Genomic DNA, 53923 nt, shown 5'->3' on the forward strand with positions numbered 1-53923 from the left:
TATCCGGTCCAGGAAGCCCTGCGTCGACGAGGATGACCCGACGCGCAGCATCTCTCGGATGCTGTTGTTCCAGGCGCGGCTGGTCTTTTCCATCCCGTTCTGGAGGGTGGGCAGTGTCGTGTTGCCGAACCGGGTGAAATCGCCGTCGACGTTGGCGAACACGTTGCCGCGCACCGAGTTCTGCAGCTTCTTGAATTCGTCGTGGAACCCGACCACCGCAGTCATCGCGCGCTTGGTGTTGGGCTCCATGTCCTTCATGGCCTCGGCGGCCTTCTTGATGTCTTTCGGGTCACCACTCTCGGCGGCCTCCCACATCTTTTTGAAGGAGTCGCCGACGCCCTGGGTAGCGAGCTTGAGGGTGCCCAAGGATGCGCCGCCGGTGGCCAGCACACCCGGGAGAACCAGGCCCGCCTGGGCCACCTGCTGGATCGACGCCGCTACCGTGCCGAAGGCCGCAGCGACCGCCGGCAGGTTCCCGACCCCGATACCGCCGAGCGCCACCTTCAGTTCGCGCCCCAAGGCCGCCCCGGCCTCCGAGCCCATCTGCTGCCCCAGGCGCCGACCCGACGCCTTGGCATCATTGTCGGCGTCGTTGAGGGCGCGCTTGATTTCGCGGCGCAGCCCCTGTCCGGAGACGGCGAGTGTGACCCACGCTGTGGCTAGTTCAGGCAATTGTTCACTCTCCCAACGTGTTTCAGTGGCTCATGATTGATGCCATTGCGGGCACCATCGCCGCGATCTTCTCGTCGCTCCATGCGGGAGCGGTATCGGCCGGCTTCACGCCGGGGCGTTCTATCGGTGTCGGATAGTCGGGCTTGTCCTGGAAGTGCGCTCGGCGGATGTACCAGGTGAGTACTTCGACCCTGTCGATCAGGACCGCGACGAGGTGGTCGGTGGTTGTCCAGCCACCGTCGTCGCGATTGCGTTCCTGCTCCTGGTCGATCGCGTCCCGCAGCGCGGACCCCGGCGGGGGGTAGTCGACGTAGTCGGCCAGACCCCGCCAGCCCAGTTCGTCGAGCGTCTTCCCGTCGCGGAGGAGGTCACGCCGAAGAGGGCCGGCGAACAGATCGTCATGGACGATCCGGGCCAGCCGGACTATTCCCCCGCGGTGACACCTTCGGCGTCGTCGTCGTCACTGCTGTCCGACGTCCAGGCCTTCCACAGCTCGTGGAAGTCGTCGGGTCCGTCGACCGGGCACGGCCGCGAGTCGATGAGTTCCTGCGCGGCCGGGCAGGCGCCCCGGTCGATCGCGGCGGACTCGACGTCGAAGTCGGTCTCCAGATGCCGGATGCTGCGCAGGAACTGCTTCGAGTAGATGTCCCGGAACAGGCGCAGCGCAACGACTTTCCCGTCCGGGTAGGTGTGCGTGTACAGCTCGGTTCCCTTGGGGTAGTGCTGCGACCAGTCGTAGTTGGCGTCGCCGGGGACCGGCGGCGGCGGTGCCTGTGGTTCCACACTGCCGATGACGAGACCGTCCTCGGTAACGATATCGAGCCCATCGCCGTTCGGGCGGACCTCAATACCGACTCCGGCTGCTTCCTCAGTTTTCTTGCTACCCATGCGTTTTTCCTTGGCTCCCTTGGCTGTCGGATAGTGGGCCTCCCCGACGCCGCGCCAAGGTGTACGGCGCCGGGGAGACGAATCGGGCGAATCAGCCTGTGAGCTGGCTGTACATTCGCGGAGTGAAGAAACTGTTGACCAAGCCCGGAAACGTCATGCTCGCCATCGCCGCAGTCCTGTTCCTGGCGACGGCGCTGACCGCGCTGTGGCCGGTAAGCAATTCGAACGGGACTGACTGCGGCAGTTGGGTCGAGCGGAACGACACCAAGGCGGCCTACGAGGACGCGAAGTCAGTGTCGAAAGTCGATTCGATCCTCGGGCAGTACGGATCCAGCTATCGGGACCTCGTGGGCGAGAAGAACACCGCCGAAGTCGACAAATGCCACGCAGCGCGCGACGCGAAGAACTTCCCGCTGACCCTGCTCGCCGTCGGGACCGGCGCAGCGCTCGTGGTCGGCATCATTCGCCGTTACCAGCCCGCTGGTGGCCGCGACTCGCAGGACGCGGCCACCAGTTAGGACCTACGGAGCTGGGGCGACCGAGACAGTGGCGCCGGCCGGCGCCAGGTTGGTGCCGTCGACGGAGATCGTCGGGACACCGGCGGTGGTGACCTTGACGGTCCACGGGCCCGCACCGGTGACCGTCGCGGCAGTGACGCCAGGCAGCGCAGCCACCGCGGTCTGGAACGCGGTGTTGCTGGAGTTGTAGGCGATCTCCGCGTCGTTGGAGCCGACCTTGAAGTCGAACGTGCCGCCCGTCGCCGCAGTGCCGCCCAGGGACACGATGACCGTGGTTTCGACGAGCTTGTCGTCCAGCTCGGTGACCTCGTACCAGGTGTTGCCGGCCAGGTCGGGGAACAGCTCCAGCGTGATCTCGTAGACCTGCCAGTCCTTCGACTGGTAGATGATGTCGCCGATCTCGGAGACCTGGGCGTCGGGCAGACGCTTGCGGACCTTGTCGTTGCCGTCCCGGGTATCCACGACGTACGAGGCGTGCTCGAGCAGGTCCGAGTTGGACCGGGCTTCGATCAGAGTGCCGTGCGCCGCGGTGGCCGCCGTGACGTCGACGTTGGCGTCGCCGTAGATCATCTTCTTGGCCTCGGGCGACTTCGGTTCGATCAGGACGAACTTGGCGGTGTCATCCTTGCCGGTCTGGATCGAGCGGACCTTGTCGCCGTTCCAGTCCTTCTTCTTCTCCTGGTCCCGCTTGGTGGACAGGGTCAGGCCAGTCTCGTCGCAGCCACCGAGCCGCGAGTTCCAGCCCGGGATGTTCGGCATGGTGTCGGACGGCTTGATCGGCAGGACCGTGCCGAGGGGGAATCGGAAGATGCCTCCGGTCAGGCCGGGCTTGAACACGCCGGTGTTCTTCACGTTGGTGTGCGCCATGAGCTTTTACCTCTCTGTTGGGGTCGTTCGGCCCCAGGTCTGGGGGCGCGACGGATTGCCTGTCACCGGGTGGTGCGGGGGTGAAAAACCTTGGCTGTGTGGGTGTTACACGGTCAGGACAGTGGATTGCACTGTCCAGGTGACCGTTACCTGCTGCCGGTGTGCGTCCGGCATGTCAGGGTCTTGTGAGGGGAACGGGCCGTGGATTTCGCACGGCTCGGTCACTGGTTGTTCGCCGTCGATGAGCATGTCGGGTGCGGCGCGCCACACCATGGCGAGCTGGCGGGCCAGCTGCGCGCAGCGGACGTCGTCGGCCAGGTCGTAGATCTCGCCGATGACTTGGCCCCACATGGTGCGCCGGCAGATTTCCGCTCCGGGGAGTGGCACGAGGTGGATGAACTGCTGAGGCATCTTGGCCGGCATCCTGGTGCCGATGGCGATGCCGGTGACCCCGAGTTCGGCGAGGCCTTGGAGTGCCGCCTTTCGGGCGACCACTGCGAGGTCGGGGAATTCGACGTAGTCGGTCATCACCGGTACCTCGCGGCCAGGCCGAGGCTGCTGCCGGAGGCGAGTACCTTTTGCAGGGCATGGGTTTTCGCCTCGTGGGCAGCGGCGCGTGCCGTGGTGGTATGCACGCGGTATCGGGCCCGGTGCTCGTCGGTGCCGTTCTCGATGGCGTAGTACGTCTCGGTGGCGGGCGGTGACGTCGTCGAGGGCACCGTGTTGGCCGCCGCTGCCAGTACCGCGGATGGACGCGCCACGAGCTCGTGAGCGCCGGGCGAGGTGAGCAGTTCGTCGAAGCCGTCTTCATTCCAGTCGATTCGCATCAGCTCACTCGTTTCAGTGCGATCACGAGCCGTCCGGGGGCGTACCCGAACGGTCCGTGGTTGTAGTCGCCTGGTAACCCGTCGACCTCGAATCGATCGTCGCCGAAAGTGAAGCGGTCCCGATGATCCACCGACAGCGCCGCATCGACGACTAGGACGCGATCGGCGATGACGGTGTCGCCGCCGGTCGGACCTTGCAGCGGTTCGGTCGAGCTGGGGTCCCACCAGAAGCAATCCGCGGCAACGGGGTCGGCCCAGTCGGGCGTGGCGTTTCCGTGGTCGTTCTCATCGCCTTCCCGGTAAGCCGCATGGCCGCAGGAGAATGGCAGCGGAACCTCAGCCACAGGTGTTCTCCCACAACGGGCTTCCGGCGATGTCAGCTCCGCACGAGCAGAAGTTCGCCCCGAGGTTGATCGAGCAGACGTCCGCGTGGGAGCCCCGGCCGCCGCCGGCGGTGTCATACGACCACGCCTTGCCCTGGGCGTTGTTGTCGCGGCACATCTCTTCGAGTTCTTCGATCTCGGAGGGCGTGAACAGGCCGCGCCGTCGGACGGTGGTGTCCACGGTCTGTTGGAACGGTCCGGCGACGTTCTGAGTGACGGCTCCCGTGCCGGCGTCATTCCAGCGCAGGATCGCTTCGATAATCACGGCCTTGGCGGCTTCGGTGTGCTGGAAGTCAGCCTTCGCGATGCAGGGTGCTTTAAGCACGGCCCGGGCCAGTGCACCGGTGATCATCGACTTCGCCTTGTCCTCGGCGATCGTGGCGTACGGGGCCAGATCGTCCGGGGTGATCGTTACGGGGCCGGTGACCGGCTCGGGTGTGGTCATGCCGTCTGCCCACCATCCTTGCCGGGGCCACGCTTGGTTGCCCGGTCGCGCCGGGCAGAAGCCGGCCGCGCATCGGCGGGGGTGAGCCCGCCCATGCGTTCCGCCTTCTGCTCCGGCACGTCCACGACCACACCGGTGTCGGTGCGGTATTTGGGCATGGTTAGTCTGCCGTCTCGTCGACGATCTTGGCGAACGCGTTGAGGTCAGCGATGCCCCATCCGTAGACGACCTCGGCGCGGAATGCGACCTCGTTGTTGCGCTTGAGGTCGCCCTGGCCGTCGGGGTCGCCGTACTCGATCATCTCCAGGCCGATGGCCCGCTGGATACCCCAGCGGATCGCCGAGAAGTCGCCGACGAATCCCTTGACCTTGGTGTCGGCTGCGGCGATGCCGACAGCGCCGACGGTGTCGGACACCGAGGAGTTGTGGTTCTCCAGACGGCCGGCCGGGGCGGTGGCGTAGGTCAGATCGGGGTACATCTTGGGGCCGATCTGCTCGCCGGTGGCCACGGGCAGGCGCTGCTTGCCGAACACTGCGGCGAACACAGGGTCGAGGGCGACGTCCTTCGGGTTGAACCGGTCGGCGAGGACCAGCTCGTCGGCCGCGTCGAGCTGCAGCTGCGGCGCGATGGTGCTGACAAATTCCACCTTGTTGGTCGTCTGCGACAGGTACTCGGCCATCGCAGGGATCGCGGCGCCGCCGGTGGGGTTGATGCCGTGGTACACACCGAAGTCCAGTGCGCGCGAGAGTGCCGGCTGAATTTGCGTGAGGATCTGTTCGATCGCGTTCAGCTGCTCGTCTTCGTCGGCCCACTTGACCTCTTCGGTCCAGCGCACCGTCTTGTGGAACTTGTACGGCGCGGTCTTCTTGACCGTCGGGGTGATGGTCGACGGGCCCTTGTTGGTGCCCTCTCCGACGTACTCAGCTTCACCGATGGTGAAGCTCATGAACTGGCCCTTGCCGAACTTCATCGGCTCAGATGCGGACAGGGTGGCGATGGTGGAGCCGAACTTCACCTTGCCCAGCCACGGGTCGAGGATTTCATTGGGCAGTTCGAGCTGCGAGGTTGTCAAAACGCTCATGGTTGCTGTGCCTCCGTTATTCGTTGTTGCCGAACAGGTTTCGCGTGAACTCGCGCATGTTGCTGTTGCCGGCTTGGTTGGTGGTGGTGCCCTTGCCTTCGTTGGACACGATGTGCCGCTTGTCTGGACGCTTGCCCGAGCGTGCGAGCAGTCGATCGACCTGCTTGAGTAGCAGATCGGGATCAGTGGCGGTGAGGAACAGCTCGGCGTCTTCGGCATCGATCTTGTGCAGGTCGATGAGGTGTGCCTTGAGTGCCTCGGACGTCTTCGCCGGGACGGTGGCCGCTTCAGCTTCGGCCGCGGCGAGCCGGTCTGCTGCCTTTTGGGCGTCCGTCTTCTGCGATTCCTTCAGCTGCTCAAGCTCTTTGGCTGCCGCGGCGTTGGACTTGGCGCGCTTCTCCTGCTCGCGTGCCTTGTCGCGCCAGAACTCGACCGTTTCGGTCGACTTGCCGTCGCCATCGACCTGGTTGTTCTGGTCGTCCGTTGCGGAGTTCCCAGCACCACCGGTGCCATTGCCGTCGCCTGCGCCGCCGGCGTTGCCGCCATCGCCGCCGTTGCCAACACTTCCAGACATGCGTATCTCTCCCGTTCCGGGTTGATCCCCGTCCGCTGCGGCCGGGGAGGGGGTGATCCCCGACCGTTGCGGCGGGGAAAATCGGGGTACGAAAAAACCCCGCAACCGATGGGTTACGGGGTTTTCGTTGGGACGGTGGGGCTAAATCGCCCAACCTTGGGCGATTTGCTTAGCTCGCCGCTGAATCGGTGAATCGCCAGATGTCGGCGTCGGTGAGGCCGGCCTCACGCTCGGCGTCCTGCAGGGGCAGGCGGTAGCCGTAGTCCTGCAGGTAGAACGCTCGGGCCTCCGCGATCCGTGCGAGATCGGTGACGACCTCGGTTCCGAGCGTGCCGTTATCGAGTGCGCTCATCGTGTCCCCACCTCCCGTTTAATCAGCATCGTGGCGCGCCACATTCCTAGCTGTTCATCGTACGCCGGATTGACGATGGTGTACTCCAGCCCGCGTCCCAGGAGGACCTCGCCCTGCCCGGGAAACTTCGAGACGTCTTCGATCGCGGCGGCCGGAGTGCCGGCCGGTGCCATGACCGTCAACCGCACTGGCGTCTTGTAATCCTTGGTCGTCCCACCGCCGGAATGACGAGTGGTCGATATGTAGCCATGTTCGATTCGCTGGACTCCGGCGATCTTGGCCAGGTCGTCGCCCCGGGTGATACCGAACGCGTCGACGTCCACGGTTCGGGTCAGCGCTGTGAACCCGGGCAGCGGATTGGCGCCCAGGACGGCATCGAGGTCTTTGATGCGGGCTGCCGTCCACGGGTCCGGTTTGGCGTTGTCACGGCGCAGCCAGCCGTTGATGCGCTCGTGGTCTTTGCCGGTATAGCCGATGACTGACTGTCGGTAGCGGCCGGTGAGACCGGAAATGTGAGCACGGCTCTGCTTGAGCCACTTCGGGTCCGGCCCGGATGGCTGGCCGAGGCCGCCCCGCATCGGTGGGATCGGTGGGATCGGTGGGGTCCCGGCGCGGCCGGAGGTCTTCGACGAGTCCGCCCTGTTCTGTGCCGGGCGACTGCCGACCGGTGCGCGCCGGCCGCCGGCTGCCTTATCCATGGCGTTCGCGATCTGTGCGGGTGCGCGGGCACCGTCGCCGCGGGCCTGGTTGTAGTCGTCGAGCCATTGCGCGACGTACGGTGCCGGCACGTAAAGGCCGTCGCGGTCGGGCACCGCCAGGCAGTGGCAGCCGTCGTGGGCCTTCTGCGCGAGTTCCTGGGAGCGGTAGACGGCACCGCGGGTGGCCAGCATGCGGCAGAAGCCGCAGGCGTTGGCCGAGGCGTGGCGCGCCCACCGGATGCCTTCACGAGCGGCGTTGGCCACCACGGTGTCTCGCGACGCGGTGAACACGGCGCGAGTGCCGGTGCGCCGCAACTGTGTCAGCGGGTTGGCTTGCAGCATGGCCCACCGCGCCGAGATGGCGAGCTGGTCGATCGGGGCCAGCTCGGCGGGCTCGGCGATGAACGGTGCCGCCCCGGTCGCCAGCGGTGCCGCCGGCTGTTCGTCGTACCAGGTGGTCGTCAGGGTCGACGCGCCGGCCAGGTACGGGGTGATCAGCTGGGGATAAGCATCGGTGACGAACGACAGCAGTTCGCGCTGATCGAGCCGGCCAACGGCGACGCCGAGCTTGTCGATCTGCTGGCCGAGGTCATTGGAGAGCCCCGTCAACAGGTCCTGGAATTCAGGAACCGCTACTGGCGGCACTCGCCGAATCCTGTTGCAACGCTTGCGCTGTCGCGCCGCTCGGCGGTGGCGGCGGTGTCGCAGAGGTGAGTCGGTCGAGCAGAGTCGTCGACTGGCCTTGACGTTTCTCCGCGAGCGCGGCCTTGATCTGCTGCTCATTGAGACCGAGCAGCTCCAGCCCGACTCGAGTGTCACCGAGCCACGGGACCGCCGAGAGCTGCTTGAGACCGGCATCGGCCTGGGCGGCACGGGACAGGTAGCCCGGGTGGCGGAACTTGGTGTCCATGGTGCGCCATGACTCGGGCGCCTCGCTCAGTCCGTTCTGGATGGCCAAGGCGCGCATCATGGACCGCCGGAACGGCACCGACCAATCGTCGGTCGCGCCTTCGGCTTCGGCGATCAGCTGCTTTTCGGCGTTGTCTGAGCCGTCGGCGGTGGTGGTGTTGACCGCGGCCTGCACACCCAGCGCCGAGACGGGGAGATTAGTTTCCCCGGCGAAGTCGTTGGCGGCCTGCTTGAGCAGTTCGGTGTGCGGCGTCGGGGAGGACTGCTGGAATTGCTTGACGTCCGCCCGTTCGTTGCCTTCGGTGGCCTCGTCGTCGTCGCGGATGCCCTTGATGCGGCCCATCATGGCTTTCCACGTCGGCAGCGGATTGTCGTTGTCGTCGGTGAAGACGTCTTTCGGGTCGGCGCCGAGCATCCACAGCTCGGGGAAGCTGAACAGGTCGGCGTGGCCCTCCATCCGAAGCACCACGCGCAGTGCGCGGTCGTGGATGGACATAACGGGCCGGGAGATGCGCGAGTATCCGAACGGGCGGCCAACCCGCGGCTTGTACACCACGGCCTCGGCTGGCACGCGCCACGGGTGCTCTTTCCACTCGACTTGCCAGCGGCCCGCATCCTTCTGCGCGATCAGGGTTTTGCCGTCGAGGTAGAGGTTGAACTCGGTCGGGCTGCCGTCGTCGTCCCGCTTTATGACCGACAGCAGGTTGTCCAGGCGCCGGGTGCGGCCGTTCCAGTCGCCCGTGGCGCTCATCGCGTCTTTGACGTGGATCAGCGACTTCGGTTCGTCCGCGTCGCCCATGGTGTTGATCAGGAACGCGGGCCCGTGGATGAGCGACGAGATCATGCCGCTGGACGATTCGGCGCCGAAGAAATTGTCGTCCCAGACCTCGGTGTAGCCGAGGGACTTGAGATCCCCGTCGGGCCAGACGAATCCGTCGAGGTTGCAGCGCCGGGCCAGAACGTCGACGGCCTTGGCAGGCCAACCCAGTACCAGGCCGAGCTTGAAATACGAATCGGGGATGATCCCGGAGCCGAACCGCCGCACGAAATGCTTGCCGTCATAGCGGCAGGCGCGCAGGTAGTTCCGGCGCGTGCGCGCCGCGAGCTCGGCGACCAGGTGATTGATCAGGTCGTTGGTGTCACTGTCGACGCCAGGTAGACGCAGAGTCCGTTGTTCCGCAGCGGTCATAGAACGCCCCCTCTCCTTCCCCGTCGTCTGGATTCTGTTGCGGGCCGGTGTGTTTCGGTTCCCGCAAGCAATGCAAGCGCCATGCCCACGATCGGATGAATGATGCTGTCTGGGTCGCGGCGGTCGAATCCCCAGCCGCCGGCGTCGCCGATCTTGCGTTTGCGGACATCGCGCAGCGCCTTGTCGACCGGGTCCTGGCCGCCGTGGCTCAGTTGTCGTGCCAACGCACGAGATTCGAACCGCTGGCAGGCCTTGACCATGTCGCGGGTGGTGCCGCGCCGGACGTTGACGCGGCGGGCGATCAGGTCCGGGATCATCTGCGCGGCTGGGGACAGGTCATCGATGAGCACTTCGATCCGGCGGCCGGCGGCCTTCGCGATGAACTCGATGCACGCCGTGATGTCCGTGCCGGCCCAGATCAGCTCCAGGTGGGCGGTGTCGCCGTCGCCGCCGCCGAACCAGCACGCGTTGACGGCAATGTCGCCGCCGTGGCTCATGTCGACACTGAGGCCGTTCGGTGCGACGTGATGATCCGGTCCGTCGGCGAGCAGGGTGCCCCAGAATCCCTGGGTCAGGATCGGTTTGTCGACGATGACTTCGTCCCAGATACCGAGCGCTTCGCGGCACCACGCGTGGATGTTCTTGAGCTTCTTGCGCAGCCGCATCAGCGCGCGCCACGAGGTTCGGTGCGGGAACGACGGATTCGCTTCGGCGATGTACTCGGGGTTCATCGGGTCGTTGCGCGCTTTTTCAGGCGCGGAGAACTCGATGTAGCAGGTGTCATCGACCTCGCCGTCGATGGCTTCCTGGCGCATCGCGGCGAACACTTCCCCGTTGTCCTGGGGGCGCGGCGGGGTGCCCATCATGAAGAACAGCGGGTTGTCGACGGTGTTCTGGGTGGCCGCCATGTCTTCCATGAAGGCCTCGGTGAGGATCTGCGCTTCGTCAGCGACGATCACTCCAACATTGGGAATTCCTCGGCCGAACCCAGTCTCTCTGGCTCCCAACAAGATTCGCGACCCGTTGGAGAACACGATCTGCTCAGAACCACGAGCGCGGTGCACATTCTCGATGTACGGAGACACCCGCGGCATCACCGCCATGCCGGCCAGCGACTCGAACGTCTCAACGGCCGTGGTCTTGCGGTGCGCAGTCCACACCACCGTCAAGTTCGGCCTGATCAGACACAGCGCGAAGACGATGCAGGCGACCAGGAATGTCTTTCCGCATTGTCGCGGGATCGAAATGACGATGGTGTCGGCGGCGTAGTGGCCGCTGGCGTCTTTGGCCAGGATCAGCCAGCCGGCCCCGGCCTGCCACCGGTCGAATCGCCAGCCCAGGTTGCGGCACGTGTTGCGGACCTGCGGCCACCCGGTAGAGGCGACGCCGGCGGGAACGACTACATGACGGGCGACCTCGTGCAGTGGCCGTTGGTCAGTAACCGGGGCCATCCCAAGTGCCGTCCCATGGTTGGTCCGGAGCGTCGTCGACGATCGAGTCCGGGTCGTCGCCGGCCGCGCGGCGCAGCACGGCGATCTTCTCCGACAAGGCGGTCAGCTGCTGGTGCGCCCGAATGCGGTCCGGGGCCTTGCCGTGCTCGGCGATATCCGCGAGGGACCGCTGCTGGGCCAGCAGGATCGTGAGCAGGTCGCCGCCGCTGTCGAGCGCTTCACTGAGCGACTGCGGCGACTCGATCGACGGCGATTCGCTCGACTGCTCCGGTTGAGTGAACGACGACGTCGGATCGGTCTGCTCGGAAGAACCGACGACGGTCAGGTTGGGGCGATCCTCCGACGTCGGTGTGCGTCTGCGGGCCACTGCCACCACGCAACCCGGTCAGGCCAGCGCCGCAGCGCCCGCAGTGCCGCCAGACAGGGTCTGGCCGGTGCCAGCGGACGGGGCAGGCGGGTCAACGTCGGCCAGCTTGAGCCGTGCCAGCATGCCTTCGAGCGCAAGCCGATCCTTGCGCTGCTCGGCCCGTTCGGCGCGGACCACCCCGAGCAGAGGATTCGGCCGGCGGTTGTAGCCCTGCGACCCTGCGACGGTCAGGGTTCCACCGATCGACGCGGCCAGCTCGGCGATGAGCTTGTCGCGGGCAGCGATCTCGTCGGCCAGGCGGGCGGCGTCCTCCAGGACGCGCCGCTCGTCGGGACGCAGCGAGTACTCGGCGGTTACCGAGGTCCACAGGTGCTCACCGGGGCCTCCGGTGATCAGGCCGTCCGGAGCGGGCGCCTGATCGGGTGTCGTGGCGACAGCGTGCAACATTCGCGGGGCCTCCTTCCGGCCTTGTGCGGCTTGGCTATTCCCACCAGCAACGCGCGGTCACGAAGGCGACCCCGGCCTGGTGGGCGATCTTGTCGGACTTGTCACGGTTGCAGGCCCGGTGCGCGGCCTGCTTGTTCCACAGCTCGTCCTCGCCGCCGTGATTGAACGGGACGACGTGGTCAACGACGAACTCCCGCGGGTCCAGGTACGGGAGCGTGTAGTCGATCGGCTCGCCGCAGATGCCGCATGGCGGGTGCCGCAGGTTGCAGACGTGGTGCTCGCTGCCGCAGGCCGGGTGCCCGCTGGCGATCATGCGCCGGTGGCGGTCGCGCTGCGTGGTGTTGCGCTGGCGGCCCGCGCCCCTTCGCGAAGTCCGTGCCATCCTGGTACTCCAATCGGCCCTGTACGCCGTTCTGCGGCACCGAACCCGGCCCGCCGCCTTGACCTTCAGCAGATCGCCCGATCGACCGCGCCAAAAAAAGTGAATCGATCGCGGATCGCCGAGGACGATTTCCGGACTAGGGGGGGCGGTTGCCTATGCCCTGAGGGGCGGCGGCGCGGCCCCTCGGGTCGACCCGCCCTGGGGGTGCCGGGGCGATCCCTCGCAGCCCTGACCCGGCTTCCGCCCTGGGCTTGAAAGGGTGGCGGGCGGATTCGGATGAGCAGTAGCGCGGGCTTTGAGTGCAACCCTTTGGCGCCAGCCCCTCTGGCGGACCTGTTATCGGCTCACGGCCTTGCGCTTCGGCCAGGCGGGTTACGGTAGCTCGTCGCGCCTACCCGGTTTTGGGCATGGCTCACCGACGCGGGTCAGAGTGCCCGTTCGACGACGATTGGTCAAGCACCACCGCGCCGGCGCGGCGTGTCGTTCAGTAGCCGGTGGTCGATGTCGCGGGACGCGGATCGTCGCGGTGTGGACGCTGGCACAACCAGCCGCGTGCGGTGTGAATCCAGCCGCGACCGCCACTAGTCCAGTCCCTCAGCTCGGTGACGGCAGCATCGGCCACGAGTGCGGTAGGTGCGGTGACCACATCGCGACCAGGGCAACGCTGACCTCCGCGTGTGTAGCCATCGCAGGTGTATTCGTATTGGCGCAGTTCACGTTTCATTGGAGTACTCCTTCGGGTCGTTCGCAGCCCAGCTCGGTGGCCAGCTCCATGTACTGATTGGGAGCCCAGTAGTGGCCGCAGTTGGCGCAGTCGGCCCCGTACTGGGCGACGATGCGCAGCGCCGGTGTGCGGACGTGTTCGCCTGCGCTGTCTTGGTGGTAGACGGTGTCGACTCCGCAGGCCGGGCAAGCGACGTTGCGCCAACGCCCGTCTTCGTCTCTGTCGCGCAGGTGCTTCGTGTGTTCCTCGTTGAGCAGGATGACGATGTCGTCGCACCAGGATTCGATGATGGTGGCCAGGCGCCGCACCTGGCGCACTTGGTGGACGCTCCAAGATTTGTTGGCCAAGGCCTGGAGCTGCTGAGCGACAGTGCCGGCCCTGCCGGTCGGCCAGACGCCAACCATCAGGTCAATGTTGGAGAGCATGTCTTCGGCTTCGACCCACATCGGCGGGCGCGATCGTGCGACGCCTCGGCTGGCCAAGCCTCGGTAGCTGTCGACGCCGTCAGCGAGCTGGCGGTACAGGCTCGGCTCGACGTTGTAGGTGTTGTTCAGGTATTGCTCCGTGGGCTTTGTCAGTCGATCGACCGCGCGGCGCAGCTCGGCCACAGAGTCGAGGAACGTGACGACCCGGTCAGCAGCGGCACTGCTCATCCCTGGATACCTCCGAGCAGTTCGGCGATGGTGGCGTCGTCGTAGTTCGCACCGTGCACCGCTGACGTTGCGTAGCGCTGGATTTCGGTGTTGAGAGCTGCATTGGCGACCACGAATCGCTGAAGGCAGCAGACCTCGTGAATCGCGAAACTGATGTCCGCCAGCAGCGCGCCCTGGACCTGCGCGAGAGCGTAAGCCGTTGCTGCATCGGCGAATTCGGTGAGTGCCCTGTCGATGCTGGGAACTCCGGTGCTGACGAACGGGAAGTCGGGCACTAAGCCGAGGGTGGTCACTGGCTGGTCTCCTTGGTTCGTGGTTGGCAGGGTGTGATTCGTTCGGTGCCGTCTGGCCGTCGGCAGTACTGGTGTGGCGCGGCTCCGCATTGGGTGCAGGTGCGGCGCAGGGCTCCCGTGGCGATGTAGGCGGCGTGGACGGGACCCCTTGCGGGCCTTCGGCAGCCGCGACCGGTTCGGTAGTCGACCGGCTCGTCGTCCAGGTCCTGGCTAGCCATGTCCGACCGCCGGCGGAAGCCGATCGGGTGGCTGGTGGCTGCATGGACTCAGGTCATCGAGTCGACCAAAGTCGTCGCAGTCCGGGCAGGCCGCGATCACCCGCCGGCGCTCACGTCGTCGTTCTTCCTCGGCCAGTTCGATCGCGGCGTCATGCTCGGCCTGCGCAGCCATCCACGCCTTGCGGTGCGTGCGGGCGTTGCCGCAGTCACCGCACGAACCGCGATAGCCGTGAGGATGCTTGTCGCAGAACGGCGATGGAGGATCGATGGTGTGTGCACCGGGGACCAGCTCTGGTGACGTACCCGAGTTACGTAACACCCCAGGGTTATGGTGATAGGTCTCTGGTGGGAGGAACGTACGTTCCGGTAGAACCTGCACAGCCGTTCCGGTAGAACGAGTTTCAACAGGAACCGTGGTTCCGGTTGAAGAGTTGTTCACAGGAACGTGCGTTCCGGTAGAACGAGTTTCAACAGGAACGGCTGTTCCGGTAGAACCGGGCTCGATACCCACGATGGACCCCGGCGCGACCAGTCGGTAAACCGCGGCCTTGTGCGCCTTCGGGTTTGCTCGCTGCGTCTGCTGGATCAGGCCGAGGGCCTTCCCACGGTCCAGGGCCATGCGGATCGCGCGGGTGGTCATGCCACACAGCTCTGAGAGCTGAATCTCCCCCGGGAAGGCATTCGTACCGTCGGACCAATCCGCGTACGTCTCCAGGGCAAACAGGACGGTCTTTTGGGCCGCTGTGAGTTCCGACTGGAGCACCATGCGTGCCCACCGTCTGCGTTGGTCGTACGTAAGCATCAGGCCTCCTTTCGCGGGAAGTAGCAGTCGAAGTCACAGGACAGAGGGCACCGATACGGACAGGAACCGTCTGGCCGCATCGGCAGGCCCTTGTGGGGCGCGCAGAGTGCCGTCACGGTTCACCCGGACCGGTAGTCGGCAGTAGCTGCACGGGGCGTATGGGTCCAGCGGAGAGAACGCGTAGGGCGTCTCTTCACCGGAGCCGGGGCAGCGCTTAGCCATCGTGTGGCCCGTTGTCGTCGTCCCAGCCCATTGCCGCTCGCACAGCGGCCATCCCGCGCACGGCCGCCGGCCGGTGATCGATGTGGTCGCAGATGGTGCGATTCGGCGTGTAGCCGTCGCCGTCGCACAGCTGGCAGTTGGCGATGCGCAGCGCGTTACGGCGTGCGTCGGCTTGAGTGGTGACGGTGCGCCTGTGTGCCCTAACAGCATTGGACTGCTCGCGCGTGAGCGGTGCGTGCGCGGTCCGGGTCTCGTTGAGCCGTTCGCGCTGCTGGCGTGCGCGGTCGGCAGCAGCAGCGTTCTCGCGTGCCCGCCGACGGGAATCGAAGTCGACAACCGGTTCGTCAGCCATCAGCGGCCGGTATCGGGTAGAGGTCACGGCCGTGACGCCATCCGATCAGCCGCCGCCGCTTGTGCTCGACAGCTGCGGATGTCTTCGGTTCCCACTCGTGGATGTCGTCGTCGCCGATGCCTTCGTCCCACCAGGCCGCATTGATCTGGTCGCAATAGAGGTGCAGGAACGCGCGGCAATGAGCGCAGCGCTTCCACGTGTATCGGCCGTCGTCGTCAATCACGAACGAGCGCAGGTACTTTTCGCCCGGGTTGATGGCGCGGCCGCAGTCGTCGCAGGTGTGGTGCGTGCGTGCTGTCGGCTCGGTGTGGACAGCCCAGCCCATTCAGGCCTCCAACGCGGTGAGGGACTCGGCCAGCTGCCGGCGGACCTCCGCGTGCCCCTGCCAACGCCAGTAGTCGGCACGGTTGTCAGGCGGGCAGTTCTGCAGCGCCGCGATGAACTGTGGTCGTTCGGCGATACACCGGTGCATGACGTCGTTCTGGGCTTGCAGCCGTTCGATTTCGGCGACCAGCTCCGGCACCAGATCGGCCAGAATCTCCCGCAATTCATGGCGCATGATGCCGCAGTGATCGCCACCGCACTCAGGACACGGCGCCGGAGCTAGCGCGGCCTTGGCCCGTTCGATCAGGTCGTCGCTCACGAGGCGGACACCGCCCCGCCGCCATGCTGGTCCATGAAGCTGGCGATAATCCCCTGCACGTCAATCTCATGCGGGTGTGCCGACGGGCCGCCGCCGAGAAACAAGCCGTAGAGGCAGTCGTCGCAGCACTTAAGCGCGGTCTGGCCGTCGACCAGCCCGGGGACGCCCGCCGGTTTGCCGTCGAGTTCGGCGGGCGGCAGAACGCCCTTGTTCCGGCAGCACAGACACCCCGCACCGGGCTTGGGGCGCTCTGCGCTCACGATGCGCCCCCGTGCCGGCGGGCCGCGTGGAGTACTTCGAGGTTCCAGCGTGCGTCGGCCAGCGCGTTGTGCTGGTCGCCGGCCTGCTTCGGCATCGTGAATCCGCGCAGCGGCTCGATGAGTTGCATGAGGTCGTGCGTGAACATCGGCATGAGGTTCGGGTGGTCGATCATTCGGCCCCAGAGCTGCGCCAGGGCGACGTGGTCGTAGGCGCCGTAGTAGGCCCACAGCTGTGGGAGGTCCTCGCTGGCGTAGAACGGTTCGCCGTCGCGCTGGCCCATGGGCTTGATGCCGCCCACGATGAATTCGCGAACTTCGTTGGCGATCACCCATTTTGGCTTCACGGCGGCGGCGTGAAGGTCTAGGCGGGTGTCGCCGAAGCGGCCACGGATCGGGTCGTCCCAGTCCGTTTTCGTGGTCGGCAGATGAGGTACGACGTTCGCCCACAGCCAGTCGTCGTTGCAGATCCGCGCGAAGTCGCAGTCGACGTTGACGGCGTAGTACTCGCGGCCGTCCTCGCACACGATGCCGATCGAGATCAGATCGATGGTGTGGCCGTCCTCGATGAATTCGGTGTCGTAGCAGTAGATGGTCAACGTTTGGCTTTCTGCTTGTCGGTCCAGGTGATTTCGATGACGAACGGTGGTGGCGGCGGCAGCTGCGCGGCCTTCCAGTTGTCGTGGCAGCTGTAGCAGCGCGGCATGCCGGCGGCCGGGTGTCCGCCGCAGTCGATGCACTGGCGAGGGTCGGCCAGGTAGCGCGCGGTCTGCTCAGCTGTCGACGTCATGGCGATCGGCCGTACATCGCATGCAACTGCGCGGCGATCCGGTGGTCCGCGTCGTCTATCCGGCGGATCGCGGCGACGATGTGGCGGGCGTGGTGCAGGCGTGTCGGGCCGGTGAAGTTGCATCCGCCGCAACGGATTACCGGATCGGTGTACCGGTCGGGCAGGTCCGCGTCGACCCAGTGATGCGCGATCAGTTCGGCGATCCGCTCGTCGCGGACGGCCCGGTCGTTGGCGGCCTGGACGAGGCGACGGGAGCCGAACCGGATCAGCAGCCCGAAGATGAGCACCAGGGCGATGCCCACGCCGAACACAGCACGGTCGGTCACTGGCTGATTCCCGCGTGAATCATGGCGATTTCGAACGCCAGAGGCACAACGACAGCCGGATCGGCGTCCACCACTGCGACCGCAGCCCGCACAAGCGGGGACACCTGTTGGTCGACCGACGACGCTTGGGTATCGCTCACAAGACCACCGCCGCGTACACGATTCCGGGCACGTACACGACAGCCAGGAGCGAGCCCAGCAGAGCCACGGCACCGCCGAGGCCTTCGAGGAACGCGCGCATCAGCCGATGCCCCCGCACATCGCAGGCGCGGCCGGTTCCGGTGTCGGCGTGCCGTTCGGCAGGATGCAGCGCGGCCCCTGCCAGTACCCGAGGACACGGAAGTAGTTAAGGCGAGCACCCGACGGAAACGCGATGCCCTCGCAGTAGGAGCCGAAGCCACTGCCAGCGCCGCCGCCGAGGCACCAATTCAGAGTCGGGATCGGGATACGCGGGTCGAGCTGCGCGTCAGCGCGGTCGGCGTAGGCGATGCCAGTTCCCGCGAGGACCGCCCCGGCCGCGACGCTGAGCAGGATGCGCCGCGCCGTTCGCTGGCGGACGGTTGCCCGTCGTAGGCTGATTGCTGACATTTCGAGTCCTTTCATTGGTGACCTCGTTGTGTCGGTGCCGTCCCGGCGCAATCGGGGCGGCATCTTCATGTGGTGGGTGACCGGTGCCCCAACCCCAGGGCGCCGGCCGTTCCGGCGGCTATCCGCCGGAAGACATCTGTTCAGCGATGCGGCGGCAGCGGTACTCGATCTCGCCGCACGCCTTCCAGTACTCGAGTGCGTGCACAATGGCCGCGACGTCTCGGTGGCTGAGGTCATTGGTCGACTTGATGGCGCGCCACGTGACGAACGATGCGACCGACAACCGGTCCTCACGTGCCTGCACCCCGCCCTCTCGGAACAGGGCGAACGCACGACGTACGAGCGCAGAGGGCGCGTCAGGAGCCACCGCAGCCACTCTTTCGACGCCCGATCTCGTCGAGCACTACCGCGGAATCCAGGGCGTGCAGGTAGCGGCGATGCTGCTCGCAGCGCAGCTGCGCAAGTTCCAAGGTGGTGCAGCTCGGCAACTGGCAGTCACATGCGGAACACGTTGTGTAGAACCATGTTCGGTCCATCTGCTCGATTCGGTGCCAGCGTGTCGTGCCAGGCTCCGGGGCGATCCAGACTCCACGAACTTCGGTGAACACCAACGGATCACGCTCATCCGGTGGTATCGGAATCCAGACTCCGTGGTCGAGTAGGTCCAACGCACCCATGAATGCCAAGTCCCCTGCGAGCCGGACCCCGGCGCGGACATTGATGCTGACACCGGCGTGCACCAAGTCCAGCAACGTCGCCAACGCCGCCGGAGCCATCACTGGACGGCCTTGTCGTCGGTCCACGAGACGATGCCGGACAGGTGGTCACCCTCGTGGCCGGCATCCTTAGTGCAGGCGTAGAGAGCTTTCGAGCAGCAACCGACATGCAGACTGGCGCAACGCGTCTCAGCGGCGCGGCGCGCTTCATCAGCTGAGGCCGCGCCGGTCAGCCAGTCGGCCTCCGCATCCGACCAGGTGATGCCCGCACAGGTGTGGGCGCCGACGTGGCCACGCGCTCGCATGCATCGGAACTGCTTGCCGCTGCGAGGCTCGGTGTACCCGGCGAAGCACGGACGGTAGTTCTGCGTCGATGTCGGCTCGGTCATGAGTCAGCCCCCAGGGTGTCGATGAATACCTCGCCCGGGTGCTTGATGTGCTCGATAGTGAGCTGGCAGTTGGCAACCGCAGCTTCGAGCACATTGATCAGTTCCGGACCGAGCTTTTTGCGCTGCGCGTTGTTGGCGTCGTTGAACAGGCGCTCGATGCGCCGGATCGCGCGCTGCAGATCGAGGCCAGCGTTCTGCGCCTGAAGAGCCAGAGGTTGCCGATTCTTCTGCGACACAGGGGGATTCGGTGCAGGCGGCACCGGGTCGGCTGGCGCACCCGGCGCGGATTCTTTGTGGCGTCGGGACAGGGCAGCTACTTCGTGGTCGAAGCGCTCTCGGACTTCGGGCCGCAGCCGACCGAGCATCGCGATCTGGCGCGGGCTCAGGTCGACGTTCGGATTGGAAGCGTGTGAGGCGGTGAGGTCTAGTGCTACGCACCACATCTGGCCGAAGTACTTGCCGCCGTAAGCCCATTCGCCGGTGTCGAGCTGGGCGAGGTAGTGACGGCTGATGCCATGGTTGTTGCCCATCAGGAACTCATTGGGCTCCCAGCCGCCGCAGGCTGGGCAGACACGGACGGTGATCTCGGTGTCCACGTTGTAGATGCCGGCAGCCTTGGCCGCAGCGGCGTCTACCGTTTGGGTTCGCACCAGCTCGTCATAGGCGGCGTTCCGGGCGGCGGTGAGGTCAGCCTGGCCCGGGTTAGCGAGGGCCTTGGCCTCCGTGATCGTCGTTTCGGAGGTGATCGAACCGTCAGCGATCCCCGACTCGATCTCTTCGGCCGGCAGGCGCGAGAGTTCGGCGAGCGCGACGATGGAGCTGGGCAAATCGCCCAAGGTTGGGCGATTTGAGATCGCCGGGTTAGCCGCGATGGACATCAGTCGTTTGGCTGCCGATTGGCTGATGCCGATTTGCTTGAGCATCGGTAGCCACTCGCCGTGCCGCACATCGGCTTTCGCGCGGGCCAGATGCTGGCCGGCCGCGACGATCCCCTGCACCGCAGAGTTCAGGTCGGCCTTGATGACCTCCGCCCATTCGTCGGCGGTGCGCACCAGCTCGGCGTCGACAACCGCATCGCCACCGATGCGGGCCGCGACTGTGTCGGCAGAGTGCAGGAGCGCCCGGACGCCGCTGCGGTCAGGCACCACGGGAACGTCTGCGAGTCGCGCCGCGATCGCGCCCCGGGCCTTCACGCGAACCCCTGAACGGCAGGCGGCGGCGTCGGGCCACCCCGGTCCTTCTCGATGGCCGCGCGGATGCGGTCGGCTCCGGTCATCTGCCGCTGCGCGCCTGCCGGTGGCCGAGGAGGTGAGGCCGGGGCCGGAGCAGTGGCCCCGGCCTCACCTGTGGTGTCCGATGGCGCCAGGGGGGCCGTCGCCTGTCCGACACCGCTCTTACGCTGCAACCACCGTGACGCGGTAAGGATCGCGCCGGTTACATAACGGGTAGCCGCCCGTGCAACGTAAGGAGTCTTTCGATCGTGGAAAACAATGAAGTCGTCATCGCGCCGCACCTGACGATCGCCGTCGCCGCCGTCAACCGATTGGGCAGCGGATTCAGCACCAACCAGGTCCTGGTCGCTGGGCTTGCTGAACTTGAACGGTTCGTTCGGACCAACCCAGATGACGCGCCGTTCATCGACGCCGGCCCGCTGGAGCCGTATCCGGTGACGAAGTTCGTCGTTAACCAGCTGGAGAAGATGGCAAGCGACACGCGCGGCCAGGTTTCCTATGGCGTGGCGGCGATTCGGGGCCTTGGTCCGATTGTCGCTGCGGTCAAGTCCCTGGAAGTACAGCTCCAGCAGCTCGGCAGTCGAGTCGCGCAGTTGGAGCAGCGCTGACCCAGCGCCCCTTCTCATTCCGAGGCCTCGATCGCTGCGGCAGCGTCTTCGGGGCGAATGCGGTACCGGCCGCCAGGCGTCCGGATCGACTTCACGCGCCCATCCGCCAAGTAACGATGGACCGTGCGCAGCGACACCCGCCATCTCTCAGCAAGCTGAGCAGGTTTCAGTAGTTCGTCATCGTTGGATACTTGACGCTCCGTCATGGTTGGGCACGCTATACCGGAGCGTCATGTTTCGACAATTGCGACACGCCATATGGCAAGAATGTCGTTATTTGGCGTACTGTGGCGGTTATGACGATCACTTTGGACAGCCCCAGCGGGCGCACAGTGAATGAGCTGGTGGGCGAGCTAGTCCATGGCGCGATGTGGCGGCGGAAGCTTTCTCAGACTGAATTCGCTAAGCAGCTGGGGATCACCCAGTCGGCGTTGTCGCGAAAACTGCACGGCAACCGGCCCTTCGATATCGAAGAGCTGTTGCTGATCGCAGTGATTCTCGAGCTGCCGATCACTGCGCTGATCCCGAAGATGGAAAACCCCCGCCCGGACGGACCGGACGGGGGTTCTTCGGAGCCACCCAGGGGAATCGAACCCCTGACCTATTCATTACGAGTGAATTGCTCTACCGACTGAGCTAGGGTGGCGCGCCCCACCGAGGCGGGGCGGGACGAGTCTACGGGACGGACTCGCAGCGTCCAAAGTCAGTTCCGTTGTCCGGCGCGCAGGGCCTGACCCATGGTCGCCACCATGGCGTCGACCGCGAACTTCGGCTTGACGTTGGTGGCCAGCGCCTCGCGGCAGGCCAGCACCGCCTCGATGCACCGCAGCAGCTGGTCGGCGGGCACGTGGGCGGCCATCGCGGCGGCCTTGTCGGCCATGTCCGGATGGTTGGCCGACGCAGCGCCCGAGGCGCCCGACGACACCAGCAGCGCATCGCGGAAATAGGTGGCCAGGTCGATCAGCGCCCGGTCCAGCGCGTCCCGCGAGGCCCGGGTCTGCCGCGACTTCTGCCGCTTCTCCAAGTCCTTCAGCGCGCCCGCGGCGCCCCGCAGCGCCCCCGCCGCACCCTTGCCCGTGCCACCGGCGCCCAGCGCCGTCTTGAGCTCCTCGGTCTCGGTCTCGTTGCGGCCGGCCGTCAGGGCCACCGCTTCGGCCTCGGCCGAGGCGACGAGCTCCTCGACGGCGGCATACGCCCGCGTCGGCGTCGCCGCGTCCCGGGCCAGGCCCAGGGCCCGCTCCCGGCGCGACCGCGCCTGCTCGTCGGTGGCGAGCCGGCGGGCCCGGCCGACGTGTCCTCCGCTGACCGACGCCGCCCAGCGCGCGTCGGCCTCGGACAGTCCGTCGTTCTCGACCAGGACCTGCGCGATGGCGTCGACGCGCGGCGTCGTCAGCGCGACGTGCCGGCACCGCGAGCGCAGCGTCACCGCGATGTCCTCGGGGTCGACCGACGGCGCGCACAGCAGGAACACCGTCGACGGCGGCGGTTCCTCGACGACCTTCAGCAGCGCGTTGGCGGCGCCCTCGGTGAGCCGGTCGGCGTCTTCGACGACGACGATCTGCCAGCGGCCGGTGCCGGGCCGGCGGGACGCGGTCTGCACGATGGCGCGCATCTCGTCGACACCGATGGACAGCCCCTCGGGAATCACGCGCCGCACATCGGCGTGAGTGCCCGCCATGGTGGTCGTACAGGCGCGGCAGGACCCGCAGCCCGGACCGCCCTCAGTGGCCTCCGCAGTGCACTGCAGCGCCGCAGCAAAGCACACCGCGGCGATGGACCGGCCCGAACCGGGCGGCCCCGTGATCAACCACGCATGCGTCATGCTGCCGGTTGTGAGCCCGCTGTGAGCCGAATCACCCCGGGCCGCCCGCGCGGCGGCCACCAACTCGGCTTCCACGGCATCCTGGCCGACCAAACGCGAGAAAACTCCGCTCATCGCGCCCCACAGTAACCGTCGCGTGCGACACGAACCTGCGCGCAGCGGCAATATCCGTCGCCCAGGCCCGATACGGTTAGCGGGTGGCCACCGATGTAAAGCACATCGGGCGAATCAGGGGGTTCGTCCGATGGGTGGCGCGCACGCCGTGGCCGGTGTTCACGCTGAGCCTGCTGCAGGCCGACATCATCGGCGCACTGTTCGTTCTGGGCTTCCTGCGGTTCGGTCTGCCGGCCGAAGACCGCATCCAGCTGCAGGACCTGCCGGCGGTGAATCTGGCGGTGTTCCTGACCGTCCTGTTCGTCTCGTTCGTCGTGGCGGCGTGGCTGAGTCTGCGGCTGCTGATCCCCGTGATCCGCTGGCAACGGCGCGACACCCTGCACGGCGACGCCGACGACCCCGCATTCACCGAGCTGGCCCGGACCCGGGCCCTCAAGATGCCGTACTACCGGACGCTGATCAGCGTCGGGAACTGGTTCCTCGGCTCGGTGGTCTTCATCATCGCCAGCTGGCCGGTGGCCAGCCGCTCGGCGCCGTTCGTCGCCGTGGCCAGCGCGCTCGGCGCCACCGCCACCGCGATCATCGGCTACCTGCAGTCCGAGCGCGTGCTGCGGCCCGTCGCGGTCGCGGCGCTGCGCGACGGTGTGCCCGAGAACTTCCGGGCCCCCGGCGTCATCCAGCGCCAGGTGCTGACCTGGGTGCTGTCGACGGGTGTGCCGCTGCTGGCGATCATCGTGGCCCGGCTGGCCGGCCAGTACACGACCTTCATCGCCCAGAACGACCAGCTCAACACCCCCATCCTGCTGCTGGCGATCACCGCGCTGGCCGTCGGCCTGGCCGGCAACATCCTGGTCGCCATGTCCATCGCCGATCCGCTGCGCCAGCTGCGGTGGGCCCTGGGCGAGGTGCAGCGCGGCAACTACAACGCGCACATGCAGATCTACGACGCCAGCGAGCTGGGCCTGCTGCAGGCCGGGTTCAACGACATGGTGCGCGACCTGTCCGAACGGCAGCGGCTGCGCGACCTGTTCGGCCGCTACGTCGGCGAGGACGTCGCGCGCCGCGCCCTGGAGCGCGGCACCGAGCTGGGCGGCCAGGAACGCGATGTCGCGGTGCTGTTCATCGACCTGATCGGGTCGACGCAGCTGGCGTCGACGCGGCCCGCCGCCGAGGTCGTGTCGATCCTCAACGAGTTCTTCCGGATCATCGTGGACACCGTGAACCGGCACGGCGGCTTCGTCAACAAGTTCCAGGGTGACGCGGCGCTGGCCATCTTCGGCGCCCCCATCGAGCACCCGGACGCCTCGGGCGCGGCGCTGGCCGCGTCCCGTGAGCTGCACGATGAACTGGTGACGGTGCTGGGCACCACCGAGTTCGGCATCGGGGTGTCCGCGGGCCGGGCCATTGCCGGCCACATCGGCGCGCTGGCGCGCTTCGAGTACACCGTGATCGGCGACCCCGTCAACGAGGCCGCCCGCCTGACCGAGCTCGCCAAGCTCGAGGAGGGCCACGTGCTGGCATCGGCCATCGCGGTCAGCGGCGCGCTGGATGCCGAGGCACTGTGCTGGGACGTCGGCGAAACCGTCGAGCTACGCGGCCGGTCCGCGCCGACGCAGCTGGCGCGGCCTGTCGGTTTGGCCAGCTCCCACGAGATCGCCTAAATACCGACGCCTTAGCATTGGGCGCAGTTGTTCACGGGGCGACGAAATCGAGGGACAAATGCCACTCGCCGGGGTGCTGTTGTTGGGTTTGCCGATCTCGGTGCTCGTCGGGGTGATATTCGGGTCGGTGATCAACCATCTCGGTAACAAACGTCGACCGATCGAGCTGATCGGGTGCGGGCTCGCCGGCGGTGTCATCGGCTCCGCGCTCGCCGGAGCATTGAGCTTTCTGGTGCACGCTCTCGGCGGCAACGGCCTGCCGGACTTCATCTACTACCCGTCGTTCTGGGTGCCGCCCATTCTCTTTCCGGTTGCCGGGGCATTCGCGCTGCCATGGTTCATCAACCGCCGCATCCAGCCGCCCGTCGTCAAGGCCGCGCCCCCGCCCGTGCCCGTCGGCGTGGTGGCCCAGCCGCCGCGCGGCGCCGTCGGCTACACCAACGAAGGCGAGCCCGTATTCCCTGTCGTTGGGTACACCGCCGCCGGGCTACCCGTCACTGCCAATCACATGGCCACTGCCACAACGGCTTTCAACCCCAAGACCAACACCATGGCGATCGTCGCCCTGGTCCTCGGGGTCGTATTCCCCCTGGCCGCCATCCCGTTCGGACACGTCGCCCGTTCACAGATTCGTCGCACCGGAGAACAGGGCGGATGGATGGCGATCGTCGGACTGATCCTGGGCTACCTCACCGTGGCGTCGGCCATCGCGATGGGCGCACTCTTGCTCTGGGCCTACAGCTAAGCGCGCGGCATTTTCAACACCCGGTTTGCGTGGCTGTCGACGACATAGACGTTGTTCTTCGAATCCACGACGATACCGTCAGGTCTCTCAATTCCCTTGAACGGCAACACCGTCGGAATATCGGACCCCGGCGGCAACGCCAAAACCCGGTTAGTGCCGCCGTCACTGTATTCCGAGGCATACACGGTGCCGTCCTTGCCCACGGCGACGTCGATGGGATGAAAGAGATCGCCGAACGGAAGTTCGGTCGGTGTACTCGATCCCGGTGCCAGCTTCAGCACCCGACTGCTGAGCCGATCAGTCACATAGACGGTGCGGTCACGGCCGACGGCAACATCAGTGACACTGCCGAGATCATTGAACGGCAATGTCACCGGGGTCTCCGATCTGGACGACAGTGCTAACACCCGGTCGTGATTGTTGTCGGTGATGTATACAGTGCCGTCAGAATCGACCGCAATCCCCTCGGGGTAATCGAGACCGGTGAATGGTAACCTGGTCCGCGCGTGTGACTGCGCATCGATCCGGCTGATCGAGTCATCGCGTCCCACGACATACACATTGCCCGTTGCGTCGGCAGCGATATCGAAGGAGTATCGCGGCAGATTCGACATCAGTTCTATCGGGTTCTGTTCTCCCGCAGCCAGTTTCAAAATCCTGCCGGAGCCGTCGGAGACGTAGAGATTGTCGGCAGCATCCACAGCCAGGCCCGCCGGGTGATCCAGCGTGCCGAACGGCAACACGGCTTGCTCGCCATAGGCGATGGTCGCCTGTTGCACCGCTCGTTGACGCGGCTCGGAGAACAGCATCGGTTGCGCGGAAACTGCGACAGCCACAACCAACGCCACCACGACTGCCACAAGTCCCGCGGTCGCCGCGACGATGACATTCGCGCGGGGATGACGGTGCGCTTCGATGTCCGACTCGGTCACCAGGTCACCCTACCCATGACGTGCCCGGGTCAAGCCTTCTTGGCGGCTTTCTTCGCCGGCGCCTTCTTGGCGGCGGTCTTCTTGGCCGCCGTCTTCTTCGCGGCGGTCTTCTTGGCAGCCTTCTTCACCGGGCCACGAGCGCGCCTGTCGGACAACAACTCCGAGGCCCGCTCGTCGGTGATCGACATGACGTCGTCGCCCTTGCGCAGACTCGCGTTGGTCTCGCCGTCGGTGACATACGGGCCGAAGCGGCCGTCCTTGATCACCATCGGCTTGCCCGACACCGGATCGGTGCCCAGCTCACGCAGCGGCGGCGTGGCAGCCCCTTGGCGCCCACGGCGTTTCGGCTCGGCGTAGATCTTCAGCGCCTCTTCGAGCGTGACGGTGAACATCTGCTCTTCGGTGGCCAGCGAACGAGAGTCGGTGCCGCGCTTGAGGTACGGGCCGTAACGGCCGTTCTGCGCGGTGATCTCTTCTTTGCTCTCCGGATCGACACCGACGACGCGCGGCAACGACAGCAGCTTGAGCGCGTCGTCGAGCGTCACCGTCTCGAGATCCATTGAGCGCAAGAGAGATCCGGTCCGCGGCTTGGGGCCGACGGGCTTCTTGCTCTTCTTCGCGCCGGTGCCGGCGTCCGGCTCCTCCGGCGGCGCCGGCAGCACCTCGGTGACGTACGGCCCGTAACGGCCGTCCTTGGCGACGATCTCGTGCCCGGTCTCCGGGTCGACACCCAGCACCCGGCCCTCTTGCGGTGTGGCGAAGAGCTTTTCGGCCAGTTCGAGTGTCAGCTCGTCGGGCGTCAGGTCGTCATTGAGGTTGGCGCGCTGCGGTTTCAGCTCGCCCGGGTTCTCCTCGTCGGCGATCATCCGCTCGAGGTACGGCCCGTTGCGGCCGACGCGGACGTTGATGGCCCGGCCTTCGGCATCGTCGAACAGCTTGATGGAGTTGACTTCTCGCGCGTCGATGCCTTCGAGGTTGACGCCGACAAGCTTCTTGAGGCCACCCTCGCGGGCCACCGAACCCTCGACACCGTGCTCGCCACCGAAGTAGAAGTTCGACAACCAGTTGGTGCGCTGCTCGTTGCCGGCGGCGATCTCGTCGAGTTCGTCCTCCATGGCGGCGGTGAAGTCGTAGTCGACCAGGCGCCCGAAGTGCTGCTCCAGCAGCCCGACGACCGCGAACGCCACCCAGGCCGGCACCAGGGCGCTGCCCTTCTTATAGATGTAGCCGCGGTCCTGGATGGTCTTGATGATCGACGAGTACGTCGACGGGCGGCCGATGCCGAGGTCTTCCAGCGCCTTGATCAGCGAGGCCTCGGTGTACCGGGCCGGCGGATTGGTGGTGTGTCCGTCGGCGGTGAGCTCGGCGGCATCGACGCGCTGACCCTGCGTCAGGTTCGGCAGCCGGCTCTCGGCGTCGTCGGCCTCGCCGCCGGCCTGCTCGTCGAGGCTCTCGACATAGGCCTTCAGGAAGCCGGCAAAGGTGATGGTGCGACCGGACGCGCTGAAGACGACCTGCTCGCCCGTCCGGGCCTGGCCGGAGATCCGCAGCGACAGCGTGGTGCCGCGGGCGTCGGCCATCTGGGAGGCGACGGTGCGCTGCCAGATCAGCTCGTAGAGCCGGAACTCGTCGGTGTCCAGGGCGCCGTGCAGCTGGCCCGGGGTCTGGAACACGTCACCCGCGGGGCGGATGGCCTCGTGTGCCTCCTGGGCGTTCTTGACCTTGCGGGTGTACTGCCGCGGCGTCGGATGGACGTACTCCGGGCCGTACAGCTGCCCGGCCTGTGTGCGCGCGGCGTTGATCGCCGACTCCGACAGCGTCGTGGAGTCGGTACGCATGTAGGTGATGTAGCCGTTCTCGTACAGCCGCTGCGCGATGCTCATGGTGCGCTCGGAGGAGAACCGCAGCTTGCGGCCGGCTTCCTGCTGCAGCGTCGACGTCATGAACGGGGCGTACGGCTTGCGCGTGTACGGCTTCTGCTCCACCGAGCTGACGGTCAGCGACTCGCCGCGCAGCCCGGCGGCCAGGGCGCCCGCAGCGGCCTCGTCGAGGACCAGCACCTCGTCGGGCTTCTTGACGGCGCCGAGCGAGTCGAAATCACGGCCGGAGGCCACGCGACGGCCGTCGACGGTGTTGAGCTTGGCGGTGAACTTCGGCGGGGACGCTTCGGCGTCGGAGACGCTCGCGTCCAGCTCAGCGGTGACGTCCCAGTAGCCGGCGCTGCGGAACGCCATGCGTTCGCGCTCGCGCTGCACGATGATCCGGGTCGCGACGGACTGCACGCGGCCCGCCGACAGCTTCGGCGCGACCTTTTTCCACAGCACCGGGCTGACTTCGTAGCCGTAGAGCCGGTCGAGGATACGACGGGTCTCCTGCGCATCGACCAGGGCGATGTCCAGGTCACGCGGGTTCTGGGCGGCGGCCAGGATCGCGGGCTCGGTGATCTCGTGGAACACCATCCGCCGGACCGGCACCTTGGGCTTGAGCGTCTCGAGGAGGTGCCACGCGATGGCCTCACCCTCGCGGTCACCGTCCGTCGCGAGGTAGAGCTCGTCGACACCCTTGAGCAGGTCCTTGAGTTCGGTGACGGTGCTCTTCTTGTCGGGGCTGACGATATAGAGCGGCTCGAAGTTGTCGTCGACGTTCACGCCGAGGCGGGCCCAGGCCTCACCTTTATATTTGGCCGGCACGTCCGCGGCGTTGCGCGGGAGGTCGCGAATGTGTCCGCGCGACGATTCGACGACATAGTTGGAGCCGAGGTAACCGGCGATCTTGCGCGCCTTGGTAGGCGACTCGACTATGACGAGTCGCCGGACCCGGCTGCCGCTACCGGCACCATCGAGGTCAGCCACCGTATCTATACGCTCCACTTCTTGGTCGGCACTAGGACACCGAATGAATGCCTAACGGTCATCCGGTTCCAAGGCAAGTCACAATTTGACACTCCGCGCGAGCCTACGCAAACCGGATGCGGCCAAAATATACGGGCTGCACCCGCTAAATCCGGGGCCATTGGAGAAACGCCTCCGTGAACCCGGGCGGCTCGCCCACGTTCTCTACCAGGCGCAACAGCCTCCGACGGCCGCTGATCCGCACGGCCGGATGATGACCCCTGGTGCCGATCAAGGTCGGCGCGATCCCGACTCGCATAAGTGCCGACGCCAACGTCGAATGAGTATCCGGTGCGTGGGGATCCAAACCCAACAGGTAACCATTCGGTTCCGCCGTACCGGAAGCCAGCACCCAGGCGCGCAGCTCCCGGGGGCCCGGCAACCATCCGTCGGGCACGGTCTTGACCGCGCCGCGGGTCCAGTCCTGGGCCATCCGGGCCAGTCTGGCGTCGGCCTCGGTGCGCACCAGCGGGGTCTTCTCGTCGGTGTGGGTGATCTCGGGCTTCAGGCCCGCCTCGGCGATCATCTCGGCCAGCGCCTCGGCCCGCCACAACGCGTCGACGACGACGGACAGCCGCACATCGCCGCCCACCCGAACCACCTGTCCTGGTGCGGCGAGCAACCCGGTCAGGTCGGCGACCGCAGGCGGCACCGACTCGGCCGAGAAGAAGGACAGCTGACTCACCCTGCCGACAGTAGGCCAGCCCAGACCAAAAGGCCGGGAGGCCGGGCGCGACCACCCACCATACGAAACGCCCCCACTTCGTCGCGGACGATGCGGGGGCGTTCTACGGAGTCTGTGAACCTCAGACGGTGCGGACGTTCAGAGCCTGCGGACCCTTCGGGCTCTGCTCGATCTCGAAGTCGACCTTCTGATTCTCCTCAAGGGTGCGGAACCCATTGGATTGAATCTGCTTGTAGTGGACGAAGACGTCGCCTCCGCCGCCTTCCTGCTCAATGAAGCCGTAACCCTTCTCCGGGTTGAACCACTTCACAGTCCCCTGTGGCATTTGTCCTTCATTTCCTTCTGTTACTGCGGGTGCGGGCCACCGAGTCTTCCGGTGTACCGGGAACGCAGACGACGTTCCCGGGTGTTGACACACGAACACAGAAGCTGCGACCAAGATCAGTCAACCATGTTCCACGCGGTCGCAACAGTCACACAGCGATCTGTGGTTAACAATTCATCTTGTGACGCAGGGAGAGTCGAACTTCGGGCGCGAGCTACTCGCGGCCGCGCTGGACGGCACCCCGGCCGACGAGCAGCCGCTGCGGCACGTCACCGACCTGGCGCCGCGCCAGGCGCGCCGAATGCCCTGGCCCACTTGGGTTGGCGCCGACGTGACACAGGCCTTCACGGATCGTGGTGTGGCGCAGCCGTGGTCGCATCAGGTGACCGCGGCCGAGTTGGCGCACGCCGGGCGGCATGTGGTGATCGCGACGGGCACCGCCTCCGGTAAATCCCTGGCCTACCAACTGCCGATCCTGCACGCGCTGCAAACCGACGTGCACGCCCGCGCCCTGTACCTGTCCCCCACGAAGGCGCTGGGCCACGACCAGCTGCGGGCCGCGCAGTCGCTGTGCGCCACGATTCCCGGCCTCAACAACACCGCACCGTCCGCCTATGACGGCGACAGCTCCACCGAGGCAAGGCAATTCGCCCGGGAGCGCTCCCGGTGGATCTTCTCGAATCCCGACATGGTGCACCTGTCCCTGCTGCGCAACCATGCGCGGTGGGCAGTGTTCCTGCGGCAGCTGAAGTTCGTGGTGATCGACGAATGCCACTATTACCGAGGCATTTTCGGCTCGAACGTGGCGATGGTACTGCGTCGGCTGCTGCGCCTGTGCGACCGCTACGGGTCGGCACCCACAGTGGTGTTTGCCAGCGCGACCACGGCCGCCCCGGCGCAGACGGCGTCCGAGCTGCTCGGCCAGACCGTCACCGCCGTCACCGAGGACGGGTCACCGCACGGCGGCCGCACGGTGGCGTTGTGGGAGCCTGCACTGCTCACCGATCTGATCGGCGAGAACGGCGCCCCGGTCCGCCGCGCCGCCGGCACCGAGGCCTCCCGGGTGATGGCCGACCTGATTGCCGAAGGCGCCCGCACCCTGACGTTCGTCCGTTCCCGGATCGGCGCCGAGCTGACGGCGCTCGGCGCCCGGGCCCGGCTCGAGAACGTCGCACCCGAGCTCGCCGAGCTGGTGGCGTCGTACCGCGCCGGGTATCTCGCCGAGGACCGCCGGGCGCTGGAACATGCTCTGACAGAAGGCGAATTGCGTGGCCTGGCGACCACCAACGCCCTGGAACTCGGTGTCGACATCGCCGGACTCGACGCGGTGGTGCTGGCCGGGTTCCCCGGCACCGTGGCCTCGTTCTGGCAGCAGGCCGGGCGGGCCGGACGCCGCGGGCAGAGCGCGCTCATCGTGCTGATCGCCCGGGATGACCCGCTCGACACCTACCTGGTGCACCATCCCGCCGCGCTGCTCGACAAACCCATCGAGCGGATCGTCATCGATCCCGCCAACCCCTACGTGCTGTCACCGCAGTTGTTGTGCGCGGCAACCGAACTCCCACTGACACCGGCCGAGGTGCGGATGTGGGACGCCGAAGCGGTGGCCGAAGCCCTCGTCGACGACGGCCTGCTGCGCAAGCGGCCCGCCGGCTATTTCCCGGCGCCCGGTGTGGATCCGCATCCCGCGGTGGACATCCGGGGCTCGTCCGGCGGGCAGATCGCCATCCTCGAGTCCGGCACCGGGCGCATGCTGGGCAGCACCGGCGCCGGGCAGGCGCCGGCCTCGGTGCATCCGGGCGCCGTCCATCTGCACCAGGGCGAGACGTACCTGGTGGACGCGCTCGACTTCGAGGCCGGCGTGGCCTTCGTGCACGCCGAGAATCCCGGCTACACGACGTCGGCCCGCGAGGTCACCGATATCAGCGTGCGTGGTACCGGCGAAATCCACCGATTCGGGTCCGTCGCCATCGGCCTCGTCCCGGTGTCGGTGTCCAACACCGTGGTGGGTTTCCTGCGCCGGGCCTTGGACGGCACGGTGCTCGATTTCGTCGACCTGGACATGCCGACCCGCACACTGGACACCATGGCGGTCATGTGCACCGTGACACCGGAGATATTGCTGGACAACGGGATTGACCAGCTGCGCGTACCCGGGTCGCTGCACGCCGCCGAGCACGCCGCGATAGGTCTGCTCCCGCTGGTGGCCAGTTGCGACCGGGGCGACATCGGCGGGGTGTCCACCGCATCGGGCCCGGCCCCCGGCGACTTGTCCGGCCTGCCAACAATTTTCGTCTACGACGGCTATCCGGGTGGCGCCGGGTTCGCCGACCGCGGGTTCCGGCAGCTGTCCACCTGGTGGTCCGCCACGGCCGCGGCGATCGAGGCATGTGAGTGCCGTCACGGTTGCCCCTCCTGTGTGCAATCGCCCAAGTGCGGCAACGCGAACGATCCCCTGGACAAAGGCGGCGCTGTCCAGGTACTTCGCCTGGTAGTCGACACTTTGGCGGCCCACGGCAAGTAGGCCCGCCGGCCGGCGCCGGGCAGAGCAAAGCGCGCCGAAACGGATAAACTTACGGCCATGACGGACGACTGGCTCCTCGTCGAGACCCTCGGCGCCGAACCTGCCGTCGTCGCGTTGGGGCAGCAAACCCAGGACATGGTTCCCATCAGCACTTTCCTGCGGCGCAACGCGAGCCTGATGGCCATCCAGTCGGCCATCGGGGAAACCGTGCGTGCCGGCCTGCCGCTGACGAGCATCACACCCAAGAGCGACCGGGTGATCCGGACCGAAGTGGTGCAGATGACCGACGGCCGCATCCACGGCGTCCACGTCTGGGTCGGCGCGCCCGACGCCGACCCGCCGGACCGGATGATCCCCGGCCCGCTGAAGTGGGACCTGACGGGCGGCATCGCGACCGACACCATGGAGTCCCTGGCCAACAGCGGCCTCAACCCGGCGGCCGAGGCCACCCACGGCCGCGCCTTCGCCGACGATCTGCAGACCCGCAAGCTCAACCCGAACGAGGCCCGGGTCATCTCCGCCGTGCTCAAACCCGAGCCCGGCCAAACCTTCACCAGCACTTGGGAAATGACCGACTTCCAGGGCCGCCCCATCAGCGTCGGATTCGCCGCGCGGGTCCTGAACGAGCCCGACGAGGACGACCAGGACCGGCTGATCTGCCGGGCGATGAACTGGCGCGGCGTCCGCGAAAATTCGTCGGCCGACCCGCTCGACCGGGCACAGCAGATCGCGGGCGGGCGGGCCGTTCCCGGTGTGTACCGGGCCTTGGTGGACCTGAACACCTGGAAGCTCATCAAGTGGGTCGACGAGCCCTGTCCGCTCTTCGACTGGAGCGCCGACGCGACGTCCGAGACAGTGGTGCACCCGAACGAGATCGCCGAGATGGCGGCCATGACGGTCGAATTCGGCAGCGGACCGACGTCGCGGGTGCTCCGGTTGCGCGCCAATGACGGCGGGTGGGTGCCGATTCACGTCACCGCACACCGGCTCCAGGTCGCCGACGACACCTTCGCCGGTCTGCTGTCGCTGCGACTGCCGACCTACGGCGAGCTCGTGGCGGCCGGAGACCGGCTGAACGACGACCTGCCGGACTCCTGACCGCGACGAGTCCTATTGGGCGCCAGGCGGATTCGCTCCGTCGAGCGGCAGCAGTCGCCGCGCACCCGGACCTTCGGCGGCCAGCGTGTCGCCGGGGTTGATGACCAGACAATGGTTGAGCGAGATGCATCCACACCCGATGCACTGGTCCATCTCCGACTGCAGCCGCTCCAACTCGAGCTGGCGTTCGCGCAATTGCGCCCGCCACCGTTTGTTGAGCCTGGTCCAGTCGCGCAGTGACGGCATCCGGTCGTCGGGCAGCGTCTGAAAGTGCTCGGCCACCTCGCTGAGCGGAATGCCGAGCCGCTTCGCGACCTGGATGACGGCGATGCGACGCTCCAGGTGACGTGGGTACAGCCGTGTCCCGCCCGACGTCCGCTCGGGGTGGATCAGCCCTTTTCGCTCATAGAAGTGCAGCGCGGACGCCGAGACTCCCGTCCGCTTCACGATCTCCCCGATGGTCAGGAGGTCGGTCGGACCCATGCGCTTGATCTCAACCATAGTTGAGATTCTACGGTAGTGACATGGCAAGCGACACAACGACAGATCGGCCCGGGTGGGGTGATCTGTTCTTCTGCGGCCTCCTGATCGTTGTCACCACCGCGCTGCCGTCAGCCTGGCCCGGCGCGGGCCCGGCCGTGCGCGTCGCCCAGGTGCCAGCCTCCGAATCGCACCGGCACCTCCACGTCGACCACCACATCCAGCCGCTCCACAGCGCAATGACCAACCCGGCTGTCCATGGCCTCGGCGACGGCAGCCGCCCGCCTACAGGACTGGCCTGGTCCGGCGGCCAATGCGCCCGCGGCGGCCAGTGCGGCCAGGTCGGCCGCTGACTGCGCCCGATGCCGGCCGATCACCGCGGCGCCGACCGCGGCCGCGCCGGTCAGGACCCCGATGAGCACCACGATGAGCGCGACCGCGAACACCGTCGCCGCACCCCGGTCGTCACGCACCAGGTTCGGGCGCCGCGACCGCCTCGGCCCCCACCATGACGCCGGGCACCAGCGGTGCCCGAACGCGGACCCGCGCGACGATCCGGCCGCCGTCGCGCCGCACCTCGATCGAGGCCCCGTCCGGTCCGGTGCGACGGGCCGTGTCGACGGCGGCACTGTCGTCGCCGCGGGCCGCGAGCCGGGCCGCTTCCCGGGCCGCATCGATGCAGCGCACCTGCGCCGAGACCGCAGCCAGCCCACCGACACCGAGGACGGCGACCGCGACGAGTGCGGCGACCGCGAACGCCGCCTCGACCGTGACGCCGCCACGGTCATCGGTTGGTGGTGAGAGCACGCGAGATGATGTTGGTCAGCGCGCTGACGATCGAATCCCCCGTGACCACCGTGTAGAGGATGGCGCCGAACGCCGCGGCAGCCACGGTGCCGATGGCGTACTCCACGGTCGACATGCCGCTCTCATCGGCCAGCAGCAGGGTCGCTCGCGCTTCGAGCGCGCGAAAGCTGGTCATTTTCATGGTCTTTCCTCCCCTTGTTGTGATCAGAACACCCCGGACCCGAACACGTCACCGGCCAGCCCGGCGACCACCGGCACGATGCCGAGACAGACGAATGCCGGCAGGTAGCAGAGCCCCAGTGGACCGGCGATCAGCACATTGGCGCGCTCGGCGGCGGCGTCCGCCGCGTCCCCGGCGTCGGCCCTGGCCTGCTCGGCCAGTTCCGCGACGCCCTGAGCCATCGCGGCACCCGACGACGCCGACCGCCGCGCCAGCCGCAGCAGCGCGATCACGTGCGGGTCGGTACCGCGACCCGGCTCTGCCCAGGCCGACGCCGGTGCCGCCCCCAGGGCCAGGAGTTCGGCCCCGCGACGCAGCACGCTCGCCAGATCGGCCGGTGCCGACGGCACCGCCGCCGCGGCCGCCGCGCCGGTCGCCATGCCTGCCGACAGGCACGCCGCCAGCACGTCCAGGCTCGACGGCACCGCCAGCGGGTCGTCGGGCGCCGCGGGCGGCGCGGACCGATCCGACGGGCGGGGCCGGATACGGTGCGCTGCGGAGCCGGGGAGCAACAAGAGCGCGAACGCCAACAGCAAGATTCCGCTCATCGCTGTGCCCGCGCGATGATCCGGTCCGACCACAGCAGCCCGAGGCAGCACAGCACCACACCGACCGCCAGCACCACCGCGCCGTCACCCAACAGGAAGCGCACGGGATGCGCACCGATCAACTGCCCCAAGACAATTCCGAGCGCGGGCAGCCCGGACAGCACAGCCGCCGTCGTTCGGGCTCCAGCCATCCCCGCCCTGATCCGCGAGGAGAAACGTTCGCGCGCAACGACATCACGTTCGGCGGCGCGCATCAGCGGGGCGATGGCCAAGCCATGGTCGAGCGCCAATTGCCAGTACACGGCGAGCCGCTGCCACTGGGCGGGCAGCGCCGATGATCCCGCGACGACGCGCAGACCGGCCGCGACATCGGCACCCAGACGGGCCCGCGCCGCGACCTCCGCCAACGCCGCGGAAACCGGTCCGCCGACCTCATGCGCCGCGGCGTCGAACGCCGCCACCGGATGCGCCCCGGCACGCAGTTCCCCGACCAGGATGCCGAGTGCGCCCTGCAGCGCCTGCGCTTCCCGGGCGCGCTGCGCGGCTTGCCGCGAGCGCCGCCACCGGAGCCCCGCGGTGCCGACCACGGCCGCGCCGGCCAGCATCATCGGCATCGGCAGCACGACGAGCGCCACCACGGCGGCCACTGCCGCCGCCGGCCAGAGCAGTCGAGGTTCGAGACCCACCAACCGTTTTCGCTGCGCGAGGCGCCCGGCGCCACCCGCCGGGGGCGCGACCAGCACGGCCAGCGCCAGCAGCAGCGCGGGACTCACGACCGGCCCCGCGCAGTCAGCAGCTCGCCCAGCACGGGCAGGCCAGGGCCCGCTCCGCGGTCGACGTGCCACGCGGTCACGACCGTCACGGTCCCGTCCGGGGCGCGGCGCAGCACCGCGATCTCACTCAGGTGCCGACGCCCGTCCCGGGCTCGCGCGGTGTGCAGTACCACCTGGCACGCGGCCGACAGTTGCGAATGCAGCGCCGCCCGGTCCAATCCGCCGACCGCTGCCAACGCCTCCATGCGGGCGGGCACCTCGGCGGGACTGTTCGCATGCACCGTCCCCGCCCCACCCTCGTGACCGGTGTTGAGCGCGGCAAGCAGATCCACGACTTCCGCACCGCGCACCTCGCCGACGACGATCCGGTCAGGGCGCATCCGCAGCGCCTGCCGAACCAGGTCACGCACCGTCACCTCGCCCACGCCCTCGACGTTGGCGCCGCGCGCGACCAGCCGGACCAGGTGCGGATGTTGCGGCGCCAGCTCCGCGGCGTCCTCGACGCAGACGATCCGCTCGGCGGGATCGACGGCCCCGAGGAGCGCGGACAACATGGTGGTCTTCCCGGCACCGGTGCCGCCGGAGACCAGGAACGCCAGCCGCGCCGCGACGATGTCGGTGATCAGCGGGACGGCGGGCGGCGCGATGGCGCCGGATTCGACGAGTCCGGCCAGGTCCTGCGTCGCGGGCCGCAGCACCCGCAGCGAGAGGCAGGTACCTGCGGCGGCGATCGGCGGCAGCACGGCATGCAACCGCACGGTCAGACCACCGCCGATACCGCCGAGGTGGCCGTCGACCCAGGGTTGCGAATCGTCGAGCCGGCGCCCGATCGCCAGCGCGAGCCGTTGCGCCAGGCGCTGCACCGCGTCCTCATCCGGAAATCTGATCGTGCTGCGGCGCAACCCGTTTCCGTCGTCGACCCACACCTCGTCGGGCGCGCTGACCAGCACGTCGGTGGTGCCCGGTGCCCGCAGGAGCGGTTCCAGAATCCCGGCACCGGTCAGCTCGGTCTGCAGCAGCCGCATGCCGGCCAGTACGTCGCTGTCGGCGAGTACGCCGCCGGACTCAGCTCGGATGGCCGCAGCCACCGCGTTGGGGTGCAGGGCACCGCTGGTCTGCGCGGCCAGTCGTTCCCGGACCCGATCCACCAACGACGACGTCACGCCGCCTCCCCGGGCTGTCGGCCCAGCACCGTGAGTACGCGGCGGGCGGCCACGGCCAGCGGTGACCGGCTCCGCAGACTCCGGCCGAGACCGCCCCGCTCGAGCGCGCCGTCGAGGTTGCTCTCGGCCCGCATGGCCGCCAGCAGCGGCAGCCCGAGGATCGTCGCCATCTCCGCGGCGCGCAGCCCGCCGGGCGCAGGACCCCGCACCACCAGGCCGACGTTCGGGTTGACGGCCGTCACCCAGTCGGCCACGACCCGGGTCGCGGCGCAGGCCCGCACCTCTGCCGGCGCCACCACGACCACCAGATCGGCTGCAGCCAGGACGGTCTCGGCGGCAGCGGAAGACTGTCGTGGCACATCGCAGATGACGGTTGCGCCGGCGCGGCTTCCGGCCTCGACGACCGCCGCGAGCGCCGTCGGCCTCAGCTCGACGCCGGTGCGGCCCGTCGACAGCACCACCACCCCGCGCCGGCGCGGGAGCGCATCGCGCAGGGCCGGATAGCTGAGCCGTCCCCCTGCCGCCGCCAGGTCCGGCCAGCGCAGGCCGGCATCGCACTCGGCACCGAGGGCGAGATCGATACCGCCGCTCCAGGCGTCGACGTCGACGAGCAGGCACTCATGGTCCGGTTCTCCCGCGGCCTGCGCCAAGGCGATCGCGAACACCGACGCGCCGCCGCCGCCACGTCCGCCGATGACGGCGACCACGGCGCCGCGGCGCCCGTCGGATTCGCCGGCTGCGGCATCCGCCAGGACACCGACCAGAGCCGACTCCCCGCCGGGCAGGGTGATGACCTCCTGTGCACCGATCACCATCGCGGCCTCGAACTCGCGGGAGCCGGGCGTATCGGTCGCGATCAAGAACACGGCGGGCCGTCGCGGCATCCCGAGCTCTCGGCAGCGCCGCGCTGCCGCGACGTCGAGCACCACTGCCGCGGCACCGACCCATGCCTTCCGGCCGGAGGGCTCCGCCGCGTACACCACTCTGATCCCCGCCGCCGCGGCGATGCGTTCGATCTCGTCGCGCAGTCCGGCGTCGGCGATCAACGCCAGGGCCCCGTTCGTCGTCATGGTTCCACCGTGATCCGCGGCAGGCCACGGCACCAGAGCCCGCCCCCAGAATGTGGATGAATCGCAAACTGTGGACAACTTTATTGACGCACTGGTGAGAATGTCGTTCCGCAACTTTTCACGGATGGGTCACGACTGTCGACGGGCCGGGCTCGCCAAGGCTCCGCCACAACGGGAACCGATGAATTCGGCGCTGGCGAAAATCTCGCCGAAGAGGCAACGCCTCCGGGAAAATGACCGCCCCCGAAAAAGGGACGACCCCCGCCAGGGGGGGAGGAGGCGGAGGTCGTCGTGGATCAGCCCCGGGGGGTCGGGCTGATGCACACCCGGCGCTGCCCGGGGTAATGCCCACTATACACACGTCAACAGGGCTGTGCGCAACTGTTGATTGTCTGTGAAATGGGCGTGTCAGCACGTCAATCGCCACGATGGCCGACCCACCGGCGACCGACACCGCCACAGCGGCGCCCACCCGGCACCGGGGCTCCGGAGCATATGCTTGGAGCCGTGACCGCATCCGATCCGGCCGCGCAGACTGCGGCCGCGCCGCGTCAGGAGGCCGGGTCGACCGGTCCGGTGCGCACCGCAGCCTTCTTCGATCTCGACAAAACGGTGATCGCCAAGTCCAGCACCCTCGCTTTTAGCAAACCTTTTTTCAACCAGGGACTGTTGAACCGGCAAGCTGTCCTCAAGTCCACCTATGCCCAGTTTCTGTTCCTGATGTCCGGTGCCGACCACGATCAGATGGACCGCATGCGGTCCTACCTGACGAACATGTGCACGGGCTGGGACGTCGAACAGGTCAAGTCGATCGTCGCCGAGACGCTGCACGACATCGTCGACCCGCTGGTCTTCGCCGAAGCCGCCAATCTGATCGCCGACCACAAGCTGTGTGGCCGCGACGTCGTGGTGGTCTCGGCATCCGGCGAGGAGATCGTCGCGCCCATCGCCCGCGAACTCGGCGCCAATCATTCGATGGCCACGCGCATGGTGGTCGCCGACGGCAAGTACACGGGCGACGTCGACTTCTACTGCTTCGCCGAAGGCAAGGTCCAGGCGATCGAGGAACTCGCGGCCCGCGAGGGCTATGCGCTGGAGCACTGCTACGCCTACTCGGATTCCATCACCGATCTGCCGATGCTCGCGGCCGTCGGCCACCCCGCGGTGGTCAACCCGGACCGCGCGCTCCGCAAGGAGGCCGTCGCCCGCGGGTGGCCGGTGCTGACCTTCACCCGCCCGGTCTCGCTGCGGGACCGGCTGCCGGCGGCACCGTCGGGCGCCGCGGTGGCCACCACCCTGGCCGTCGGCGCGAGTGCCCTCGCGGCCGGCGCCGTGACGTACTCGCTGCTCCGCCGACTGAGCTTCTGAAAGCTACTGGCGAGTTGCTGAGGCCGCCTCAGTAACAATCACAAATCGCCGGCGATTGACCCTTGATGTGACTGCGGTCACGTAGTACAAAGGAAGCACGGAAGCCCCCCGAGGCCAAGACCGAACCGGAAGAGAAGGTTCGACCTCCCGAAGAGGGCATCCCAGCACGGAATACCGGCACCCACGCGGAGCACATACCGCGACAATGGTAAAAGCGTTGTGGGCCTGCGTAATTGCGAAAAGCGAACGGCTAAGAGAACTCCTTGGGTGGGGTTGTAGCCGCAGCGCATTGCAGGGACGCCGAGGCCACCCACACAACCCGACAAGCACGCTTGGTAACCGGGGTTCCGTGCTAGCGGGCGGCGAGCCGAGTCAGATGCCCTCTGACGACGGAGCGCCGCCCGCTTTTATGTGTACGTGTTTGCTGGCGACGGCCGCGAACCGACCGCTACTTCGCCGAAGCCTGCGCAATCGACAGCGCCTCACGCGCCCCCGAATGCAGAGCACGACTGCTGCAGATCAACCACGCCGTCAGCCCGTCGGCCGTGCCCGACGCGAAGCCCCGTGCCGCGGCACGATATTCGCCGACCTGACGCATCCAGTACATCTCGGGAACGCCCAGGCCGTGCGGGTCGAGACCACTCGACATGGTGATCAGCCGGGACACCGCGCGCGCCACCACACCGTCTGCCACCCCGAACGGAGCCAGGCTCAGGAGTTCGCCATGAGCGACGGCCGCGAGCACCGTCGCCGGCACGCGGCTCCCGCCGCCCACGATCTCGCCGAGCAGCTCCAGCCGCCGGCCCACGTCCGGATCATCGGTGCGGGGCCGGCCGAGCTGGTCCGGGTCCGTCAGATCCGCGGCCGCCAGGGAGTGCAGCCGGGCGATCGCCTGTAGCGGCGCCCGCTGCCAGACGCCGACGAGCGCCGTCGCACCACCTTCGAGCGCCTCGGCCACACGCAGCGCGCCGGCCAGCACCGCGTCGGCGCGCTCACCTTTGGCCGGCGCCTCGCCGTCCTTACTGAAACTCAGGGAGCCGCCGTCGAGCACCGACGACGCCCGGGCGGCCCGCATCGACGCCTCGGCCGCGGTGGCGGGCCAACCGCGCAGGTTCACCTTGTGCCGGTGGGCCCTGCCGAGCGCTTCACGAGCCTCGTCTCCGGCCTCGGCCACGCCGGGGAGTTCGGCCAAAGGAGCCAGCGGGTCAGGTGCAGCCACGTCCGCACACGGTAGTGCCACCGGGTGGCCACCACCAACGTCCCGGTGGCGGGTCACCTCCAACGTCATTGCAACGTGCCAGTGACTACGCTCACAGCCATGACACAAGACACCGCTGTGCCACAGGCTTACCCGCCGCCTGCCGAGTTCGCCGCGCAGGCCAATGCCACCGCCGCGCTGTATCAAGAGGCCGACGCCGACCGCCTGGATTTCTGGCGCCGCCAGGGCGAGCGGTTGTCCTGGGCCACCCCGTTCACCGAGGTGCTCGACTGGTCCAATGCGCCCTTCGCCAAGTGGTTCGGTGACGGCAAGCTCAACGTCGCCTACAACTGCGTGGACCGCCACGTCGAGGCCGGCAACGGCGACCGCGTCGCGATCCACTGGGAGGGCGAGCCCGTCGGCGACGCCCGCGACATCACCTACGCCCAGCTCAAGGACGAGGTCAGCAAGGCCGCCAACGCCCTGACCGCCCTGGGCCTGGTCGCCGGCGACCGCGTCGCCATCTACATGCCGATGGTGCCCGAGGCCATCGTGGCGATGCTGGCCTGCGCCCGGCTCGGTGTCATGCACTCGGTCGTCTTCGCCGGTTTCTCGGCCACCGCCCTGGCCGCCCGCGTCGAGGATGCCCAGGCCAAGCTGGTCATCACCACCGACGGGCAGTACCGCCGCGGCCAGGCCGCCTCGCTCAAGTCCGCGGTCGATGAAGCCGTCACCGGCCAGGCGAGCGTCGAGCACGTGCTGGTGGTCAAGCGCACCGGCATCGACGTCGACTGGACCGAGGGCCGCGACGTCTGGTGGCACGAGATCGTCGACTCGCAGTCGACCGAGCACACCCCCGAGGCCTTCGACGCCGAGCAACCGTTGTTCCTGCTGTACACCTCCGGCACCACCGGCAAGCCCAAGGGCATCGTGCACACCAGCGGCGGCTTCCTGACCCAGGCGTCCTACAGCCACCACAACGTCTTCGACATCAAGGCCGACGACGTGTACTGGTGCACCGCCGACATCGGCTGGGTCACCGGGCACACCTACATCGTCTACGGCCCGCTCTCCAACGGCGTCACGCAGGTGGTCTACGAAGGCACCCCCACCTCACCCAACGAGCACCGGCACTTCGACATCATCGAGAAGTACGGCGTCACCATCTACTACACGGCCCCGACGCTGATCCGCACCTTCATGAAGCTGGGCCACCAGATCCCCGCGGCGCACAACCTGTCGAGCCTGCGGGTGCTCGGCTCGGTCGGTGAGCCCATCAACCCCGAGGCCTGGCGCTGGTACCGCGAACACATCGGCGCGGGCACCACGCCCATCGTCGACACGTGGTGGCAGACCGAGACCGGCGCCATCATGATCTCCCCGCTGCCCGGCGTCACGGCCGCCAAGCCCGGCTCGGCCATGACCCCGCTGCCCGGCATCAGCGCCAAGATCGTCGACGACGACGGCAACGACCTGGTCCCTGGCGCCGACGAGGCCGAACACGTCACCGGCTACCTGGTGCTCGACAAGCCGTGGCCGTCGATGCTGCGCGGCATCTGGGGCGACGACGAACGGTTCAAGGACACCTACTGGTCCCGGTTCGCCGAGCAGGGCTGGTACTTCGCCGGTGACGGCGCCCGCTACGACGCCGACGGCAACATCTGGGTCCTGGGCCGCATCGACGACGTCATGAACATCTCGGGCCACCGCATCTCCACCGCGGAGGTCGAGTCCGCGCTCGTGGGGCACGCCGGCGTGGCCGAGGCCGCCGTCGTCGGCGCCACCGACGCCACCACGGGCCAGGCCATCTGCGCGTTCGTCATCCTCAAGGAGTCGGCGCACGGCGGTCCGGAGAACATGATCGAGGAACTGCGCGCCCAGGTGGCACGGGAGATCTCCCCCATCGCCAAACCACGCGAAATCCACGTCGTGCCCGAACTTCCCAAGACGCGTAGCGGCAAGATCATGCGCCGCCTGCTGCGCGACGTCGCCGAAGGCCGTGACCTCGGCGACACCTCAACCCTCGTCGACCCCAGCGTCTTCGAAGCCATCCGCGCCAGCAAGTAGGGCAGCCAGCAGGGCCAGGCCGGCTCAGGCGATCGGCACGTAGCCGGCGCCGGGCCGGCTCTTGGCGTCGAGGTCGGCGATCACCGCGTTGATCGACACCGTCACGGCCGGGGTGTGCAGTGGCACGTACTTGACGACGCACGTCGGCAGGTCGTCGCTGAACGCGCCGTGGATCATGCCGACCAGCTTGTTGTTCACCGTGACGGGCGCACCCGAGTCACCGGGTTGGCCACACACCTGGTCGACGATGGTGCCCGGGTCCTGTCCGGGACCCCACGTGACGCCGCAGGTGTAGCCGGTGGTGCGGCCCAGCTTGCACGCCACCTGGCCGAAGGCCGGGTCCGGGCCGATGCCGTCGATCTGGAATCCGTTGACGGTGTTGAGGGGCTGCACCTTGGCCGGGTCGAACTCGATGACGGCGTAGTCCAGCGGCTGACTGCCGGCCACCATGACGCCCAGCGTGCCGCGGTTCTCGGCGCCCTCGGCCGACACCTCGTGGCCGGGACCGCCGCAGTGCGCCGACGTGAAGCCGACCAGCTTGCCGCGGTTGTCATGACCGATCGTGGTCAGAGTGCAGAAAGTGTCACCGTCCACGACGATGCCCGAACCACCGCCCAGCGGCACCGGTGCGTCCGCGTGGGCCGGCACCCCGGCCGACGTGCCGAGCAGAGCAACGGCCGTCCCACACATCGCAGCAATCACGGGTGCCAAACGCATCGGGGCAGTGTATCCCTGGGCCGGATCGTTAAGCGGCGCCCCACGTGGCAACATATGCCAGGACTACACCGACGCCGGGAGGACGTGTTCGTGAGCAATGGCGATCGCAAGAATGGCCCCGTTCCAGCCACGGTGACCTCGATCCCGCTGGTGGATCCGCATGCGCCCAAGGCCGATCCGTCGATCGGCGATCTGGTCAAGGAAGCCACCGCGCAGATGTCGACGCTGGTGCGGGCCGAGGTCGAGCTCGCGCGCGCCGAGATCACCGCCGACGTGAAGAAGGGCCTGACCGGCAGCGTCCTGTTCATCGCCGCCCTGGTCGTGCTCTTCTACTCGACGTTCTTTTTCTTCTTCTTCCTCGGCTCGCTGCTGGAGCTGTGGCTGCCGAGCTGGGCGTCGTACCTCATCGTCTTCGCGCTCATGGTGCTGACCACCGGCGCGCTCGCGTTCCTGGGCTTCCTCAAGGTCCGCAAGATCCGCGGCCCGCGGGACACCATCGCCACGGTCAAGGAGGCCAAGGTGGCGCTGACGCCGGGACACGACAAGCCGTCGAGTCAGATCACCGCCCGCACGGCTTCTAGCGACACCTCAGGCTGGTAGTGCCGCCACCTGATCCGTCGGTCGTCCGGATCGACGGTCCGTGGCGACACCTCCAGGTGCACGCGAACGGGATCCGCTTCCACGTCGTGGAGGCCGAGGGCTCGGAGCCCGAGGATCGGAACGCGGACGGCTCCTCCAACGCCGAGCGTCCGCTGGTGATCCTGCTGCACGGGTTCGCCTCGTTCTGGTACTCGTGGCGACATCAGTTGCGCGACCTGCGCGGTGCCCGCGTGGTCGCGGTCGACCTGCGGGGCTACGGCGGCAGTGACAAGCCACCGACCGGCTACGACGGCTGGACGCTGGCCGGGGACACCGCCGGCCTGGTGCGCGCGCTGGGACACCACTCCGCCGTGCTGGTGGGACATGCCGACGGCGGCCTCGTCTGCTGGGCGACGGCGATGCTGCATCCGCGGGCGGTCCGGGGTATCGCGTTGGTCAGTTCACCGCATCCGGTGGCGCTGCGGTCCTCCACACTGACCGACAAGGGCCAGCGCGCGGCCCTGCTGCCGGCGATGCTGCGCAATCAGGTGCCGTGGTGGCCCGAGCATGTCCTGACCCGGCGCGGCGGTGCTGCCGTCGAGCAGCTGGTGCGCAGTCGCGCCGGCGCAGCCTGGCCGGCGTCGGCGGATTTCGCCCAGACCGCCGCGCACCTGCGCACCGCGATCCAGATTCCGTCGGCCGCGCACTCGGCGCTCGAGTATCAGCGGTGGGCGGCGCGCAGTCAGGTCCGCGGCGAAGGCCGGCGCTTCATGCGCACGATGAAACAGCGCACCGCCGTGCCGGTCCTGCACCTACACGGCACCGCAGATCCGTACGTGCTCGACGACCCGGTCCGCCGAACCCAGCGCTACGCCCCGCAGACCCGCTTCGTATCCGTGCCCGGCGCAGGCCATTTCGCGCACGAGGAGCAACCGTCGACGGTCACCTCGGAGCTGTCGACGTTCCTGCACCAGCTACCCGGCTGAGATGCACTTTCCGGTCGGCACCGCATCCTGGTTGTCGACCTTGGCCATCTGCTTGGCCACCTCGTCGGCGGTGAGGACGAAGCCCGTGTCGGCGTCGTCGACCGCGGCGCCGAACACGACACCGAGCACCTTCCCACTGCCGTCGATCAGCGGTCCGCCCGAATTGCCTTGGCGGACATTGCCTCTGATGGTGTACACCTCGCGCGTGACGGTCGTGGAGTGGTAGATGTCCGGGCCGTTGAGCTTGATGACCTCGCGGATGCGCGCCGGGGTCGCGGCGAACTCACCGCCGCCCGGATAGCCCATCACCACCGCGCCGGTCCCGGTCGGGGCCTCCTGCATGTCGAACTTCAGGGGTGCCGCGGGCAGGTCGGGAGCGTCGAGGATCGAGATGTCGGCCTCGGGGTCGTACGACACGACCTTGGCGTCGTAGCTCTTGTCGTCGACCTGGACGGTGACGCTGTTGGAGCCGGCCACCACGTGGGCGTTGGACATCACCCGGCCGGGCGCCACCACGAAGCCGGTGCCCTCGAGCACCTTCTGGCAGCTCTGCGCGACGCCGCGGATCTTCACGACGCTGCCCTTGGCCGCGGCCACCGCCGGGTCGCCGACGAGCGCAGGGTCGGGTGCCGAGACGCTGACGATCGGCGTGCGGCCGAACGGCTGCAGCACCGAGGGCAGTCCCGAGGTGTTCAGCAGCGCCGACAGCCGCGTGGGCACGCGCTTGAGCCAGGCCGGTGCGAGGTCGTTGACCTCGGACAGCACGCGCGAGCCGTTCACCGCGGCAGCCAGGTTCGGCTGGTCGGACGACGTCAGCGGGGTGGCCAGCAGCCAGGCGGCAACCAGGACCGCGACCAGTTGCAGGGCCATGCCGACGACCGAGTCGAATCCGCGCACCACCTCGTTGCGCATGGCGCCGCGTACGGCGCGGCCCAGCACCACACCGGCGATCTCGCCGACCACGACCAGGCCCAGGATCAGGAACAGGGCGATGAAGAGCTTGCTGCGGGCGCCGTCGACGTGCGCCACCACATGCGGCGCCAGCAGCACACCGGCCACCGCGCCGAGCACCACACCGAGAAAAGACAGCAGGGAGCCCAGCGCCCCGGACCGCCAGCCCGAGACGGCGGCGACGAAGGCGACGGACAGAACGGCCAGATCCAGCCATTGTGAAGGTGTCATGGTTGATCCACACGGTAGCCGCTGGACTCGCCCAGCAGCGCCATTGCCGCGTCCAGTTCCTCGACGACGTCGGTGTTCCACGGCTTGGCCCAGCCTGCGACGTCGAGCATCGCGGAGATCACCTGAGCGGTGAAGCCCCACACCAGCATCTGGTTGAGCAGAAATGCCGGGCCGGCGAACTGCCGCGTGTTCTCTTTGCGATACACCATCAACCGGTTCTCGGGATTGACGAAGGCGCGCACCGGAACCCGCGCGACGATCGCGGTCTCGGCCGGGTCGACGGCGAGGACGTGGCCCGGGTCGGGCGAGTACGCGAGCACGGGGACCACGTGAAAACCCGAGGGCGGGATGAACATTCGGTCCAGCGTGGCCAGGATGTGCAACCGGGAGGGATCAATGCCGGTTTCCTCGTTCGCCTCGCGCAGCGCGGTGCCGATGGGACCGTCGTCCCCTGGATCGGACGCGCCGCCGGGGAACGCCGCCTGCCCGGCGTGGTGGCGCAGCGTCGATGCGCGGACGGTGACCAGCAGGTCGGCGTCGGGCGGCAGGGCACCGGCGGGGGCGTCGGGCGCGCCCGAGAACAACACCAGGACGGCGGCGTCGCGCTTGGTGCCGGTCAATGTCGCGGTGGCGCCGGCGGCGGTGATGGCCGCCAGCACGCTCTTCGGCAGCCGGCGCCGGTAGGCCTGCGGGAGGTCCGCGGCGTTGTCGACGAGGGGCCGCAGCCAGGCCGGGGCGGCCTGTGGGTTCAGCACGTTCACCCCGACACTCCTAACTGTGCGTTCACTGCACTGGCGATCTCGTCGGCACTGGTGAACGGCCGGGGCAGGACCTGCGCAACGCTACCGTCAGGGCGCAGCAGCACGGTCGCAGGCATGACATTGGGGACGCGCAGCGCGGCCGCGATCAGCCGCCGGCCGTCCTGCAGCATCGGCAGCTTGACGCCCAGGTCGGCCAGCCGCAGCAGCCCGGCGGTCTCGTTCTCGTCCTGATGCACCGTCAGCACCGTCACCTTCGGGCCCACCCGGCGCTGGTACTCGGCCAGTGCGGGCAGTTCGTCGGCGCACGGGCCGCACCAGTAGGCCCACAAGTTCAGCACCACGGCGCGGCCGGCGACGGCCTTGGCGACGTCGACGGGCGTCCCGTCGGCCGCGCAGTCGACCGTGATGCCCTGCAGCGCTTGCGGTCCGGGCCCGCCCTGCGGTGCCGGACAGGGCGGCAGGGCCGCCTTGGCCCGGGGTCCGGCCAGCGCCGCCGGGGTGTCGGCGTCGCGATGTGCGCGCGCGACAGTCTGCTGGCCCGCCGGCCCGGACGCGGTCCGGTCGTCACCGAGTTGCCGCCACAGCGCCACACCGAGAACGACGAACACGGCCAGCACCACCACGGTCCAACGGGCAGACCGACTCACTCGGTGATCCCGGCCAGGGCCAGCAGGTGTTCGGTCTCGGGTCCCTTCACCAGCGCCGCGGCGGCCGCCAGGTCCGTCGGCCCAAGTCCGTACGACGGGCAGTCGCGGGCCAGCACACACACGCCGCAGGCCGGGGTCCGGGAATGGCAAACCCGGCGCCCGTGGAAGATGACGCGGTGCGACAGCAGGGTCCATTCCTTGCGCGGGATCAGCTCGCCGACGGCGTGTTCCACCTTGACCGGGTCCTCTTCGGCGGTCCAGCGCCAACGTCGCACCAGCCGGCCGAAGTGCGTGTCGACCGTGATGCCCGGGATGTCGAAGGCGTTGCCCAGGATGACGTTCGCGGTCTTGCGTCCCACACCCGGCAGCGTGACCAGCTCGTCCAGGGTGTCGGGCACCTCGCCGTCGAAACGGGTGACCAGTTCCTGGCCCAGCCCCATGATCGACGTCGCCTTGTTGCGGTAGAAGCCGGTGGGCCGGATCAGCTCCTCGAGTTCGGTCCGGTTGGCCTGCGCATAGTCCAGCGCCGTCGGGTATTTGGCGAACAGCGCCGGCGTGGTGAGGTTCACCCTCTTATCCGTGCACTGCGCCGACAGGATCGTGGCCACCGCCAGCTCCAGCGGATTGGTGAAATCCAGCTCGCAGTAGACGTGCGGGAACGCTTGCGCCAGTTCACGATTCATTCTCCGGGCGCGACGCACCAGACCCAGGTGGGTTTCGCGGTCGTATTTTGCGGTGGATCGTCGCGCAGGCACGCCGGTAAGCGTACTGAGAGAAGTCGGTAAGGATACTTTGACCGGCGTCGTTTCGTGATCACCCTGAGACATTCGGCGTGTTTACTTCTGCGTGTGTCCTGGTTGCTCGTGGTGTGCATTCCCGGGTTGCTCATGTTGGCAACCTTCGGGTTGAGCCGCCTCGAAGCGATGCTGGATACGTCCAAGGAGACGTACACCGCGGCAGACGTCAAAGCCTTCGTCGAGAAGGTCAAGAACGCCTGGTCGGAGCAATCCGCATCCGCCGGTACGTTGCCGCACCGATCGGCACCCCGATTCGAGGAGCCGCGCGCCCTCGCGGCCCCGTCGCCGACGCGCGACAACCCGCTCGGCGCCTTCGGTGAGCCCGAGTTACCCAGCCGCGCGTATGCCCACTATGCGAGCAATCCGCAATTTCGCGAGACTCGCCAGGCGAATCGTGTGTAGCGTGGCTGGTTGCGAAACGGCTTACCACTAGACTGACTTTGTTAACCAGTTCACTGGCTAGCTTGCGCGCGTTTTTTATCACTCACCAGCCTTAGGGAGCAACGTGGACGAGATCCTGGCGAGGGCCGGAATCTTCCAGGGTGTCGAGCCCACCGCGGTATCCGCACTGACCAAACAGCTGCAGCCTGTCGACTTTCCTCGCGGACACACCGTGTTCGCCGAAGGCGAGCCCGGCGACCGCCTCTACATCATCATCTCCGGCAAGGTGAAGATCGGCCGCCGGTCGCCGGACGGCCGGGAGAACCTGCTGACGATCATGGGTCCGTCGGACATGTTCGGTGAGCTGTCGATCTTCGACCCGGGTCCCCGGACGTCGAGCGCCATCACCATCACCGAGGTGCGCGCCGTCTCGATGGACCGTGAAGCGCTGCGGGCGTGGATCGCGGACCGCCCGGAGATCGCCGAGCAGTTGCTGCGCGTGCTCGCCCGCCGGTTGCGCCGCACCAACAACAACCTGGCCGACCTGATCTTCACCGACGTGCCCGGTCGCGTGGCCAAGCAGCTGCTGCAGCTGGCCCAGCGCTTCGGCACCCAGGAGGGCGGCGCCCTGCGCGTCACCCACGACCTGACGCAGGAAGAGATCGCCCAGCTGGTCGGCGCCTCCCGCGAAACCGTGAACAAGGCGCTCGCCGACTTCGCGCACCGCGGCTGGATCCGCCTGGAGGGCAAGAGCGTGCTGATCTCCGACTCCGAGCGGCTGGCCCGCCGAGCGCGGTAGTACTGACGAAGATGCCCCCGACACGCATCGGGGGCATCTTTGTTTGGTTCAAGCAGTCCGCAGGTAATCCAGCTGGGCCTGCACCGATTTCTCGGCGGCGTCCCACAGCTTCTGGTCGACGTCGGTATAGACGTGTTCGACGACCTGCCGCGCCGAGGCCTCTTCACCGAGCACTTTCAGGGCGCCGCGCACCTGGTCCAGCCGTTCCTCGCGGTGCGCGAGGTACATGGCCGTCACCTGCGACAGGTCGGCCAGATCGGGACCATGGCCGGGCAGGACGGTCCGCTGCCCGAGGCCCTGCAGCCGCCGCAGCGATTCCAGGTAGTCGCGCAAGCTGCCGTCCTCGTTGTCGATGACGGTGGTGCCGCGACCCAGCACGGTGTCCGCGGTCAGCACGGCATCGTCGACGACGAACGACAGCGAATCCGCGGTGTGCCCCGGTGTCGCCATGACCTTGATCCGCAGGCCCGCGGCGTCGATCACCTCGCCATCGGTGAGCGGCCCGCCGAGTCCTCGCAGGAACCCGCTGCCGACCGAGCGCACCACCGCACCCGTCATGCCGACGAGCTTGTCGATGCCGCCGGTGTGGTCGTCGTGCTTGTGACTGATCAGCACCAGCGGAATCTCGCCGAGTGCTGCGATGCGCTCGAGGTGCGCATCGTCGTCAGGTCCCGGGTCGACGACGACCATCTCGTCACTACCGCGCCCGCGCAGCACCCAGGTGTTGGTGCCGTCGAGCGTCATGATCCCCGGGTTGTCGCACAGCAGTACCGAGGCGGCCTCCGTGACCGGCCACAGCACGCCATACGCGGGATGCGTCATACGACCTCGACGATCAACTCCACCTCGACCGGCGCATTCAACGGCAACTCCGAGACCCCGACGGCAGAGCGGGCGTGCGCACCGGCCGGGCCGAACACCTCGCCCATCAGTTCGGACGCGCCGTTGATCACCGCGGGCTGGCCGTTGAAGCCCGGTGCCGAGGCGACGAAACCGACGACCTTGACGATCCGCACCACCGAGTCGATACCCACCAGCGCGTGCACGGCAGCCAACGCGTTGAGGCCGCAGATCCGGGCCAGGGCCTTGCCGTCCTCGGCACTGACCTCGCCGCCGACCTTGCCCTCGGCCGGCAACTGGCCGCCCTGCATGGGCAGCTGGCCCGAGGTGTAGACGAGGTTCCCGGTACGGACGGCGGGGACGTAAGCGGCAAGGGGCTGGGCGACTTCCGGCAGCTCGATGCCGAGCTCGGCCAACCGGTCGGAGACGGTCACTTCGGCCGCTTCAGGTATGCGACGTGCTGCTCACCGCTCGGGTTGGCCAGCACCGACACCAGCTCCCACCCGTCCTGGCCCCACTGGTCCAGGATCTGCTTGGTGGCGTGGATCAGCAACGGGACGGTGGCGTACTCCCACCGGGTCGGTTCGCTCATGCCGCCGAGCTTATCGGCCGAGGGGTACCGCATGGTTAACATGCTGGGGTGACCTCCGAATCGACGGGCCGAACCCACACCGGTTGGCCCGCGCGCCTGGACCAGGCGCGCCTCCACTTCGTCACCGGCAAGGGCGGTACCGGTAAAACCACCGTCGCTGCCGCGCTGGCGCTGGCGCTGGCGGCCGGCGGCCGCAGCGTCCTGCTGGTCGAGGTCGAGGGGCGGCAGGGCATCGCGCAGCTTTTCGACGTGCCGCCGCTGCCGTACGGGGAGCAGAAGATCGCCACCGCCGAAGGCGGCGGGCAGGTGAACGCGCTGGCCATCGACACCGAGGCCGCGTTCCTGGAGTACCTGGACATGTTCTACAACCTCGGCATCGCCGGCCGCGCCATGAAGCGCATCGGCGCCGTCGAGTTCGCGACCACGATCGCTCCCGGCCTGCGTGACGTCCTGCTCACCGGCAAGATCAAAGAGGTCGTGGTCCGCAACGGCAAGACCGCCAAGGAACTCAAGGGTCAGCGCCCCTACGACGCCGTCGTGGTCGACGCCCCGCCGACGGGCCGCATCTCGCGCTTCCTCGACGTCACCAAGGCCGTCTCGGATCTCGCCAAGGGCGGGCCGGTGCACTCTCAGGCCGACGGCGTCGTGAAGCTGCTGCACTCGGAGCTCACCGCCATCCACCTGGTCACCCTGCTGGAGGCGCTGCCCGTGCAGGAGACCCTGGAAGCCATCGAAGAGCTGCGGGAGCTGGACCTGCCGATCGGCAGCGTCATCGTCAACCGCAACATCCCGGCGTACCTGTCGCAGGATGATCTGGCGAAGGCCGCCGAGGGCGTCGTCGACGCCGACGCGGTGCGCGCCGGGCTGGCCGACGCCGGAATCACGTTGTCCGACACCGACTTCGCCGGACTGCTCACCGAGACCATCCAGCACGCGACGCGCATGATGGCGCGCGCCGAGAGCGCCGAGGCGCTCGACGCCCTCGAAGTGCCCCGCCTGGAACTGCCCGCTCTGCCCGACGGGGTCGACCTGGGCAGCCTGTACGAACTCGCCGAAGCACTCGAGCAGCAAGGGGTTGGCACCAAATGAGCGGCAAGCCCTTGAAGTTGGACATGCACGCGATCCTGTCGGACAAAGCGAACCGCGTCGTGGTGTGCTGCGGCGCGGGCGGCGTCGGCAAGACCACCACCGCCGCCGCGATGGCGCTGCGGGCCGCCGAGTACGGCCGCACCGTCGTGGTGCTGACCATCGACCCGGCCAAGCGCCTGGCACAGGCCCTCGGCATCAAGGATCTCGGCAACACCCCGCAGCGGGTGCCGCTTGCTCCCGAGGTGCCGGGTGAGCTCTACGCGATGATGCTGGACATGCGCCGCACCTTCGACGAGATGGTGCTGCAGTACTCCGGCGAGGACCGGGCCGACGCGATTTTGGAGAACCAGTTCTACCAAACCGTCGCGACGTCGCTCTCGGGCACGCAGGAGTACATGGCGATGGAGAAGCTCGGCCAGCTGCTGGCCGAGGACAAGTGGGATCTGGTCGTCGTCGACACCCCGCCGTCGCGCAACGCGCTGGACTTCCTGGACGCGCCGAAGCGACTGGGCAACTTCATGGACAGCCGTCTGTGGCGGCTGCTGCTCGGGCCGGGCCGCGGCATCGGCCGGCTGGTCACCGGGGCCATGGGCCTGGCGATGAAGGCGCTGTCCACGGTGCTGGGTTCGCAGATGCTCTCAGACGCGGCCGGTTTCGTGCAGTCGCTCGACGCGACGTTCGGCGGGTTCCGGGAGAAGGCCGACCGCACCTACGAACTGCTCAAGCGCCCGGGTACCCGGTTCGTCGTCGTTTCAGCTGCCGAGCCCGACGCGCTGCGTGAGGCGTCGTTCTTCGTCGACCGGTTGTCGCAGGAGCAGATGCCACTGGCCGGCCTGATCCTCAACCGCACCCACCCGATGCTGTGTGACCTGACCGCCGATGCGGCCGACGAGGCCGCCGGCAAGCTGGAGCAGTCCGGTCAGGACACCGACGCGCTGGCCGCGGCGACCCTGCGGATCCACGCGAACCGCACCGTGATCTCCAAGCGTGAGGTGCGGCTGCTGTCGCGGTTCACCGGGGCCAACCCGCACGTGGCGTTGGTGGGGGTGCCGTCACTGCCGTTCGAGGTGTCCGATCTCGAGGCGCTGCGGGCCATCGCCGATCAGATCACGGGCGACGTCGTCAAAGCCTGACAGACAACGGCTTTCAAATGCTTGTGCCCGGGATTTCCTAGGAAATCCCGGGCACAGCTGTTTCTA

Annotated in this window: 69 protein-coding genes, 1 tRNA gene and 1 pseudogene (1 of these 71 only partly in view); 15 read left to right on the forward strand and 56 right to left on the reverse strand. The window is 67.8% G+C overall.

Annotated features, from left to right (window positions below; genetic code table 11):
* Together ACJEIK_RS26260 and ACJEIK_RS26265 are read right to left on the reverse strand one after the other, a co-directional pair.
* Positions 1–672, reverse strand: partial view of a hypothetical protein gene (locus tag ACJEIK_RS26260; protein WP_409430542.1) — the 5' portion only. The gene continues 3732 nt to the left of window position 1, outside the view; the window shows 672 of its 4404 coding nt (coding positions 1–672); it begins with the start codon at positions 670–672; its stop codon lies beyond the left edge, outside the window.
* A 423-nt stretch (positions 673–1095) separates the two neighbouring features.
* A complete protein-coding gene (locus ACJEIK_RS26265) occupies positions 1096–1560 on the reverse strand; it encodes a hypothetical protein (protein ID WP_409430543.1) in 465 nt (154 codons plus the stop codon).
* Between the two features lie 122 nt (positions 1561–1682).
* Between ACJEIK_RS26265 and ACJEIK_RS26270 the strand changes: the two genes are divergently transcribed.
* Positions 1683–2078 (forward strand): hypothetical protein, encoded by a 396-nt coding sequence (locus ACJEIK_RS26270; RefSeq protein WP_409430544.1) that lies wholly within the window; start codon positions 1683–1685, stop codon positions 2076–2078.
* Positions 2079–2081: 3 nt separating this feature from the next.
* Here ACJEIK_RS26270 and ACJEIK_RS26275 read toward each other — a convergent pair whose 3' ends face one another.
* The 30 genes from ACJEIK_RS26275 to ACJEIK_RS26420 all read right to left on the reverse strand — a co-directional run bounded on the left by ACJEIK_RS26275 (position 2082) and on the right by ACJEIK_RS26420 (position 20168).
* Positions 2082–2945, reverse strand: a complete 864-nt coding sequence (locus tag ACJEIK_RS26275; protein ID WP_409430545.1) for a hypothetical protein — start codon at positions 2943–2945, stop codon at positions 2082–2084.
* Between the two features lie 105 nt (positions 2946–3050).
* Entirely contained in the window at positions 3051–3473 is a 423-nt protein-coding gene (locus ACJEIK_RS26280; RefSeq protein ID WP_409430546.1) for a hypothetical protein, read from the reverse strand.
* Positions 3473–3772, reverse strand: a complete 300-nt coding sequence (locus ACJEIK_RS26285; RefSeq protein ID WP_409430547.1) for a hypothetical protein — start codon at positions 3770–3772, stop codon at positions 3473–3475. Before ACJEIK_RS26285 ends, ACJEIK_RS26280 begins: the two co-directional genes overlap by 1 nt.
* On the reverse strand, positions 3772–4116 hold the full coding sequence (locus ACJEIK_RS26290) for a hypothetical protein (RefSeq protein WP_409430548.1): 345 nt from the start codon (positions 4114–4116) through the stop codon (positions 3772–3774). Before ACJEIK_RS26290 ends, ACJEIK_RS26285 begins: the two co-directional genes overlap by 1 nt.
* Positions 4109–4600, reverse strand: a complete 492-nt coding sequence (locus ACJEIK_RS26295) for a hypothetical protein (protein ID WP_409430549.1) — start codon at positions 4598–4600, stop codon at positions 4109–4111. Before ACJEIK_RS26295 ends, ACJEIK_RS26290 begins: the two co-directional genes overlap by 8 nt.
* Complete coding sequence (locus ACJEIK_RS26300) at positions 4597–4758, reverse strand: hypothetical protein (protein WP_409430550.1); 162 nt, start codon at positions 4756–4758, stop codon at positions 4597–4599. Before ACJEIK_RS26300 ends, ACJEIK_RS26295 begins: the two co-directional genes overlap by 4 nt.
* Before the next feature lie 2 nt (positions 4759–4760).
* The gene (locus ACJEIK_RS26305; RefSeq protein WP_409430551.1) at positions 4761–5681 is read right to left on the reverse strand and encodes a hypothetical protein; all 921 of its coding nucleotides are present in this window, start codon (positions 5679–5681) and stop codon (positions 4761–4763) included.
* A 16-nt stretch (positions 5682–5697) separates the two neighbouring features.
* Entirely contained in the window at positions 5698–6255 is a 558-nt protein-coding gene (locus ACJEIK_RS26310; protein ID WP_409430552.1) for a hypothetical protein, read from the reverse strand.
* A 169-nt stretch (positions 6256–6424) separates the two neighbouring features.
* Positions 6425–6607 carry a hypothetical protein gene (locus tag ACJEIK_RS26315; protein ID WP_409430553.1) on the reverse strand — a complete coding sequence of 61 codons (183 nt, stop codon included), beginning with the start codon at positions 6605–6607 and terminating at the stop codon, positions 6425–6427.
* Positions 6604–7950, reverse strand: a complete 1347-nt coding sequence (locus ACJEIK_RS26320; protein ID WP_409430554.1) for an ADP-ribosyltransferase — start codon at positions 7948–7950, stop codon at positions 6604–6606. The genes ACJEIK_RS26315 and ACJEIK_RS26320 overlap by 4 nt, the downstream gene beginning before the upstream one ends.
* Complete coding sequence (locus ACJEIK_RS26325) at positions 7928–9403, reverse strand: phage portal protein (RefSeq protein ID WP_409430555.1); 1476 nt, start codon at positions 9401–9403, stop codon at positions 7928–7930. Before ACJEIK_RS26325 ends, ACJEIK_RS26320 begins: the two co-directional genes overlap by 23 nt.
* Positions 9400–10854, reverse strand: coding sequence for a terminase large subunit domain-containing protein (locus ACJEIK_RS26330; protein WP_409430556.1), 1455 nt, complete (start codon positions 10852–10854; stop codon positions 9400–9402). The genes ACJEIK_RS26325 and ACJEIK_RS26330 overlap by 4 nt, the downstream gene beginning before the upstream one ends.
* Positions 10838–11221 (reverse strand): hypothetical protein, encoded by a 384-nt coding sequence (locus ACJEIK_RS26335; protein WP_409430557.1) that lies wholly within the window; start codon positions 11219–11221, stop codon positions 10838–10840. Before ACJEIK_RS26335 ends, ACJEIK_RS26330 begins: the two co-directional genes overlap by 17 nt.
* An 18-nt stretch (positions 11222–11239) precedes the next feature.
* On the reverse strand, positions 11240–11668 hold the full coding sequence (locus ACJEIK_RS26340; RefSeq protein ID WP_409430558.1) for a hypothetical protein: 429 nt from the start codon (positions 11666–11668) through the stop codon (positions 11240–11242).
* Positions 11669–11702: 34 nt separating this feature from the next.
* The gene (locus tag ACJEIK_RS26345; RefSeq protein WP_409430559.1) at positions 11703–12050 is read right to left on the reverse strand and encodes an HNH endonuclease; all 348 of its coding nucleotides are present in this window, start codon (positions 12048–12050) and stop codon (positions 11703–11705) included.
* A 720-nt stretch (positions 12051–12770) separates the two neighbouring features.
* Positions 12771–13427 (reverse strand): hypothetical protein, encoded by a 657-nt coding sequence (locus ACJEIK_RS26350; protein WP_409430560.1) that lies wholly within the window; start codon positions 13425–13427, stop codon positions 12771–12773.
* Positions 13424–13720, reverse strand: a complete 297-nt coding sequence (locus tag ACJEIK_RS26355) for a hypothetical protein (protein WP_409430561.1) — start codon at positions 13718–13720, stop codon at positions 13424–13426. The genes ACJEIK_RS26350 and ACJEIK_RS26355 overlap by 4 nt, the downstream gene beginning before the upstream one ends.
* Positions 13721–13930: 210 nt before the next feature.
* Positions 13931–14704: a hypothetical protein gene (locus ACJEIK_RS26360; protein ID WP_409430562.1), complete on the reverse strand. Its 774-nt coding sequence runs from the start codon at positions 14702–14704 to the stop codon at positions 13931–13933.
* A gap of 250 nt (positions 14705–14954) precedes the next feature.
* Positions 14955–15314 (reverse strand): hypothetical protein, encoded by a 360-nt coding sequence (locus tag ACJEIK_RS26365; protein WP_409430563.1) that lies wholly within the window; start codon positions 15312–15314, stop codon positions 14955–14957.
* The gene (locus ACJEIK_RS26370; RefSeq protein WP_409430564.1) at positions 15307–15639 is read right to left on the reverse strand and encodes a hypothetical protein; all 333 of its coding nucleotides are present in this window, start codon (positions 15637–15639) and stop codon (positions 15307–15309) included. Before ACJEIK_RS26370 ends, ACJEIK_RS26365 begins: the two co-directional genes overlap by 8 nt.
* Positions 15640–15957 carry a hypothetical protein gene (locus ACJEIK_RS26375; protein ID WP_409430565.1) on the reverse strand — a complete coding sequence of 106 codons (318 nt, stop codon included), beginning with the start codon at positions 15955–15957 and terminating at the stop codon, positions 15640–15642.
* A complete protein-coding gene (locus ACJEIK_RS26380) occupies positions 15954–16217 on the reverse strand; it encodes a hypothetical protein (RefSeq protein ID WP_409430566.1) in 264 nt (87 codons plus the stop codon). The genes ACJEIK_RS26375 and ACJEIK_RS26380 overlap by 4 nt, the downstream gene beginning before the upstream one ends.
* Entirely contained in the window at positions 16214–16813 is a 600-nt protein-coding gene (locus ACJEIK_RS26385; protein ID WP_409430567.1) for a 3'-5' exoribonuclease domain-containing protein, read from the reverse strand. Before ACJEIK_RS26385 ends, ACJEIK_RS26380 begins: the two co-directional genes overlap by 4 nt.
* Complete coding sequence (locus ACJEIK_RS26390; protein ID WP_409430568.1) at positions 16810–17004, reverse strand: hypothetical protein; 195 nt, start codon at positions 17002–17004, stop codon at positions 16810–16812. Before ACJEIK_RS26390 ends, ACJEIK_RS26385 begins: the two co-directional genes overlap by 4 nt.
* Positions 17001–17330, reverse strand: a complete 330-nt coding sequence (locus tag ACJEIK_RS26395) for a hypothetical protein (protein ID WP_409430569.1) — start codon at positions 17328–17330, stop codon at positions 17001–17003. The genes ACJEIK_RS26390 and ACJEIK_RS26395 overlap by 4 nt, the downstream gene beginning before the upstream one ends.
* A 240-nt stretch (positions 17331–17570) precedes the next feature.
* A complete protein-coding gene (locus ACJEIK_RS26400) occupies positions 17571–17918 on the reverse strand; it encodes a hypothetical protein (RefSeq protein WP_409430570.1) in 348 nt (115 codons plus the stop codon).
* A gap of 118 nt (positions 17919–18036) precedes the next feature.
* The gene (locus ACJEIK_RS26405; RefSeq protein ID WP_409430571.1) at positions 18037–18285 is read right to left on the reverse strand and encodes a hypothetical protein; all 249 of its coding nucleotides are present in this window, start codon (positions 18283–18285) and stop codon (positions 18037–18039) included.
* Complete coding sequence (locus tag ACJEIK_RS26410; protein WP_409430572.1) at positions 18275–18697, reverse strand: hypothetical protein; 423 nt, start codon at positions 18695–18697, stop codon at positions 18275–18277. Before ACJEIK_RS26410 ends, ACJEIK_RS26405 begins: the two co-directional genes overlap by 11 nt.
* Complete coding sequence (locus tag ACJEIK_RS26415) at positions 18694–19023, reverse strand: hypothetical protein (protein WP_409430573.1); 330 nt, start codon at positions 19021–19023, stop codon at positions 18694–18696. Before ACJEIK_RS26415 ends, ACJEIK_RS26410 begins: the two co-directional genes overlap by 4 nt.
* A complete protein-coding gene (locus ACJEIK_RS26420; protein ID WP_409430574.1) occupies positions 19020–20168 on the reverse strand; it encodes a hypothetical protein in 1149 nt (382 codons plus the stop codon). Before ACJEIK_RS26420 ends, ACJEIK_RS26415 begins: the two co-directional genes overlap by 4 nt.
* Before the next feature lie 335 nt (positions 20169–20503).
* On the opposite strand from ACJEIK_RS26420, the gene ACJEIK_RS26425 reads away from it, so the two are divergent.
* A complete protein-coding gene (locus ACJEIK_RS26425) occupies positions 20504–20863 on the forward strand; it encodes a hypothetical protein (RefSeq protein ID WP_409430575.1) in 360 nt (119 codons plus the stop codon).
* A 14-nt stretch (positions 20864–20877) separates the two neighbouring features.
* Here the strand turns inward: ACJEIK_RS26425 and ACJEIK_RS26430 are convergent, their stop codons facing one another.
* A complete protein-coding gene (locus ACJEIK_RS26430; protein WP_409430576.1) occupies positions 20878–21069 on the reverse strand; it encodes a helix-turn-helix domain-containing protein in 192 nt (63 codons plus the stop codon).
* 162 nt (positions 21070–21231) lie between these two features.
* On the opposite strand from ACJEIK_RS26430, the pseudogene ACJEIK_RS26435 reads away from it, so the two are divergent.
* Positions 21232–21333 (forward strand): annotated as a pseudogene (locus tag ACJEIK_RS26435) (helix-turn-helix domain-containing protein); the annotation flags it as partial.
* A 103-nt stretch (positions 21334–21436) separates the two neighbouring features.
* Here the strand turns inward: ACJEIK_RS26435 and ACJEIK_RS26440 are convergent.
* Positions 21437–21509 (reverse strand) — tRNA-Thr (locus ACJEIK_RS26440).
* A 57-nt stretch (positions 21510–21566) separates the two neighbouring features.
* A complete protein-coding gene (locus ACJEIK_RS26445) occupies positions 21567–22799 on the reverse strand; it encodes a DNA polymerase III subunit delta' (RefSeq protein WP_061000169.1) in 1233 nt (410 codons plus the stop codon).
* Positions 22800–22882: 83 nt separating this feature from the next.
* Here ACJEIK_RS26445 and ACJEIK_RS26450 point away from each other — a divergent pair, with 83 nt between their 5' ends.
* Positions 22883–24460, forward strand: coding sequence for an adenylate/guanylate cyclase domain-containing protein (locus ACJEIK_RS26450; RefSeq protein ID WP_409430577.1), 1578 nt, complete (start codon positions 22883–22885; stop codon positions 24458–24460).
* Positions 24461–24518: 58 nt separating this feature from the next.
* Positions 24519–25205 carry a DUF4190 domain-containing protein gene (locus ACJEIK_RS26455; RefSeq protein ID WP_061000173.1) on the forward strand — a complete coding sequence of 229 codons (687 nt, stop codon included), beginning with the start codon at positions 24519–24521 and terminating at the stop codon, positions 25203–25205.
* On the opposite strand, the gene ACJEIK_RS26460 is transcribed toward ACJEIK_RS26455, so the two are convergent.
* From ACJEIK_RS26460 to ACJEIK_RS26475, 4 genes are all read right to left on the reverse strand, one after another.
* On the reverse strand, positions 25202–26137 hold the full coding sequence (locus ACJEIK_RS26460; RefSeq protein ID WP_061009669.1) for a hypothetical protein: 936 nt from the start codon (positions 26135–26137) through the stop codon (positions 25202–25204). The two genes, ACJEIK_RS26455 and ACJEIK_RS26460, sit on opposite strands and share 4 nt — an antisense overlap.
* 29 nt (positions 26138–26166) lie before the next feature.
* A complete protein-coding gene (gene topA / locus ACJEIK_RS26465; RefSeq protein WP_409430578.1) occupies positions 26167–28989 on the reverse strand; it encodes a type I DNA topoisomerase in 2823 nt (940 codons plus the stop codon).
* 145 nt (positions 28990–29134) lie between these two features.
* A complete protein-coding gene (locus tag ACJEIK_RS26470) occupies positions 29135–29713 on the reverse strand; it encodes a hypothetical protein (protein WP_409430579.1) in 579 nt (192 codons plus the stop codon).
* 121 nt (positions 29714–29834) lie between these two features.
* On the reverse strand, positions 29835–30038 hold the full coding sequence (locus tag ACJEIK_RS26475; RefSeq protein ID WP_020100960.1) for a cold-shock protein: 204 nt from the start codon (positions 30036–30038) through the stop codon (positions 29835–29837).
* 181 nt (positions 30039–30219) lie between these two features.
* Here ACJEIK_RS26475 and ACJEIK_RS26480 point away from each other — a divergent pair, with 181 nt between their 5' ends.
* Both ACJEIK_RS26480 and ACJEIK_RS26485 read left to right on the forward strand, forming a co-directional pair.
* Entirely contained in the window at positions 30220–32562 is a 2343-nt protein-coding gene (locus tag ACJEIK_RS26480; protein WP_409430580.1) for a DEAD/DEAH box helicase, read from the forward strand.
* A gap of 57 nt (positions 32563–32619) precedes the next feature.
* The gene (locus ACJEIK_RS26485) at positions 32620–33660 is read left to right on the forward strand and encodes a PAS domain-containing protein (protein ID WP_409430581.1); all 1041 of its coding nucleotides are present in this window, start codon (positions 32620–32622) and stop codon (positions 33658–33660) included.
* 12 nt (positions 33661–33672) lie between these two features.
* On the opposite strand, the gene soxR is transcribed toward ACJEIK_RS26485, so the two are convergent.
* The 8 genes from soxR to ssd form a co-directional block, all read right to left on the reverse strand.
* On the reverse strand, positions 33673–34161 hold the full coding sequence (gene soxR, locus ACJEIK_RS26490) for a redox-sensitive transcriptional activator SoxR (RefSeq protein WP_409430582.1): 489 nt from the start codon (positions 34159–34161) through the stop codon (positions 33673–33675).
* 110 nt (positions 34162–34271) lie between these two features.
* Positions 34272–34613, reverse strand: coding sequence for an Rv3654c family TadE-like protein (locus ACJEIK_RS26495; RefSeq protein WP_409430583.1), 342 nt, complete (start codon positions 34611–34613; stop codon positions 34272–34274).
* Entirely contained in the window at positions 34606–34947 is a 342-nt protein-coding gene (locus ACJEIK_RS26500) for a TadE family type IV pilus minor pilin (protein WP_409430584.1), read from the reverse strand. Before ACJEIK_RS26500 ends, ACJEIK_RS26495 begins: the two co-directional genes overlap by 8 nt.
* Positions 34925–35128, reverse strand: coding sequence for a DUF4244 domain-containing protein (locus ACJEIK_RS26505; RefSeq protein ID WP_174814072.1), 204 nt, complete (start codon positions 35126–35128; stop codon positions 34925–34927). Before ACJEIK_RS26505 ends, ACJEIK_RS26500 begins: the two co-directional genes overlap by 23 nt.
* A gap of 23 nt (positions 35129–35151) precedes the next feature.
* Positions 35152–35715 (reverse strand): type II secretion system F family protein, encoded by a 564-nt coding sequence (locus tag ACJEIK_RS26510; RefSeq protein ID WP_409430585.1) that lies wholly within the window; start codon positions 35713–35715, stop codon positions 35152–35154.
* Entirely contained in the window at positions 35712–36488 is a 777-nt protein-coding gene (locus ACJEIK_RS26515) for a type II secretion system F family protein (protein ID WP_409430586.1), read from the reverse strand. The genes ACJEIK_RS26510 and ACJEIK_RS26515 overlap by 4 nt, the downstream gene beginning before the upstream one ends.
* Positions 36485–37651, reverse strand: a complete 1167-nt coding sequence (locus tag ACJEIK_RS26520) for a TadA family conjugal transfer-associated ATPase (protein ID WP_409430587.1) — start codon at positions 37649–37651, stop codon at positions 36485–36487. The genes ACJEIK_RS26515 and ACJEIK_RS26520 overlap by 4 nt, the downstream gene beginning before the upstream one ends.
* Positions 37648–38721: a septum site-determining protein Ssd gene (gene ssd / locus ACJEIK_RS26525; protein ID WP_133426328.1), complete on the reverse strand. Its 1074-nt coding sequence runs from the start codon at positions 38719–38721 to the stop codon at positions 37648–37650. The genes ACJEIK_RS26520 and ssd overlap by 4 nt, the downstream gene beginning before the upstream one ends.
* A gap of 507 nt (positions 38722–39228) precedes the next feature.
* Here ssd and ACJEIK_RS26530 point away from each other — a divergent pair.
* Positions 39229–40089 (forward strand): HAD-IB family hydrolase, encoded by an 861-nt coding sequence (locus ACJEIK_RS26530; RefSeq protein WP_061007140.1) that lies wholly within the window; start codon positions 39229–39231, stop codon positions 40087–40089.
* Between the two features lie 448 nt (positions 40090–40537).
* Here the strand turns inward: ACJEIK_RS26530 and ACJEIK_RS26535 are convergent, their stop codons facing one another.
* Positions 40538–41308, reverse strand: a complete 771-nt coding sequence (locus tag ACJEIK_RS26535) for an oxidoreductase (RefSeq protein ID WP_133426327.1) — start codon at positions 41306–41308, stop codon at positions 40538–40540.
* A 99-nt stretch (positions 41309–41407) separates the two neighbouring features.
* Here ACJEIK_RS26535 and acs point away from each other — a divergent pair, with 99 nt between their 5' ends.
* Positions 41408–43354 (forward strand): acetate--CoA ligase, encoded by a 1947-nt coding sequence (acs, locus tag ACJEIK_RS26540; RefSeq protein ID WP_138250949.1) that lies wholly within the window; start codon positions 41408–41410, stop codon positions 43352–43354.
* A gap of 24 nt (positions 43355–43378) precedes the next feature.
* Here acs and ACJEIK_RS26545 read toward each other — a convergent pair whose 3' ends face one another.
* Positions 43379–44044, reverse strand: coding sequence for a S1 family peptidase (locus ACJEIK_RS26545; RefSeq protein ID WP_110784190.1), 666 nt, complete (start codon positions 44042–44044; stop codon positions 43379–43381).
* Between the two features lie 117 nt (positions 44045–44161).
* Here ACJEIK_RS26545 and ACJEIK_RS26550 point away from each other — a divergent pair, with 117 nt between their 5' ends.
* Together ACJEIK_RS26550 and ACJEIK_RS26555 are read left to right on the forward strand one after the other, a co-directional pair.
* Positions 44162–44671 (forward strand): phage holin family protein, encoded by a 510-nt coding sequence (locus ACJEIK_RS26550; RefSeq protein WP_061007141.1) that lies wholly within the window; start codon positions 44162–44164, stop codon positions 44669–44671.
* On the forward strand, positions 44671–45636 hold the full coding sequence (locus ACJEIK_RS26555) for an alpha/beta fold hydrolase (RefSeq protein ID WP_409430588.1): 966 nt from the start codon (positions 44671–44673) through the stop codon (positions 45634–45636). The genes ACJEIK_RS26550 and ACJEIK_RS26555 overlap by 1 nt, the downstream gene beginning before the upstream one ends.
* Here ACJEIK_RS26555 and marP read toward each other — a convergent pair.
* From marP to nth, 4 genes are read right to left on the reverse strand one after another with little or no spacing between them, the layout of a single operon-like run.
* Positions 45625–46818: an acid resistance serine protease MarP gene (gene marP, locus ACJEIK_RS26560; RefSeq protein WP_409430589.1), complete on the reverse strand. Its 1194-nt coding sequence runs from the start codon at positions 46816–46818 to the stop codon at positions 45625–45627. The two genes, ACJEIK_RS26555 and marP, sit on opposite strands and share 12 nt — an antisense overlap.
* Positions 46815–47579, reverse strand: a complete 765-nt coding sequence (locus tag ACJEIK_RS26565) for a CoA pyrophosphatase (RefSeq protein ID WP_061007134.1) — start codon at positions 47577–47579, stop codon at positions 46815–46817. Before ACJEIK_RS26565 ends, marP begins: the two co-directional genes overlap by 4 nt.
* A complete protein-coding gene (locus tag ACJEIK_RS26570; protein ID WP_135355511.1) occupies positions 47576–48226 on the reverse strand; it encodes a TlpA disulfide reductase family protein in 651 nt (216 codons plus the stop codon). The genes ACJEIK_RS26565 and ACJEIK_RS26570 overlap by 4 nt, the downstream gene beginning before the upstream one ends.
* Complete coding sequence (gene nth, locus ACJEIK_RS26575) at positions 48223–48909, reverse strand: endonuclease III (protein WP_406774129.1); 687 nt, start codon at positions 48907–48909, stop codon at positions 48223–48225. The genes ACJEIK_RS26570 and nth overlap by 4 nt, the downstream gene beginning before the upstream one ends.
* A gap of 204 nt (positions 48910–49113) precedes the next feature.
* Here nth and ACJEIK_RS26580 point away from each other — a divergent pair, with 204 nt between their 5' ends.
* Positions 49114–49425 carry a hypothetical protein gene (locus ACJEIK_RS26580; protein WP_135355510.1) on the forward strand — a complete coding sequence of 104 codons (312 nt, stop codon included), beginning with the start codon at positions 49114–49116 and terminating at the stop codon, positions 49423–49425.
* A 103-nt stretch (positions 49426–49528) separates the two neighbouring features.
* Positions 49529–50203, forward strand: coding sequence for a cAMP-activated global transcriptional regulator CRP (crp, locus tag ACJEIK_RS26585; RefSeq protein ID WP_020100982.1), 675 nt, complete (start codon positions 49529–49531; stop codon positions 50201–50203).
* Between the two features lie 48 nt (positions 50204–50251).
* On the opposite strand, the gene ACJEIK_RS26590 is transcribed toward crp, so the two are convergent.
* The 3 genes from ACJEIK_RS26590 to ACJEIK_RS26600 are packed head-to-tail and all read right to left on the reverse strand — an operon-like array spanning position 50252 to position 51635.
* Positions 50252–51025 carry an MBL fold metallo-hydrolase gene (locus ACJEIK_RS26590; protein ID WP_135355509.1) on the reverse strand — a complete coding sequence of 258 codons (774 nt, stop codon included), beginning with the start codon at positions 51023–51025 and terminating at the stop codon, positions 50252–50254.
* On the reverse strand, positions 51022–51477 hold the full coding sequence (locus ACJEIK_RS26595) for a RidA family protein (RefSeq protein WP_133426321.1): 456 nt from the start codon (positions 51475–51477) through the stop codon (positions 51022–51024). Before ACJEIK_RS26595 ends, ACJEIK_RS26590 begins: the two co-directional genes overlap by 4 nt.
* Entirely contained in the window at positions 51474–51635 is a 162-nt protein-coding gene (locus ACJEIK_RS26600; RefSeq protein WP_090562576.1) for a DUF4177 domain-containing protein, read from the reverse strand. Before ACJEIK_RS26600 ends, ACJEIK_RS26595 begins: the two co-directional genes overlap by 4 nt.
* A gap of 48 nt (positions 51636–51683) precedes the next feature.
* On the opposite strand from ACJEIK_RS26600, the gene ACJEIK_RS26605 reads away from it, so the two are divergent.
* On the forward strand, positions 51684–52724 hold the full coding sequence (locus ACJEIK_RS26605; protein ID WP_406801857.1) for an ArsA-related P-loop ATPase: 1041 nt from the start codon (positions 51684–51686) through the stop codon (positions 52722–52724).
* Positions 52721–53857, forward strand: coding sequence for an ArsA family ATPase (locus tag ACJEIK_RS26610; RefSeq protein ID WP_060999408.1), 1137 nt, complete (start codon positions 52721–52723; stop codon positions 53855–53857). Before ACJEIK_RS26605 ends, ACJEIK_RS26610 begins: the two co-directional genes overlap by 4 nt.
* The last annotated feature ends 66 nt before the right edge of the window (positions 53858–53923 follow it).

Origin of the sequence: Mycobacterium sp. SMC-16, assembly GCF_046250085.1 — a bacterium.
Taxonomy (GTDB): domain Bacteria; phylum Actinomycetota; class Actinomycetes; order Mycobacteriales; family Mycobacteriaceae; genus Mycobacterium; species Mycobacterium phocaicum.

Coding starts and splice junctions, on each gene's coding strand:
- ACJEIK_RS26445 (WP_061000169.1), bottom strand. CDS start 22,799: ATGAGCGGAGTTTTCTCGCGTTTGGTCGGCCAGGATGCCGTGGAAGCC.
- ACJEIK_RS26610 (WP_060999408.1), top strand. CDS start 52,721: ATGAGCGGCAAGCCCTTGAAGTTGGACATGCACGCGATCCTGTCGGAC.
- ACJEIK_RS26265 (WP_409430543.1), bottom strand. CDS start 1,560: ATGGGTAGCAAGAAAACTGAGGAAGCAGCCGGAGTCGGTATTGAGGTC.
- nth (WP_406774129.1), bottom strand. CDS start 48,909: ATGAATCGTGAACTGGCGCAAGCGTTCCCGCACGTCTACTGCGAGCTG.
- ACJEIK_RS26510 (WP_409430585.1), bottom strand. CDS start 35,715: ATGAGCGGAATCTTGCTGTTGGCGTTCGCGCTCTTGTTGCTCCCCGGC.
- ACJEIK_RS26310 (WP_409430552.1), bottom strand. CDS start 6,255: ATGTCTGGAAGTGTTGGCAACGGCGGCGATGGCGGCAACGCCGGCGGC.
- ACJEIK_RS26430 (WP_409430576.1), bottom strand. CDS start 21,069: ATGACGGAGCGTCAAGTATCCAACGATGACGAACTACTGAAACCTGCT.
- ssd (WP_133426328.1), bottom strand. CDS start 38,721: ATGACGACGAACGGGGCCCTGGCGTTGATCGCCGACGCCGGACTGCGC.
- acs (WP_138250949.1), top strand. CDS start 41,408: ATGACACAAGACACCGCTGTGCCACAGGCTTACCCGCCGCCTGCCGAG.
- ACJEIK_RS26545 (WP_110784190.1), bottom strand. CDS start 44,044: ATGTGTGGGACGGCCGTTGCTCTGCTCGGCACGTCGGCCGGGGTGCCG.
- ACJEIK_RS26580 (WP_135355510.1), top strand. CDS start 49,114: ATGTTGGCAACCTTCGGGTTGAGCCGCCTCGAAGCGATGCTGGATACG.
- ACJEIK_RS26350 (WP_409430560.1), bottom strand. CDS start 13,427: ATGAGCAGTGCCGCTGCTGACCGGGTCGTCACGTTCCTCGACTCTGTG.
- soxR (WP_409430582.1), bottom strand. CDS start 34,161: ATGGTTGAGATCAAGCGCATGGGTCCGACCGACCTCCTGACCATCGGG.
- ACJEIK_RS26300 (WP_409430550.1), bottom strand. CDS start 4,758: ATGCCCAAATACCGCACCGACACCGGTGTGGTCGTGGACGTGCCGGAG.
- ACJEIK_RS26340 (WP_409430558.1), bottom strand. CDS start 11,668: ATGTTGCACGCTGTCGCCACGACACCCGATCAGGCGCCCGCTCCGGAC.
- ACJEIK_RS26475 (WP_020100960.1), bottom strand. CDS start 30,038: ATGCCACAGGGGACTGTGAAGTGGTTCAACCCGGAGAAGGGTTACGGC.
- ACJEIK_RS26315 (WP_409430553.1), bottom strand. CDS start 6,607: ATGAGCGCACTCGATAACGGCACGCTCGGAACCGAGGTCGTCACCGAT.
- ACJEIK_RS26590 (WP_135355509.1), bottom strand. CDS start 51,025: ATGACGCATCCCGCGTATGGCGTGCTGTGGCCGGTCACGGAGGCCGCC.
- ACJEIK_RS26360 (WP_409430562.1), bottom strand. CDS start 14,704: ATGGTGCTCCAGTCGGAACTCACAGCGGCCCAAAAGACCGTCCTGTTT.
- ACJEIK_RS26415 (WP_409430573.1), bottom strand. CDS start 19,023: ATGACCGAGCCGACATCGACGCAGAACTACCGTCCGTGCTTCGCCGGG.
- ACJEIK_RS26485 (WP_409430581.1), top strand. CDS start 32,620: ATGACGGACGACTGGCTCCTCGTCGAGACCCTCGGCGCCGAACCTGCC.
- ACJEIK_RS26285 (WP_409430547.1), bottom strand. CDS start 3,772: ATGCGAATCGACTGGAATGAAGACGGCTTCGACGAACTGCTCACCTCG.
- ACJEIK_RS26275 (WP_409430545.1), bottom strand. CDS start 2,945: ATGGCGCACACCAACGTGAAGAACACCGGCGTGTTCAAGCCCGGCCTG.
- ACJEIK_RS26455 (WP_061000173.1), top strand. CDS start 24,519: ATGCCACTCGCCGGGGTGCTGTTGTTGGGTTTGCCGATCTCGGTGCTC.
- marP (WP_409430589.1), bottom strand. CDS start 46,818: ATGACACCTTCACAATGGCTGGATCTGGCCGTTCTGTCCGTCGCCTTC.
- ACJEIK_RS26600 (WP_090562576.1), bottom strand. CDS start 51,635: ATGAGCGAACCGACCCGGTGGGAGTACGCCACCGTCCCGTTGCTGATC.
- ACJEIK_RS26365 (WP_409430563.1), bottom strand. CDS start 15,314: ATGGCTGACGAACCGGTTGTCGACTTCGATTCCCGTCGGCGGGCACGC.
- ACJEIK_RS26325 (WP_409430555.1), bottom strand. CDS start 9,403: ATGACCGCTGCGGAACAACGGACTCTGCGTCTACCTGGCGTCGACAGT.
- ACJEIK_RS26330 (WP_409430556.1), bottom strand. CDS start 10,854: ATGGCCCCGGTTACTGACCAACGGCCACTGCACGAGGTCGCCCGTCAT.
- ACJEIK_RS26305 (WP_409430551.1), bottom strand. CDS start 5,681: ATGAGCGTTTTGACAACCTCGCAGCTCGAACTGCCCAATGAAATCCTC.
- ACJEIK_RS26505 (WP_174814072.1), bottom strand. CDS start 35,128: ATGAAAATGACCAGCTTTCGCGCGCTCGAAGCGCGAGCGACCCTGCTG.
- ACJEIK_RS26295 (WP_409430549.1), bottom strand. CDS start 4,600: ATGACCACACCCGAGCCGGTCACCGGCCCCGTAACGATCACCCCGGAC.
- ACJEIK_RS26370 (WP_409430564.1), bottom strand. CDS start 15,639: ATGGGCTGGGCTGTCCACACCGAGCCGACAGCACGCACGCACCACACC.
- ACJEIK_RS26280 (WP_409430546.1), bottom strand. CDS start 3,473: ATGACCGACTACGTCGAATTCCCCGACCTCGCAGTGGTCGCCCGAAAG.
- ACJEIK_RS26390 (WP_409430568.1), bottom strand. CDS start 17,004: ATGACGTCGACAGCTGAGCAGACCGCGCGCTACCTGGCCGACCCTCGC.
- ACJEIK_RS26345 (WP_409430559.1), bottom strand. CDS start 12,050: ATGGCACGGACTTCGCGAAGGGGCGCGGGCCGCCAGCGCAACACCACG.
- ACJEIK_RS26400 (WP_409430570.1), bottom strand. CDS start 17,918: ATGTCAGCAATCAGCCTACGACGGGCAACCGTCCGCCAGCGAACGGCG.